This is a genomic window from Ureibacillus yapensis, from assembly GCF_003515775.1.
GTDB lineage: Bacteria > Bacillota > Bacilli > Bacillales_A > Planococcaceae > Ureibacillus > Ureibacillus yapensis.
In genome coordinates, this window is the sequence record NZ_QWEI01000011.1 from 57,672 (window position 1) to 98,158 (window position 40,487).

Here is a 40,487-nt window from a genome sequence, read left to right on the forward strand (position 1 = left end):
TGGGCAACATCCGGTTCGCCCGGGAACAGCATGCCAAAAGCAACCCCTTTTTTCAGCGTGCGGGCATAGGTACCGCCACCCGTTGATAAAGGTTTTGAATTGTCATTGGAATATTTTCGATAGACATTTAGCAAAGTTTTCACAAATTCATCTTCTGCCGGCACATAGTGCGGACTTGAATTCGAGGAAACATCCAAAGCAAATCCTCGGGAGGATGCAATTTGGGCAGCTTCCGTCATTTTCTCTTCAAATGGATAGCTAACCGAGTAGCGCATGCTGACTCCAATATTTCCGCCCTGTTTATGGTGAAATAAGACAACTCCCGGATTCAATGTCGTTGATCCGGACATCTCATCTTCAAACCCCAGTTTAATAGAATGTCCATAATGGTCGCCATGGAATGCATGCACCATAAATTCAGTAAATTCTTTGCTCGCTTTTGTTGTTGTATAGCCATGTAAAAATGTTGCCAACCACACGCTGGCATTGATTCCTTTTTCCGGTTCCATGGCATGGGCCGACTTCCCTTTCAATGATATTATATACCGGTCTTCTTGCTTCGTTAATGTACCTTCCATCCGATTTTGATTTAAAAACTGTTCATAATCTTGTTCGATGGTCGCCAGTACATTTTGAACAATAGCCTCGGCAGTGTCGGGTACCATATTGGAACGTTGGCCAGCTTTAAACGCCAGGATTTGTTCATGTTCTTCCACATTGCCTTTTTGCGTAAAATTCAGGATTGCAATCCCTTTTTCGGCATTAATAAGAGGAAAATCCGCATCCGGTGCAAACCCGATTGTCGGCATTTCTTCTTTTTCAAAATAGTGCTCGACACATCTAAACCCCGTCTCTTCATCCGTTCCAATAATCATGCGCACACGCTTGTTCAGTTCAATTCCTGCATCTTTTACCATTTTCATGGCAAGCCAGGCCGCCATTGTCGGACCTTTATCATCAATGGCGCCACGGCCATATAACTTCCCATCAACTATTTCGCCTTCAAAAGGAGGATGCATCCACGCGTCTCCTGCCGGTACAACATCCACATGACAAAGAATGCCCAATAACTCTTCTCCTGCGCCCATTTCAATATGGCCGGCATATGAATCGATATTTTTGCAATCGAATCCTTGTTGTTCCCCCAAAGACAGCATATATTCCAATGCTTTTAATGGACCTTCGCCAAAAGGTGCATCATTAGTTGAAGTCGCTTCATCCAGCACACTTTCTATTCGAATTAATTGCTGCAATTCCGAAATCAGCTCTTCTTTTCTGGATTCCGCCAATTTGATCCAATCCATTTTCAACACCCCTTTACTTAGTAACGACAATTTTACTCTTTTTCAGGAAAAATACAAACCGAAGGGGTACATTCAGCAGTTTCAGGGTATAAAACAAATACCTGTAGATAACCGAAGAAAATAACATTACATGTCATAATACCGTCTCATTATTCGTATTATCAAATTATAAACGGGATGTAAAAATTGTATTAATTAACTGAGAATTATGGAAAAACTAATAGAATACTGATATAATGATGTTGTCATAGTAATTTACTTGACAAATAATATTCAAAAAGGGGATGTCTACGGCAGAAATTTAAAAAGCCCGAGAGTAGCCTCTATATATGTCGTCCGCTAGTCTTTGCCATGAGAATTAAGATCGAAGGAGTGGTTCATGTTTATGAAACCAACTACTGACAGAATGCTTAATCGTATTAAAGACGTGTACATGTTTATCCTTGATAGAGGAACGGTATCTACACAGGATTTAGTCGAAGAGTTCAATATCACTCCTCGCACCATTCAAAGAGATTTGAATGTGTTAGCCTTTAACGATTTGGTCGAGAGCCCAAGTCGAGGCAAATGGACAACGACGAAGAAAAAAGTTAAATTAACATCCTAGAGATTTAGCAACGATTCCTTTTTGGTAACTGGGAAAGTTGCTCATATAAAACTTTTATACACAATATACTTACTTACAACAAAAAAGAATGACCTTTCGTCGGGGTCATTCTTTTTTGTTCTTATGGATTCTTTAACTGGCTCACTTCTTCAACGGTTAATTCACGATATTCTCCTAAATCCAGCTGCTCATCAAGCTTCAAGCTTCCCATTGAGATCCGTTTCAAATAGGTTACTTTTTTATCCACCGACTCGAACATCCGTTTTACTTGATGAAATTTTCCTTCCTGGATGGTTAACTCGATTTCGGAAATTTCCCCTGATTTTAGAATAGCTAGTTCTCCCGGTTTCGTGAGGTAGCCATCCTCCAACTCCACACCTCTACGGAATGCTTCTGCATCCGACTCGGTTACAACTCCCTTAATTAGCGCAAAATACGTTTTGGGAACATGTTTTTTGGGCGATAGCAGGTTATGTGCCAACTGGCCATCGTTTGTGATTAAAAGCAACCCTTCTGTATCTTTGTCCAACCGCCCTACAGGAAACGGGCTGAAATGTTGGGCAAGCGGGTCCAATAAATTAATGACGGTTTGATCATAATGATCTTCCGTAGCAGAAATGACGCCAGGCGGCTTGTTCATCATAAGATAGATAAATTCAGTATAGTGAACCCTCTCTCCAAAAACGCTGATATCTTGCTGATCCGGATTCACATGCAGTGAGGCATCTTTTACCACTTCCCCATCAACCGTTACACCTTTTTGTTTTAACAGTTGTTTTACTTCTTTTCTCGTCCCGTAGCCCATATTTGCCAACAATTTATCCAAACGCACTTCCATCAACTCCTATTTAAAACCCAGTTTGTTTGCAAGTTTTGTAATTCGTTCACCAAAGAGCTTTTGCGCCAATTTTAAACGGAATGAAAGGAAGCCATAAACAGCTGCTCCAACTCCAACGGAAATGAGCAGGTAAACTGCTTCCAGCACTTTCCCATCAGGCTCTGCTATCACATTTAACAGATGATCTACCAATAGTACCGCTATGGACATGACAAGCGTTAAGATGCAGATTAGTATAATCCGTCTTAAAACCAGCTGAGAACGATAATGCAAGGCTTTATGAATGACCACAACATTAATGGTAATTGTCACACCATAGCCAACCGCAGTCGCCAAAATGGCTCCATCCACTTCCATCATTTTGATGAGTGGTGTATTCAGCATCAGTTTAATAAGCAACCCTGTTAACAAACTGAATATAATCCACTTTTGGAAATCGATTCCTTGCAGTATGGCTGCCGTAACAGAAAACATCGCAAAGAAAATCGCCAGCGGAGCGTAGTGGGCCAATACTTGCCCCCCCATCTCGCTTTGCTCATATAAAACATGATAAATTCCCGGCGCCAGTATGGAAATCCCTATACTTGCAGGAATGGTGATGAACAATAAGATTTGGTATGTCTTATCCAAAGAACTTCTAAGAATATCGAATTCGCCCAAAGTATAGTGCTTTGTAATGATGGGTACAAGCGCCATCGAAAATCCGGTAGCGAGCATCACTGGAATAATGACAATCTTTTGCGTTGTTAAATTTAGCATGGTTAAGATTTCATCTGTTACACTCGCTAATCCGATGGAATTCATCGCACTATTGAACGTAAGCATATCAACCAGTTGGAACAAGGAAGATGCCATCCCGACAAAAACAAAGGGAATGGAATATTTAATAATCTCTTTATAGATGTCCTTGTAGGAAAGCTCTACTGAAGAGACACTATTCTCAAGCAGTACATTCATTTCGGGCTTCAATTTTCTCCAATAGAAATAAAGAACCGCCAATCCGCCAATGGCACCAACGAATGCTGCAAAAACGGCAAACTTAATCGCGGTTTCCGGTGTACCGCCCAGCACAACGACTACAATATATGAACCGCCAAGCAACACAATAATACGAACGATTTGCTCTACCAGCTGGGAAACGGAAGTCGGCATATAATGGCCATATCCTTGGAAAAATCCCCTGATCAAACTCATCATCGGAACTGCAAGCAAAGCAAAGCTGACCCAGCGGATTACCGAAGTAATTTGTTCCACAGTATAGATTTGTTCATCATCTTCAATAACAACATTTGCAATTGGGTTGGCCAGCAAATTTAAAAGAAGAAATGACCCAACCCCGGTTATGAACATTACCGCCATTCCCGATTTAAAAAGTTTTCTTCCTGCTTGATAATCATTCATGGCATTATATTTAGAAACAAACTTGGAAACCCCAAGAGGCAATCCCGAAATCGCTACGGATAGCATCAAATTGTAAGGAATATATGCATATTGATATAAACCCAGATTTTCTTCCCCGCCAACAATTGAATAAAAGGGGAAAAGATAAATTAACCCCAGAACCTTCGACAAAAACAAGCCTATTGTTAGTATCGCAGTTCCTTTCATTAATGAAGACATAAAAACATTCCAATCTTTATGAAATTGTTAATAATTGATATGTATTAGAAAAGCGGAAGCGCCCTGCTTAGCTCCGCGTCGGCGAAAACGAAACGTTAAAATCTACTTTTCTCTAGAAAAAGAAAAGCCGACTGAAATAGTCGACGATTTCTAACAAATATTGTTTCGAAAACAATCTACATGTAAGTTTACATGTGAACGCCGATTAACTCAAATAGTTTCTTCACAAAAAATGTATAATTTAAAGTTGAAACAATAAATTTCTACAGAATGATTTTACGTACTATAATAAAGGAAAAAGTCCGATCGAGTTTTCCTACCGCTTTATGTAGGAACCTGTGGAAATAAAGAAAGAGAGACAAGAAAAATGCTGGATGTAATCGTTATTGGCGGCGGTCCCTCGGGATTGATGGCAGCAATCGCTGCGGGAGAACAAAAGAAAAAAGTAGTATTAATCGAGAAAGGAAATAAACTCGGAAAAAAATTGGCCATCTCGGGTGGCGGCCGATGCAATGTTACTAATCGTCTGTCGGTCGACGAAATTATCAAGCATATACCGGGGAATGGACGTTTTTTATATAGTCCCTTTACCGTTTACAACAATCATAATATTATCGAATTTTTCGAAGGATTGGGAGTACAGCTAAAAGAAGAAGACCACGGCCGTATGTTCCCTGTCTCCAACCGTGCCCAGGATGTGGTCGACGCTCTCATAAATGAATTGAATCGCCTACATGTAGAGATTCGATTGAATACGGCGGTTGCCAAATTATTAATGGACGACGATAAAATACTTGGCGTCCGCTTAAGTGATGGCTCGGAAATCCTGGCAAAAGCAGTGGTTGTTGCCGTGGGAGGGAAGGCAGTGCCCCAAACCGGTTCGACAGGCGACGGTTACCCTTGGGCAGAGCGCGCTGGCCATAAGGTAACAGAACTTTACCCGACGGAAGTACCTGTCCTATCAAAAGAATCTTTTATCCAATCCCGTGAATTGCAGGGACTTGCATTGCGTGATGCTGCCGTATCGGTGTTAAACAAAAAAGGAAAAGCCATTATCACGCATAGAATGGACATGCTGTTTACTCACTTTGGCGTAAGTGGTCCCGCGATTTTGCGCTGCAGTCAATTTATCGTAAAAGAGTGCAAGAAAAATGGGGGTGCACCCGTCCAGCTTCGCATTCAAACATTACCGGAATTCAACGAGGAAAGTTGTTTCCAGCACTTAAATCAATTATTAAAAGAAGAACCAAAAAAAGCGGTGAAAAATGTATGGAAATCTGTTGCGCAAGAAAGATGGCTGTTATTCTTAATGGAACGCGCGGGAATCGATCCATCCAAAACTGCTTCAGAAATGCCGCAAGATAAAATTCGCCAGCTTGCCCATGAACTAATTTCCTTTACGATGGATGTCCATGGCACATTGCCGTTGGACAAAGCCTTCGTTACGGGAGGCGGCGTTTCAGTAAAAGAAATTGAACCGAAAACGATGGCTTCGAAATTGAAAAAAGGGTTGTTTTTCTGCGGAGAGATATTGGATATTCATGGCTATACAGGCGGATACAATATTACCAGCGCACTGGTAACAGGCCGTATTGCCGGCATGAATGCAGCTTTGGTTGATTAGCAAACAAGGGGCAATACGCTCCCCTTGCCCAAATTATCCTTGAACATCATATGATTAAGAACTAACCTATATTTCCAATAAAAAACAAAACTGCAGGAATATTTTTTCTGCAGTTTTTTAATATTTCCCTACTGAATATGCAATAAAAAAAGTTCTCGTTCCCTTTCATTTTTTCGAAAACGATCGTCCAATATCTCTTTCAGTAAAAACAGTTTCAGTTGTTCATCATGAACCGCCAACTTGATTTTCTCCCTGGCAGCAAATAAAAATGATAAGTACTCCCCATAACTATCATCAAAGAACTCATTCAAGTCCCGCTTGAGTTGCTTGGCTAAAAGCGGACTCGCCCCTTCCGTTGAAATGGCTATTTTCAATTTTCCCCGTTCAAAAGCAGCCATGTTATAAAAATTGCTCTCTTCTGGAGAATCAGCTACATTTACAAGCTGATGTTGCTGGCAGCTTGCTTTTACTTGCGCATTGACTTGACGATCATCCGTCGCTGCGATGACGAGAAAAGCATCGTCAATATCCGCATTTTCAAAAGACCGTTGAATCCAATGAATGTCTCCGTTTTGTTCATATGTATGTAATGTTTCCGTTAAAGTTGGGCTAACAACGACAATTTCGGCATTTTGCCCCAATAATTTATTCACTTTGTGTGCAGCAACTCGCCCGCCGCCAACCACCACTACCTTTTTTCCGACTAAATCTAGCATTACTGGATACATTTACAGCGTCCTTTCATGAAAATAAAGGTTGCCTCGGCAACCTTTATTAGAAATTAAAAACTATGTTCCAGGATGGAAATGACGTCCATCTGTTACAGCTTCCACATATCCCGCACGAATCACGAAATCTCCAAAATATTCGTTATCTTGACGTTCTTTTGCATAATGTCCAATAATCGGTGAAAGTGTCGCCAATATTTCGGCTTCACCAATATTCTCTTTGAAAATTTTATTTAAACGAGACCCTGTGTGGCTTGCACCTAAATATAGATTATATTTGCCCGGTGCTTTACCGATAAACCCAATCTCGCCCATCGCTGCACGTGAACAACCATTTGGACAGCCGGACATGCGGATTGTTATATCTTGGTCACGCAAACCATTGTCATCAAGCAGTCCTTCGATTTTTTCGATCAAGGATGGCAAGTATCGTTCAGACTCTGCCATTGCTAAACCACAAGTTGGCAATGCTACACAAGCAATCGAATTTCGTCTTAATGCCGAGTAATTGTCGCTTTCCGTCAACTTATACTTTTCAATGATTTCATTGATGGCTTTTTTAGCGCGAGCACCAACATTTGAAATCACTACATTTTGGTTGCCCGTAAAGCGGAAATCTCCCTTATGAATTTGCGCAATTTCACGTAGAGCGGTTTTTAGCGGATAGTTGTCAAAATCTTTCACACGTCCATTTTGGATGAACAAAGTGAAATGATATTTCCCATCTTCCCCTTTCACCCAGCCGTAACGATCGCCTGTATGTTCAAATTGGAAAGGTTTCACTTCATCAAATGTATAGCCTAGTCGTTTTTCAATTTCACTTTTCACATTTTCAAGGCCTAAACGATCCACTGTGTATTTAAAGCGGGCATATTTACGAACGGAACGGTTGCCGTAATCACGTTGTACAGTCATAATTTTTTCGCATACATCTACAATTTTATCTTTTGCAATATAGCCAATTAAACGCCCAAGTTGTGGATATGTTGCTGTATCTCCATGCGTCATTCCCATTCCGCCGCCAATTGCAACGTTAAAGCCGATAAGTTCATCATTTTCGACAACGGCGATCAGGCCAATATCTTGCGAGAAAACATCCACATCGTTTGCAGGCGGAATGGCAATCCCGATTTTGAATTTACGCGGCAAATATAGAGAACCATAAATCGGTTCTTGCTCTTCTTGTGTATCTACCACTTTTTCTTTATCCAGCCAAATCTCATAATACGCATTTGTGCGCGGCAGCAAATGATCGCTGATTTTTGATGACAATTCAAAAATTTCCTGGTGCAAATGTGACTGGTATGGGTTGGCGTTGCACATTACATTACGGTTTACGTCGCCGCACGCTGCAATGGTATCAAACAATACGCTGTTCAGCTCTTGCATATGTTTTTTCATGTTCCATTTTAAAATGCCGTGGAATTGAATCGTTTGGCGTGTCGTGATTTTAAATGAATGATTGCCATACTTATCCGCCAACTCGTCCATCTTCAACCATTGCGTTGGATTCAACACGCCGCCTGGCATACGGACACGAACCATGAATTGATAAGCCGGTTCCAATTTTTTGCGTTCACGTTCCAGGCGTTGGTCGCGGTCATCTTGCAAGTAACTTCCGTGGAATTTCATTAAACGGTTATCCCAGTCGGAAATGCCGGCGCTCAGCTCTTCTTGCATGGATTCAACAAGTGAACCGCGCAAATAGTTGCTCTCCGCCTTAATTTCCTCTACATCACTTGGCTTGCCTTCTTGTGGTGGTAATACAATTTTCTCAACCATGGTACTTCCCCCTTAGTATACATCTCGTTGATAGCGTTTTTGTTTGCGTAAATCATCCAGATACGCTTTTGCTTCTTCTTCTGTTTTGCTTCCTTGTTCCGCGATGATTTGCAGCAATGTATTTTGAACATCCGCCGCCATACGATCTTTATCGCCACAGACATAGAAGTAGGCCCCATTTTCTAGCCATTCGTAAAGCTCGGCTGCATGTTTTTGCATTTTATGTTGTACATACACTTTTTCTTCTTGATCGCGAGAAAAGGCAACATCCATCTTTGTCAGCACGCCTGATTTCAGCCAGCTCTGCCACTCCGTTTGATAAAGGAAGTCCGTGACAAAATGCTGATCTCCAAAGAATAGCCAGCTCTTCCCTTGTGCCCCACGCTCTTCGCGTTCTTGCATAAATGAACGGAATGGTGCGATACCGGTACCGGGACCGACCATAATAATTGGCGCTTCATCGGCAGGCAATTTAAAGTTAGGGCTTTTTTGCACATAGACACGAACTTTATCGCCAATTTCCAGGTTGTCGGCAACATACGTCGAGCAAACACCCAGGCGATTTCGACCGTCAACTTCGTACCGCACCGCAGCAATTGTTAGATGCACTTCGTCCGGATATGCACTTAAGCTGCTTGCAATGGAATACTGTCTTGGTGGTAATTTTCTCAATGCATCCACAAAGCTTTGTTCATTCCAGCTGAAAGGTGCAAATTTTTCGACAACATCAAGCAAATCGCGGCCATGCGTATATGTTTTAAACAATTCTCTATCCGCAAGAATTGCATGGAATTCTTCGTTTAGCGTATATTCGCCAATTTTCTTCATAACAGGTTTCGTTAGTGGTGTAATCTCCAATAGATAAGTTAATGCATCCTTTAATGTTAACTCTTCATTCTCAACAGTAACTGTTTTCCCCGCTTCAAATCCTAGCGCTGAAATCAATGAATTCACTAGGTTTTCATTGTTTAACGGATAAATGGCAAGACTATCTCCCGGCTCAAATGTAATTCCTGACCCTTCAAGAGATAACTCTAAATGAATGGTTTCTTTGTTGGAACCTTCGCCATTGAGATTAATTTTTTCCAGCACCTCAGCGCTAAATGGATTTTTGCGCGAATATTCTATAGCTGGTTCTACTACGGTTGGTGCTGCTTCCTGAGCATTTTGCTGAACAACTTCACCTTGCTGCAGCTTCTCCTTTACAGCATCAAACCATTTCGCAGCCGGCTCATCATAGTCAAGATCGCAATCAACTCGTTCCACCAATCTTTGCGCACCTAGTTTTTCTAATTGTTCGTCGAAATCCTTCCCTGTTTTGCAGAAAAATTCATAAGAACTATCGCCAAGAGAAAGAACTGCAAATTTAACGTGATCTAACTTTGGAGCCCGTTTTCCATAAAGGAAGCCATGGAATGAAATTGCATTATCAGGCGGTTCTCCTTCACCATGGGTACTGGCAATGACAAGTAAGTGGTCCAGTTTTTTCAGGTTATTTGTTTTGAAATCGCTCATGGATGAAACATTTACTTCAAAACCGGCTTTTTCCAGCTGTTCGCCATACTTTTTGGCCAAACCTTGCGCATTTCCAGTTTGAGAGCCATAAAGAATGGTAATATTTTTTGCTTTGGCAGCAGGAGCTTGCAAAGCTTGAACATTGCCGGCAACTGCCACATTTTCTTTCGGTGGTTCCACTGCCGCAGTTTGCACGGAAGCATTTGCAGTTAAGTAGCCTGTTAACCAGATTTTCTGATTGAATGTTAATGTTGCTAAAACTTCGTTTAATTGTTTTACTTGCTGTTCACTAAAAGGGCTATTTGTAACTTCTAACTTCACTTGACTACACACCTCTTCGGAAGATTATTTTATTCTAATTTTCTCATTTTTTTCGATTTGTACAACCACATTATCCTGCACAATCAAAGTGATTGAGCCATAATCCATCGTGCTGATCAGTTTTTTCAATTTTTCCACTGCCTGCTCAAAGTTTTCTTGTTTTTTATCCATTCGAAACACTCCCTGTATTCGAATATAACGTTTCTTCTACTCGTTCCCTTAACACATCACGCACGTTTGGATCATATCCCAAGCAATCGCATAGAACAGCTTCCTTCTCTGAAAATCCTTGTAATGCTATCTTTTGCTTAATGCCATTCTTCAATAACCCTGTAAACAATAGATAAGGAACGATATAAACCGGATTTCTTTGATGTTCGCTCAATTGATTTAAGGTTTTGTCAAATGAGGGACCATTACCGTATAAGAAACAAATATCTACATTTGCAAATTGATATTGTTGTTTTAAAGCATCTGCAATTTCCTGAAAATCGGTTTGGACCGCTGGATCACTGCTGCCTCTTCCAATCAACAAAACATCCATTTCCTTATTCAGCATGGAACTTTTTTGTTCTACTCTGTCGTGTAAACTGCTAATCAATTTTTCGTGGAGTCCAAATGGTTTCCCGAATGTAAAAGCAACGTTTGGATAAAGTTCTTTCGCTTGGTCAATCTCCAGTGGAATATCTTGCTTTGCGTGATTGGCCGTTAATAAAAGAATAGGAATAACAGCTATATTAGTCGCACCTTTTGAAACGCATGCAGCAACCCCTTCCAATATGGATGGCTGAGCCAGTTCAAGGAAACAAATTTCTTGAATTTCAACAGCAATATGAGGTTTTACGGACTCGACAAAGGAAATCGCTTCTTCAACACCCGCCTTTACACGACTGCCATGTGCTACATATAATACCGCTTGCATTCGCTATCCTCCTTTATTAAACAAATTCATTGAATGAATTTAAACGGACATTTTCTCCAAATTTTTTTGGGACTCCTCGAACCATGCAATTTTTTCTCTCATTTTTACCACTTCACCAACAAGAATCATGCTTGGATTTTGAATTTTTTGCTGTTTTGCAATTTCTACAATTGTATCCAATGTACCTGTAATGGTTTGTTGATGATCTGTCGTACCCCAATGAATCAAGGCTACGGGCGTTTTAGGATTGCGTTTATATTTCATTAACTGGTCAGTAATATAAGGCAGATTGCCAACACCCATATAGATTGCGAGAGTATCAACCGATTCCGCCAACCCTTTCCAATTGATGGAGTCCTCTTTCCCTTCCCGCATATGGCCAGTGACAATCGCAAAACTTGATCCTAAATCACGATGCGTAACTGGTATCCCAGCATAGGCAGGAGCTGCGATTCCCGAGGTGATTCCTGGAACCACTTCAAAAGGAATCCCTGCTTCAACCAGCACTTCAGCTTCTTCGGCACCACGGCCAAAAACGAAGGGATCTCCACCTTTAAGACGCGTTACCACTTTCCCTTTGCTTGCATGATGGACGAGCAATGAATGAATGCGTTCCTGGATGACGCCATGCAATTTCGGCAATTTCCCTACAAAAATAAGCTCTGCATTCGGCTTTGCATATTCCAATAATTCCTTGTTCACCAAACGATCGTATAATATTACATCCGCTTGCTGAATACATTTCAGGCCCTTGACGGTTATTAAATCGACACTTCCGGGTCCTGCTCCAACTATATATACTTTCCCCACTACAAACCCCCCGAGCATATCCATAATACATTAATATAAACACAACAATTCTTATTGGTCAACTATGTTTTTGAAATTATCGACTTTTCTGTTATTTAATCCTCCAACTTTGCTGCTAATAAGAATTTTGTGTTTTCGATGGCTGAATTTTCGCTGTCCTATAGAGAATCTTCAATTAAAATAAAATCTAAAACAATTATATAACATTAATTGTCTCCTAAAAATTCTTATTTTCCATTTTCCTTATTTTTTAAGGAAAATGAGGAATTTCTTTGACCTTTGCCGCGAAAATAAAAAAACTGCCCCAATAAATGATTTTTCATACATTCTGGGCAGTTGAATTTTTATTTTACGACAATATTTACAAGTTTCCCTGGAACCGCAATGACTTTCACGATTTGTTTTCCATCGGTGAATTCTTTTACTTTTTCATCTGCTTTTGCAAGCTCTTCAAGTTGTTCTTTTGTTGCATCTTTTGCAATTTTTACTTTGGAACGCAATTTGCCGTTCACTTGTACAACAACTTCAATTTCATCATCCACTAATTTTGCTTCATCAAAAGCAGGCCACTCTTCATACGTTAGTGTACCGGAATGTCCAAGAAGTTCCCAAAGTTCTTCGGAAACATGTGGTGCAATCGGAGCCAGCAGTTTTACAAAGCCTTCTGCATATTCCATTGGCACAACGTCTGCTTTATAGCAATCATTGATAAATACCATCATTTGTGAGATCGCTGTGTTGAAACGTAAATGCTCGTAGTTATCCGTTACTTTTTTCACTGTTTGGTGGTACGATTTCTCAAGCGTTGTATCCTGGCTGTTTTGAATTTTGCCGGATAACGTGCCTTCCTCTGTTGCATACAGGCGCCAAATACGATCCAGGAAACGACGGGCACCATCAAGGCCATTTGTTGACCATGCGACGGAAGCATCCAGAGGTCCCATAAACATTTCGTATAAACGAAGCGTATCGGCACCATGGCTGCTTACGATATCGTCGGGATTTACCACGTTTCCTTTCGATTTGGACATTTTTTCATTGCCCTCTCCCAATATCATTCCTTGGTTGAATAATTTTTGGAAAGGCTCTTTTGTTGGCACAACGCCTAAATCATAAAGCACTTTATGCCAGAAACGAGCGTAAAGCAAGTGCAGTACGGCATGCTCTGCTCCACCGATATAAATGTCCACCGGCAACCAGCGTTTTAATAACTCAGGGTCGGCAATCGCTTCGCTATTTTTCGGATCGATGTAACGAAGGAAGTACCAGCTTGATCCTGCCCATTGAGGCATTGTATTTGTTTCGCGGCGGCCTTTTTTGCCAGTTTCCGGATCCACTACATTAACCCATTCTTCAATATTGGCCAATGGTGATTCTCCAGTACCCGAAGGACGGATATTGGACGTTTTTGGCAATTCCAATGGCAATTCACTTTCCGGAATTGTTGTCATTGTGCCATCTTCCCAATGAATCACCGGGATTGGCTCTCCCCAATAACGCTGGCGGGAGAATAGCCAGTCACGTAAACGGTAGGAAATTTTCTTCTCGCCCACACCATTTGTTTCAAGCCATTCGATCGCTTTCGTAATCGCCTCGGTTTTATTCAAGCCATTTAGGAAATCGGAGTTGATATGGGCTCCGTCACCTGTGAACGCTTCTTTTTCAATGTCTCCGCCCTCAAGGACCGCAATAATTTCCAAACCGAATTCTTTGGCAAATTCATAGTCGCGTTCATCATGAGCAGGTACGGCCATGATCGCACCGGTTCCGTATGAAGCCAATACATAGTCTGCAATCCAGATTGGCACTTCTTTGCCGTTAATCGGATTGACAGCAAAGGCACCCGTGAATACACCTGTTTTTTCTTTTGCTAGATCTGTACGCTCAAGATCCGATTTCATTTTCACTTTTTCAATATAAGCCTCTACCGCTTCACGTTGTTCAGCCGTTGTGATTTCATCTACTAAATCATGCTCAGGCGCCAACACGCAATAAGTTGCGCCAAATAGAGTATCTGGACGAGTTGTAAACACCTCGAAGTTTTGGTCAGTTCCTGCAACGTTAAACTTCACCTGTGCACCTTCCGAGCGTCCGATCCAATTGCGCTGCATATCCTTAATGGATTCCGGCCAGTCAACGTCTTCCAAATCATCCAGCAAGCGATCGGCATATTTTGTAATGCGCAATACCCATTGGCGCATTGGTCGACGCTCAACAGGATGTCCGCCACGTTCGGATTTGCCATCGATTACTTCTTCATTGGCAAGAACCGTTCCCAGCGCAGGGCACCAGTTTACCGGAATTTCATCAACATAAGCTAAATCCATTTCTACAAGCTTTGTAAAAATCCATTGTGTCCATTTGTAATATTCTGGATCCGTTGTGTTGATTTCACGATCCCAATCATAAGAGAAGCCCAATTCTTGAATCTGGCGTTTAAATGTCGAAATATTCTTTGCCGTAAATTCAGCCGGATCGTTTCCTGTATCCAGCGCATATTGCTCAGCCGGAAGTCCGAAAGCATCCCATCCCATCGGATGAAGCACGTCATATCCTTGCATACGTTTGAAACGAGACAAAATATCCGTCGCTGTATAACCTTCAGGGTGACCTACGTGCAACCCGGCACCGGATGGATATGGGAACATATCCAAAGCATAAAATTTAGGTTTTGAAGGGTCGTTTAATGTTTTAAACGTTTTATGGTCTTGCCAATATTGTTGCCATTTTTTTTCGATTTGTTGATGATTAAAAGCCATGTGTTCTTGTCCTCCTTAATAGTATAGGCACGCTGTTTTTTCGACACGAAGGAATAAAGTGTTAAGTAAAAAAGCTCATCAAGAGTAGATTATCCTAATTATGGTAAATTTAATCCAATACGTTCTTTATGTATAGAATTAGTTTTTTAAATGATTACAAAAGCAGCTAACTTTTGGGAAGTTGACAAAATATTTAAAAAATAAAAAAACTCGTCCCCTTCTATGAAAGGGACGAGAGAATTTCGTAAACTCCCGCGGTACCACCCAAATTAGTGACACTTCACTCAGCTTAGTTCCTTAACGCGGATCACGGTTTTAGTTACTTTCTTCACTAAAACAGACTCCAAGGCGAGTTCAATTCCTCTACTCACTAGCTCACACCAGCCGCTAGCTCTCTTTAAAGCTTCAAAATCTACTATTCCTTTTCATTGTCGTACTATCACTATTTTCCTCATTTTAATGGAAATATTCGAAATATACAAGTACTTAAAAAGGTTCTCGGCTTTTAAGCGGGCGATCATAGAAAATACAGGGAAGAATCGCAATAACCAACATGGCCGATAAAATGTAAATCAGAATATTCATCCCATAAGTATCGACAACAATGCCCCCAAATAAAGGACCGATCATTCGGCCTACAGAGCCGATGCCGTTCACGATTCCCTGGTAAGTGCCCCCCTTGCCTATTGGCGCTAAATTATTGGCAATTGTCGGGACTGCCGGCCAAACGAGAATTTCTCCAACTGTTAAAATCATCATCGAAATAGCAAACATTTTAAAGTCGCCTGCAAATAAAATAACGGTATACGAAAGCATCATAATAATCATGCCAACAACCAATTGGCCTTTGATTTGCTTTTCGAACTTCCTTACAAGCGGATTGATCAATGGCTGCAGTGTAATGATCAACACGCCGTTGATCGTCCATAGCAAGCTATATTGTTTCAAACTTATTCCGAGCTGTTGCATATAGGTCGACAGTGTTGACGGCCATTGCGAATAGCCAATCCATGTTAATAAAAATGCACTGCACAAAATAAGCAAGGCATATAGTTGAACTCTTGATGCACCATTGTTGCTCTTTTCTTCTTTCTTGATTTTTTCAATTTTAGGTGCCATGTTGCGGTAAGTGAATGCAGCAATCAATAGAAACACCACATACAATCCAAGATTGGATATAAATAAATAATCAAAACCAAAATCAGCGATTAGCCCCCCGAGAGCAGGACCAACCGCTACGCCTAAATTTTGTGCAAGATAAATGGCGTTGAATCCTTTTCTCCCGCCTTCAGGCCAAACAGCCCCTACTAGAGCAAACATTACAGGAATTACTATCCCGCTGCCGAACCCCATCAAAACCAAAAAATAAACATAATGCGGCCAGCCGTGCCAAATGGTTATGCCAATCAGCGCGACTACGGTAATAAAAATGCCCAACATGATGGATCGATATCCACCCATTTTATCGAATAAATAGCCACCTGCCAAGTTTCCCAGTACAGTAGCTCCGGCATTCAACATTAACACAAATCCCGCTACCGATAAGGATTGCCCTAAATGATCATGCATGTAAATGGTATTGAGCGGCCAGATAAACGAGCTTCCAGTAATGTTGATAAAAGCACCGATTACTAGCAGCCATACACTTTTAGGCATAAATAATTCCTCCAATAAAAAACTAACCTGTTCCAATACTATTGACAGATAGATAATATTAGTCCGTTCTTCAATAATTTTCAACAAAAACAATTCCGACCTTATGCACAGGAACTACTCAGAATAATCGAAATTGTCAGGGTGGTTTTGAATCATCAAAGTGGTTGGTACAATGGCAATTCTCATGATAAAATGAAACATTGAGGAGTGAACAAAAATGAATGATCAACAATTTCCCTTTCCTTCTGACGGGAAACGTTACTATACATGGAATCGCTATTTGCGCGATGAATTTGGCAAAAAGGTTTACAAAGTCGCATTGGATGCAGGTTTCGATTGTCCCAACCGGGATGGCACCGTCGCTTTTGGAGGTTGTACATTCTGCAGCGCTGCAGGGAGCGGCGACTTCGCGGGAAATCGCGTCGATCCTATCCCGGTGCAATTCGAAAAAATCAAAGAAAAAATGCAGCATAAATGGAAAGATGGCTTAACCATGGCCTATTTCCAAGCTTATACAAACACTCATGCACCATTGCATGTTTTAAAGGAAAAATTTGAAGCAGCACTTGCATGCGAGGGAGTTATGGGGCTGAGCATCGCTACGCGTCCAGACTGCTTGCCGGATGATGTTGTGGAATATTTAGCGGAATTGAATGAAAGAACGTACCTTTGGGTCGAACTGGGCTTGCAAACGGTCCACGAAAAAACCGCGAATCTAATTAACCGCGCGCATGATTATGCAACCTACGTGGAAGGCGTTGAAAAGCTTCGCAAACATAATATTCGTATTGTTACCCACATTATCAACGGGCTGCCATTGGAAAACTACGATATGATGATGGAAACAGCAAGAGAAGTAGCAAAACTGGATGTTCAGGGAATCAAAATCCACTTGCTGCATTTGTTAAAAGGAACGCCATTGGTAAAACAATACGAAAAAGGCATGCTCGAATTTCTCGAAAAAGACCAATATATCCAGCTTGTTGCAGACCAACTGGAAATCATCCCGCCAGAAATGATTGTGCATCGCATCACGGGAGACGGTCCGATTGATCTAATGATCGGCCCTATGTGGAGCGTCAACAAATGGGAAGTACTGAACGGCATTGATGCTGAACTTGAACGCCGCGGCAGCTGGCAAGGAAAACTGTATGTTCCCTCCACAAACAAAATCGTCTAAACAGCACAATCAGTTCCTTAGGAGAATCAATACATGGTGAAATTACAGCGCGTTTTACAATATGCACAAACCCTTCTTTCCCAAGCGATCGAAAAAGGCGAAAGTGCTGTCGATGCGACTGCAGGCAATGGGCATGACACTTTATTTCTTGCGGAGCTAGCAGGCGAAAGTGGACATGTTTATGCTTTCGATATTCAGCAACAGGCCATAGAGGCGACAAAATATCGCCTGGCAGAACATAATATAAACAATGTCTCTCTTATATTGGATGGACACGAAAACGTTTCTAAATATGTCCAGCAGGAAATTGCCGGTGCCATCTTTAACCTCGGATATTTGCCCGGTGCGGATCATGAAATCGTGACCAAGGGAAATACCACGATAACTGCGATTGGGCAACTGCTTCAATTATTAAAAATCGGCGGAATCATCGTTTTGGTTGTTTACCACGGCCATGAAGGCGGAAAAAGGGAGCGAGACGAAGTGCTGGAATTCGTCAGTTCGCTTCCCCAAAAAAATGTCCATGTTCTTCGTTATGAATTTATCAATCAAAAAAATGATCCGCCTTTTATCATCGCCCTTGAGAAAGTAAAACAACTGCCGATTGAGTCTGAGTAATTCCAGATTCAATCGGCAGTTTTCTTTTTAACTTAGAATTAATTTTTCCCTACTAATTCTTTGTCTTTTTCAGAGGTTGGCGTCTCAGCTGAAGCTTTATTATTAGCTTCTTGTTCTAATTTTCTCTCAATCCAGTAATTTGCATCTTTAATCCCTAATTTTTCTGGATCAAAGACTGGATCTAATCCTTGTTTTCTTTGTTTCTCATAATCTTTCAATGCTATAATCGTCGGTTTACTTATAAATAACATCGCTACAATGTTAACCCAAACCATTAATCCGAGACCTACATCCCCTAATGCCCATGCTAAATCCGATGTTCTTACAGTACCGAAGAAGATTGCAGCCAACAATCCAATTTTCAGTACCCAGGTTGCGATTTTTTCTTTTGCTCCTCCAAATAGATAGGAGACATTGGTTTCGGCGATATAGTAATAAGCCATGATTGTTGTAAAAGCAAAGAAGAATAAGGCAAATGCAACAAATATGGCCCCAAAATTATTCAATGATGGGAATGCTGAAGATACAGCCAGTTGTGTAAAGTCAGAATAAGTTGCTCCTGGGACATTCTCAACCATCATTTGTCCATCGGAAGAATTGACTTGTACATTATATTGCCCTGTAAATAGAATCATTAAAGCTGTTGCTGTACAAATTAACATTGTATCGATATAAATGGAAGCAGTTTGTACTAACCCTTGTTTTACAGGATGCGAAACTTCCGCAGCCGCCGCCGGGTGAGCGCCCGTTCCTTGACCTGCTTCGTTGGCGTACAGGGCACGTTTTACTCCCCAAGCAATTGCAGCACCGAGCATTCCACTGAATGTTGCGTCCAGGTTAAATGCACTTTTAAAAATTAAAACAAAAACGGCAGGCACATCTTGTATATTGATAATAATGATGATAAGTGCCATTAACACATATGCTGCCGCCATAAAAGGAACAATAACTTCAGCTGCATTGGCAATACGCTTTACGCCGCCTATGATAATGAACCCTATGATTCCCACCGTAATTAATCCCATAACCCATGGTGGAATGCCAAATGCCACATTCATTGTACTTGCAATGGCATTCGATTGAACACCCGGCATCAGAATCGCCATTGCCAAGATTGCTGCAATTGCAAAGATGATTCCCAAAGCCCTAATTCCGGTACCTTTTTCAATATAAAATGCTGGACCACCACGATACTGGCCGTTTTTCTTTTCTTTATAAATTTGTGCCAAAGTTGATTCCACGAATGCTGAAGATGCCCCAATCATCCCCGTAATCCACATCCAAAATACCGCACCTGGACCACCAAACGCGATTGCGGAGGCAGTACCGATAATATTTCCTGTACCAATTCGTCCTGATAATGCGATAGCTAAAGCTTGGAATGAAGATACTCCTGCTTCTGATTTTTCACCGCTAAACATTAAAATAAACATTTCTTTAATTTGACGAACTTGTACAAATCTTGTGAGTATTGAAAAAAACAAACCGGCTGCTAAAATTCCATATACCGTAACCGAACTCCAAAGAACTCCATTAAGCCAACTTACAATCCCCTCCATAAATCCACCCCTTCAATAATTTTAATAATTATAATATTCTATATATTACCTAAACTAGAAACAGTTAGCAAGACGGTTTCTAGCAAATAATATGAAATATTTTCTATTTTCAGAATAATGAAAGGGTGATTTTTATTAAAAAATGGACTACCTTATTGATACAAATAAGATAGTCCAAAAAAATTTATTAAATTATATAACCCAACGAGCGAATTACGTTGTTAATAAAATCTTTTTCATACATAAAAATTTCTTCGCGTTCGTTATCATGATACACATTATGGCAGCTAGCCTGCCACTCTTTATATTGAATTTCCGTTGAGTTTTGATGAAACAGCCAGTTGCGTGCCACAGCCGGATCTGTAATTTGATCTTGTTTTGCTGATATGAGCAAAATCGGCAAAGACAAAACCCCTTCCTTTTCGGAAGTAATATTCTTCATCAGGTTCATCACATCTTTATACCAGCGCACGGTTACATTGGAATGATAAGGGATATGATCCGACATTTCCTGATAGCCTTCATTATTGCTCGTCAATAACTTTTTGTCGATTTTCAGCGAGATTTTTTTGCCTGATGGAATCGTTCCTAAACTCGTCATGGCATTGGTTAATAAATTGGCCGTTTTTTTCAAGTTCATCCACGGAGATGTCAAAATCACTCCCGCGCATTCCATTGTATTTTTCTTTAAAAACTGGATTGCCAACGTGGCACCCAAACCATGTCCCAACATAAATACAGGCAGTTGATAAACCAACGCATTCTGCATTAGTTTCTTGATGAACTCTAAATATTCGGCAATATCTTCATCATGAAGCTTGGCATATTTCAGGTTTTTCCCATGCCCGGGCAAATCGCCCATAATGACCGTATAGCCTTCTGTTCGAAGCTTTTCAATAAGCCATGCGTACCATTCATGATGTTCGAATGCGCTATGTATAATAACGACAACTGCTTTCGCTTGTCCTTCCGCTTCCCATTTCCACATACATGCCCCTCCTGACTGAATGCGAGTGGGTAAATATACCAATCGTTTTTCATTCTACACTTAATTTGATAGGATAATAATATATATATTACTTAGAAACGAGGAGATTTTCGATGATTTACCCTTTTAAAGATAAAAATCCGAAAATAGACCCATCTGTTTATATCGCAGACCATGCAGTCGTGACTGGCGATGTCACTATTGGCGAGGATACTACCATATGGTTCAATACCGTTATCCGAGGGGATGTGGCGCCTACCATCATCGGCAAACGCTGCAGCATCCAGGATTTGAGCTGCATCCATCAAAGCCCTGATAATCCCGTTATTATCGAAGACGATGTAACGATTGGCCACCAAGTGACTTTGCATGGATGTGTGATTCGAAACAATGCGCTGGTCGGGATGGGTTCCATTATACTGGATGGTGCCGAAGTTGGGGAAGGTGCATTTATTGGTGCAGGCAGTCTAGTGCCCCCCGGCAAAAAAATCCCTCCGAACAGCTTGGCAATGGGCAGACCCGCAAAAGTGGTTCGGGAAGTAACACCCGAAGATCGCGAAGATATGGATCGAATTCTTCATGAATATGTGGAAAAAGGACGATATTATAAATCACTTCAAAAATGATTAACATATTGCCGGGATATTTTTTTAGAGATAAAAAGTACAATTCGAATGTGAATTGTACTTTTTCGCTTTTTTCGTGTATTAACTTATTGCAAGTAGAATACCATCAAGTCTAAAAACATGTAATGAGCTAAGGGAGTTTACAAGCAGTGCTATCGAAGACTCAGATGCAGGAAGTCTGCTTGTGCCAGTCGATGAGACGGCTCTCATAGACTCAAGAGCATCAACTTCGCTTGACGAGTCCATGGCAAGGGCTCTCGTAGACTCTAGAACCTCAAATCCCCTTGACCCAGTCTATGACAAGGGCTCTCATAGACTCGAGTACCTCAAATCCCCTTGATCCAGTCCATGACAAGGGCTCTCGTAGACTTAAAAGCATCAATTCCGTTTGCCGAGTCCACGACAAACATGCTCGGAGACTTAATAGGTTAAAATTCGCTTCTGCCAGTCCATGAGAAGTACACTTAAGAGACGCAGAAGCACAACATCTGCCTTTTCACTTTCTGCGCAAAAAAATGAGTTGCCCAAGTGAGGCAACTCATTTTTTCTATGCTTTCTTTCGAACTGTACCGAAAAGGAGCCATGAATATTTGAAATAACGGGTTATCAGCTCTACGGTAATCACAGAGAAAATTAACCCCGATAAAAATAGCCCCAGGTTGAATAAGTGGTATCCTGGATCTTGCGGCGCCATCGGAATCATGCGATAAATCAATAAGAAAAATGGATGGATTAAATAAACGCCGAACGATACTTCTCCAAGATACAATAAGACGTTTCTTACCTTTTCATTTAATTTATCATAAACGATAAAAGCAAATCCAAATATGAATAATGCAGCAAAATAGGTGTATGCATTCCACAGCAGCTCATAAACCAGTGAATCATATGAACCCAGCCCTACCCTTGTCAAATACATTACATAGACATAAGCAAAGCCTGTACCCAACCACAACAACGTAATCAGGTGTCTCTTGTTCGTTTTCAAGAAGGCACGGTATTGATCAAAATACATCCCCAAATAGATTCCCAGGAAATAATAAGACATATAGGAAAGGGAGATGCTTCCTTTTAAAGAAATCTGGAAATATTGATTGTTTAATAACACGAATGCCCACTGAATAAATATTCCGATGAAGATGGAGTATTTTGAGAACCATTTAAATTTCTGGGCCAAATACAGCACAAGTGGAAAGATTAAGTATAATTGAATACTGATAAATACAAAGTATAAGTGGGTATATGCTTTACCAGTCAATACTTTTTTCGTAAAAATTTTAACTGCTTCCATAAAACTATAATCGTAATAAAGATAAACAGTTAATGAAAAATAAAACAAAGAAAAGAGCAAATACGGAATAATGATATACAAAAAGCGTTTCTTGTAAAAACGGGCCAGCATTTTTTTCGTGATTTCCCGGTTTGCATAATTGTAAAACAACACAAAGCTGCTCAAGAAAATAAAGGTTGGTGTCCCGTATTTAAAGAAAATATTCAAGAAGTTATAAAAAGGATAACTTCTGCTAACAGTCGGCAAATCCACTGTGATAAAAGACGTGGAATGCACAAAAAGTACACCGATAATGGCAATTGCCCGTACAATTCCCAATTGGTCTAATTTTTCTTTTTTTAACATAAGTGAACCTTCTATTCTAAATAAAGTTGAATTTCATTTCCATGTTAATAGAAAACCGTAAACAATTGTACCATATAAATAAAATACAGATTGGAAATGGCTCCAATCTGCTATTTTATGGTCATATTAGAGACCAGCTTTTTCTTTTAAAAGTGGTGCAATATCTGTACTTTCCCATGGTACATCCAGGTCAGTGCGGCCGAAATGGCCATATGCTGCAGTTTGTTTGTAGATTGGTCTACGCAAGTCAAGCATCTTGATAATGCCAGCCGGACGTAAATCAAATAATTCACTAACCCACTCGACAAGCTGCTCTTCTCTTACTTTTCCCGTGCCAAACGTATCGATGGAAATGGAAACTGGACGCGCAACCCCGATCGCATAAGCCAACTGTACTTCCGCACGATCAGCCAAACCTGCAGCGACAATGTTTTTCGCCACGTATCTTGCTGCGTATGCTGCAGAGCGGTCTACTTTTGTTGGATCTTTCCCCGAGAAGGCACCGCCGCCATGGCGTGCATAGCCACCGTACGTATCAACAATAATTTTTCGGCCCGTTAATCCTGCATCCCCTTTTGGTCCGCCAATCACAAAACGGCCAGTCGGATTGATGAAATATTTTGTTTTTTCATCAATCAGCTCCATAGGAACCACTTGATTAATCACTTTTTCTTTCAAATCTTCCTGGATTGTTTCCAATGTTACTTCTTCGTCATGTTGGGTAGAAATAACAATAGTATCGATTCGAACAGGATGGTTGTGTTCATCATATTCTACCGTTACTTGAGTTTTGCCATCCGGCCGCAAATAAGGAATTTCCTTTGATTTGCGAACTTCCGCTAAACGTCTGGATAATCTATGCGCCAAACTGATTGGCAAAGGCATTAACTCAGGCGTTTCGTTGCAAGCAAATCCAAACATCAATCCTTGGTCGCCCGCTCCGATCGCTTCAATGTCTTCATCGGACATGGATCCTTCACGCGCTTCCAGGGCTTGGTCAACTCCCAACGCGATATCAGGCGATTGTTCGCCAATAGCAGTCAAGACTGCCAGGTTTTCAGCATCCAAGCCATATTTCCCGCGAGTATATCCAATTTCTTTCACCGTGTTGCGTACGACACTTTGGATATCCACGTAAGTTGAAGTTGTAATTTCGCCGGCCACTAATACCAACCCGGTCGTAACGGTTGTTTCACAAGCAACACGGGCATTTGGATCTTCGGTTAAAATCGCATCTAAGATGGCATCGGAAATTTGGTCACAAATTTTATCAGGATGCCCTTCTGTTACACTTTCTGATGTAAACAGTCGACGGTCTGTCATTTTGTTTCCTCCTAAAATCATAGCGAGATTCTTTTCTCGGTTGTTGATACGGTACTCATTATCCATGTTAAACCCGCTCTAAGGTAGTATGATCGCTTTCGTTTTATATGCATTTATCTTTGCTGCTTTTTAGGCTGATAGCAGCTAACTTGGTATGATTGTTTTGCGAATACGTACTCAAACATGGATTATAGAAAGGCACAGAGAAACTGAAGATTACCAGTCATCCCAAGTGTGTTCTAAAGTGAAAAAAAAAATTCCTTCACTCATTGTTTAATACATGAGTAAAAGGAATTGTCGTTTCATTACATTACCTTTCACTCTTATCGTTCAAGGGTATTCCCTTGCATCAGGTTGGCACCATCGCACTGTAATCATGCAGGTTGCCGGGCTTCACAGGGCCTTGACCCTCCACCAACTCGGGATAAGAGTATCCGTTCAAGATACCATCTTACGTAATGAAATCTCTCTTGTCAATTGTTTTCACACAAACTTTTAATGTTTAAAAATTTAAAAATATTTTTCTTCATTAGTATAGACTAATTGAGCGAATGTGTTATACTATTTATTAAATTAAACACAAATCCCCATAATTCGGGAATTCTATAAAAAGGATGGTATTTAATCGATGAATTCAGTAGAAATTTCAAACGAACTGAAGGAATTATTAAACGGCGATAATATTAAAGTTCAATTATCAGTACCACAATTAGTGGAAAAAGCAACAGAACGCGGCGAAGCAACTTTGACTGTCGATGGTGCTTTACGTGCTGAAACAGGAAAATACACTGGTCGTTCTCCTAAAGATAAATATATCGTAGAAGAAGAAAGTACAAAAGACAAAATTGACTGGGGCAGCGTAAACCGTCCTATTTCTGCTGAAGTGTTTGATCAATTATACTTGAAAGTTATCAACTATTTAAAAGAAAAAGATGAGCTATATGTATTCAAAGGGTTTGCGGGTGCAGACAAAGAATCCCAACTCTCGCTTCAAGTAATCACTGAATATGCTTGGCACAATCTTTTCTGTCATCAATTATTCATCCGTCCAACTGAAGAAGAAGCAGCATCCCATGTTGCAGAATTTACTGTCATCGGAGCTCCTAATTTTAAAGCAGATCCTCTTGTAGATGGCACAGAATCCGAAACATTTATCCTAGTATCTTTAGAAAAGAAAATCATCTTAATCGGCGGTACAGAATACGCTGGCGAACTGAAGAAATCAATCTTCGGCATTATGAATTACCTCCTGCCTGAGCGTGATATTCTATCAATGCATTGCTCAGCAAACGTTGGTGAAGACGGTGACGTGGCATTATTCTTCGGCCTTTCAGGTACCGGCAAAACAACATTATCAGCAGACAGCAACCGGAAATTAATCGGTGATGATGAACATGGCTGGTCAGACAATGGCGTATTTAATATTGAAGGTGGATGCTACGCAAAAACAATTAATCTATCTGCCGAAAAAGAGCCTGAAATTTACAATGCCATCCGTTTTGGTTCTGTTTTGGAGAACGTTGTCATCGATCCAGAAACTCGCGTGCCTGACTATGATGATAGCACACTTACGGAAAATACGCGTGCTGCGTATCCAATTCATTATATCGATAACATTGTCACTCCTTCTGTTGCAGGTCATCCGAAAACAATTGTTTTCTTGACTGCAGATGCATTTGGCGTATTGCCTCCAATCAGTAAATTAACGAAAGAACAAGCGATGTACCACTTCCTAAGTGGGTTCACATCCAAATTGGCTGGAACAGAGCGCGGCGTTACTCACCCGGAACCTGTATTCTCAACATGCTTCGGTTCACCGTTCCTTCCTCTTCCAGCAACTCGCTATGCTGAAATGCTAGGTGAGAAAATCGACCAGCACGGCGCACAAGTATTCTTGGTGAACACTGGCTGGACTGGCGGCGAATACGGAGTTGGTAACCGTATGAAGCTTTCATACACACGTGCTATGGTTCGTGCTGCGATTGATGGAAAACTTACTAATGTGGATACAATACAGGACAGCGTATTTGGCCTTCACATCCCAACTTCCATCAAAGGTGTACCAGACGAAGTTCTGAACCCTCGTGACGCTTGGGCAGATAAAGAAGCCTATGATCAAAAAGCTGCTTTCTTAAGCAACTTATTCAAAGAAAACTTCAATAAATTCACAAACGTCGCCGAAGACATCCTGAAAAAAGGCGGTCCAATCGCTTAATAAATAACCAAAGGACGTTCCCTACTACCGGGAACGTCCTTTTTTACGTGCTTGAACTCGGGTGGTTGACATTGTTACTTCATCTTCATCCACTCGCATAGTGCTTTGACGGTTTGACGGTTAACTTGTGGAGGATAATGATGAGCCAAGCCTGATGAGTACCATGTTTCCACTTGTTTATTTTCCTTCATCAGCGCTTGCTCCAAGTCATAACTTTGTTCGATCCCCACATTTTCATCTTCGGTTCCATGAATGATCAATACAGGCGCATTGATCATATTAACTTTAAATAAAGGGGTACGTTCATCATACTTTTCTTGTTCCTTATTAGGAGAGCCCCCAATAATCCGTTTTAACGTTCTGCGCATGTCCACCCGTTCCATATACATGGAAGTGACACTTGAGACTCCCGCCCATGTGACAACCGATTTTACATCGTCACGAAGAATTGCGGTCCATAGTGCCATCAATCCGCCACGGGAAAATCCAAATAAATGTACACCGTCTGCATCAGCCCAGTTTTTTAGGAAGTCAATGCAATTGATGGCATCATAACGGTCATTCAACGCCATCTCATCACGCCCCTCGCCTCCTCGATTGCCACGATAATAAGGGGCAAACACAACAAAGCCCTGGCTGGCAAATTGCGCTATTCTTGCAGGGCGCACCATGCCGATAGATTGAAGACCTCCTCGCAGGTAGAGCAATGCATCATATTTTCCCGGCGCTTTTGGCTTTGCCATCAGCCCTTTGACCCGAAGGCCCTGGGACCAGTAAATTACTTCTTTTAATTCAATCGCTGGATTCGGCGAAGGATAACTGCGTATCAATTCAATACTGCCATTCTCTTTCATTAATCTTCACTTCCTGTAACATCTTTTTCATGCCTTCATCTTTCATGTAAAAACTCAAATTCGGATGACCCTCCAACTCCTCTTGAGTCAGCCAGATTCGCCCCAGTGTTTCATGGCGATTGACAAACTCGTCAATCTTGTCCACTTTTGCTGTAAAAACTGCTTTACTAAATGGTCTTTCATCATGAACGACATAATAGGCAAACCATTCTAAATCGGAAATATGTATGGCTGTTTCTTCATAGACTTCACGAATTGCTGCTTCCTCCAGCGTTTCACCCGGTTCCACTTTGCCCCCTGGGAATTCAACTCCACGCTTATTGATCGTGCATAGCCATTTCCCTTGATGAAAAACAAACACCAAAACATGTTTGGGTGGTATTTCAAAAGGGCCTTTATTGAAATGCAACTCTACAAAACAGCCATTTTCATCCGTAAAAGCAAACATCCCTTCACTTCCCTTTACTCTGGCATCATTTTTCTCAATCTAAGTTAAGTCTAGTGGAGGGATGTATTAAATTCAATGGAAATAAGGTAATTGTGCTACAAATTGTTTTGTATGATTGTCTCCAAACTCGTGGATCAGTGCGTAGATTTTCTTTAAGCGAGTATCAATTTCATCATTGGTTTCGTCCAAATGATAAGGAATGTAAGGCAAATGTGCACGCACGATATTGTCAAATTCCAACGAATTCAACTGCAAGAACAATAATTCAAAAATACGCGCTTTTTCCTCATCCATTTTCAATTTAAACTCACACGGTTCGCCTAATGGGATGTAACTATACGACTGATTTGCGACATTCACATAAATGGTTGTATCGATGATGAACACTCCTTTTCTTCAGTATGAGCATATAAAGTCCAACTATGCGTACTGAAGAAAAGCGGAAGCGCCCTGTTAACTTTCTGAATTACTCAAGAATGGATTCATCCAACTACAGAAAAACCCAAAAGCATTCATTATACACTTTTGGGTTTCTTTAAAATTAAATTATTGATTATTGCCAAGGAACGCTGAAAGCATCCAAGAGTGCTTTTCAAAGCTTTGAACCATGGCATTCAACATATCTTCCGTACGGTCGTCGCCTTCTTCAGCCGCTTGTTCCATCGCTTGTTTTAAAGCGTCCATGATTGTCTTAAAATCGTTAAGTGTCGTTTGCACCATTTCTTCCGTTGTTTCGGAACCAGTCGCCTCTTTAATGTGGGACATTTTCAAGTGTTCTTCCAATGTCGCAACAGGTTTGCCGCCTTTTGTTAAAATGCGTTCGGCAATTTCATCTAAGTTCAATGTTACTTCATTATAAAATTCTTCAAATTTTGTGTGTAGTGTAAAGAAAGAAGGTCCATTTACGTACCAGTGGTAATTGTGAAGTTTCGTGTAAAGTACGGAGTTTGTTGCCACTAAATCATTTAATTGTTCGATTAATGTTTTGTTTGCCATCCTGTTCACCTCATTAATTTTGTTTCAACAGTCATTACATCTAAATTCAGTTATTCAGTCTCATATGTAAGATAGCATGAAAAATTTCTGAACTTACCGGTTTATAATGACATTATTACTATAACCCCAATTGTTTAGTTTAAAACATTTCCAAAATGCCTTATAATTTTACTATAATAAATTATCTTTTTATCACTATTCAATAGAGGTGTTTTTTTGGATACAACACAGGCCGTCATTATTTTAGTAGCAGTCATGTACTTCATCATCATGATTGGAGCAGCAGTCTTCATCATCAAGGCGCGGCGTGGAACAAAACAACAAAATCGACAGCAAACCATTCAAGAGAAAACAGGAGCAGAAAAATGAAATATCCGTTTATTTGGTTGATCACTTTTTATCGTAAATTTATATCACCCATGACGCCTCCATCCTGCAGATTTTATCCCACTTGTTCGCAATATGGACTGGAAGCATTTCAAAAACATGGTGCAATAAAAGGGTTCATCTTAACAGCAAAAAGAATTCTAAAATGCCAGCCATTCCATCCAGGGGGGGTTGACCCGGTTCCAGAACAATGGCCTTCGAAAAAAAAATAATTCGAAGGTCTTTTTTTTGTTGTCTTTTTCCCCATCATCATGTAACATTGAGAATGTTGAATTTCAAATCGTAATAGTTACTATTTAGAAAGGCATGATACTTTTGAAAAAAATCCCGTTTTTCCTATTGTTCGCTGCTCTGGCCTTATTGTTGACAGCTTGCAGCGGCACAACACCTGACAATGAAACTACTGAAGACAATTCAAACAAAATTGACGTCTATACAACCGTTTATCCTTTAAGCTACTTCGCACAGCGTATTGGTGGAGAACATGTAAATGTATCATCCATTTATCCGCCTGGAACAAACGAACACTCTTTTGAACCAACGCAACAAGATATGATGAAGTTAGCGGATGCGGACCTTTTCTTCTATATAGGCCTTGGACTCGAAGGCTTTGTTGAAAATGCGAAAAACACATTGCAAAATGAGAATGTAAAACTTGTAGCAACAGCTGATCGTATTTCCGATGAACAGTTAGCAGCTTCGGCAGAAGAACATGGACATGAAGACGAAGCAACAGAACATGAGGATGAAAGCGAAACAAACACTGAAGAAGAAGGCCATGAAGGTCATAATCATGGCGACATTGACCCTCATGTTTGGTTATCGCCGATTCTAGCACAAGACTTGGCTCTTGCAATCAAAGAAGAACTTGCTGCTGCACTGCCCGAACAAGAACAAGTATTCAATGAAAACTATAAACAATTGGTTTCTGAGTTAAATGCACTGGACCAACAGTTTGAAAAAATGGCATCTGAAGCACCAACAAAAACATTCTTTGTTTCCCATGCTTCTTTTGGCTATATTGCGGATGAATATGGATTGGAACAAGTCGCAATCGCCGGAATCAATTCGCAGGATGAACCATCCCAAAAAGAATTAACTGAAATCGTAGATCAAGCAGAAGCCCTGCAAGTTTCATATATCCTGTTCGAACAAAACGTCTCTTCCAAGCTTTCATCCATCATTCAAAATGAAGTAGGTGCACAAGCCTTGGAACTTCATAATCTAAGCGTCTTAACTGAAGAAGACATTCAGAATGAAGAAACTTATTTTTCGTTGATGGAAAAAAACCTTGCCACATTGAAACAAGCATTAACAAAATAGAAGACCAAAAGGTTCGTCCCATGTGAAACGGGACGAACCTTTTTATTAGATTAATTCAATTAATTTCCGCCGCATCAACTTATTGGAACCATTTCGCGGCAGTTCGGTTACAAGATAAAAATATTTGGGAACTTTGTACTTGGCTAATCGTTCTTTACAGAAATCAATCAGCTCATCCTCTGTTGCCTCTGCTTTCAGCACAATAAACGCAGCCGGAACTTGTCCCCATGTTTCATCCTCTACCGCGCAAACTCCTGCTTCTTGTACCGCAGGGTGACCAGATAAAACGTTTTCTATCTCCGCAGGGTAGATATTTTCACCCCCGGAAATAATCAAATCAGAACGGCGATCGACGACGTATAAATAGCCCTCTTCATCCAAATAACCAATATCGCCGGTATGTAACCATCCATCCATTGTGGCGCTTCTTTCGCTAAAACGGCCAATATAACCGGGTGTAACATGCGGGCCGCGAACGAGAATCTCACCCTTAGTCCCTGGTGAAGCAGCATCGGCGATTTTGATTCTATTAAAAAATAAAGGCTTTCCGGCAGATCCGAGTTTCCGAAATGCATCTTTATTGGATAAAGTAGCCGTTTGGGAAGAAGTTTCCGTCATGCCGTATGTTTGGGAAACGGTTAATTTTAAACGATGCGCCCTTTCCAGATAGTTGACCGGAACAGGACCGCCGCCAGCCAATATCAGCTTGAACTTTGGAGAGGCTTCCTCCCCTCTATCTTCGAGACCTTGCAAAATGCGCTGAAGCATTACCGCCACGGCCGACATATGCGTGACGCGGCCATCCGCAATGTCCGTAACCGCACCGTTCGCGTCAAACTTTTTATACAGCTTTACTTCATTGCCATATAGCAAAGAACGAACCAATATAGAAAAACCGCTGATGTGGAATAACGGAACCGCGCATAGCCATACATCTTCTTCCGATAATCCAATGTTGAGGACGGAAGCCACCGCGCTGGCTTGGTGGTTTCCTACCGTTTGGCGCACCCCTTTTGGCACCCCAGTCGTTCCGGAAGTATACATTATGGAAACGGTTTGTTCCGCCGTCCATTCGTTGCTGACTTTGATAGGCTGCCCATCCGTACTTTCAATTTCAGAAAATAATAGAGATTTTTTTAGATTGGGAAGAAGGGAAACATCCTCATCATCAACCAAAATGTTTTCTACTTCAGCATCGTCGATTTGATATTGAAGCTCTACTTTACTTAATTTTCGATTTAGCATGACCATTTCGCATTGCAAGTGCATGCATGCAAACATCATAATAACGAGCCGCGGTGTACTTGGACCCAGAATGGCCACCCGGCTTTTTGGCTCGATTCCCAAGGCGGCCAACTGCTCAGCCCGCTCCAGGGAAATAATTTTTAATTCTTCAAACGTCCATGATTGCTGTTCATAGGTTAAGGCAATCCGAGTTGGCGTTAAATGTGAACGCTGCAATATCCAGTTTGGGTACATCTTGATTCCTCCACTTCTTGCATAACCATTTTAACTCGAATAGCCCAACTTTCAAACTAAAAAGGAAAAAGACCGTCCTTTTACAGACAGTCTTCATTAAAATCTAGGAGCAATTTATATGATATTGATTTTTGCCTTTCTCTTTCACATGATATAAAGCATGATCGGCCCTTTTATAAAAATAAAAAACATCTTTATGTTTTTCCGTACAAATGGTTGCGCCAATGCTAGTGGAGATGGAAATTGTACTTTTTTCCGTTTTTATTTCTTTTCGCATCGCTTCTTGCAATGAATGGATAAATTGTGTGACCGATTCTTCTGTTCCATAATCGTCAATCATTACGATAAATTCATCCCCACCAAGTCTTGCCGGCATGCCTAGCTCTCCTACTGCCTCTTTTGTGCGGTTTGCCACCTCTTGGATTACCTGATCGCCTACATTATGGCCCCATGTATCATTGATTTTTTTGAAGTCATCAATATCAAATAAAATAAGCGCAAAAAATTGTCCTGTTTCATTTAGCCGGTCGATCGCCTCAGATACTCTTTTTTCGAAATATCGGCGATTTGGCAAACCGGTTAGCGTATCATGATAGGCATAGTACTCCAGTTTTTCCTGTTGTTCTTTTTGCCTTGTAATATCCCGGGCGACCAGGACCATATGGCGAAAATATTTTTCTGCATCAAATACAGGCGTTCCCACCATCTCGGTCCATACCCAGCCTTTTTCTCCATGCCAAGCTTTTATGACCAGATGATATGGCTTTCCGGTTTTTGTGGCATCTTCAAAGCTCTGTTGAAGCAACTTTACATCGTCTTCATGAATATTAAAAAATGGATTATGCTGTTTTTCACCAATCATTTCATTATCGAAGGCAAACATTGTCTTACTTGAGGGTGATACATATAAATATTCCTTTTGTTCATTCATAAGAATTATCACATCTTGTACATTTTCCGCGATAATTTTAAAATTCAATTCGCTTTGGCGATATTTATTTATTAAACTATCATAAGATCTCATATCCTTAAAAACTAGGAAAATCCCTTTTTCAAGATGAGCTTGATCGATTGGAATATAGTTTACTATAAAATTAATCACTTCCCCATTTTTCTGAACGAAGCGGAAACTATTTTCAATGGAAATACCCTTTTCAATGTTGTTTATCCATATCTTTGCTTTTTCTAAGTCTTCCTTAACAATAAAGTCAAAAATCGACCGGTTTTTTAACTCATTGATGGCGAAGCCGCTAAATTCTTCAACCCTTGAATTGCCATGACTGATATCGCCTAAAGGATTTATGATTATTATTGGATCTTTCGCAAATTCAAAAAGCGCTTCATAATTAAAGTTTGGCATATTGGTTGATTCATCGTTAGGCGAAGGCACCATACTATCACTCCTAACACTTATACAGCAAGGATTAAAAACGCTTTCAATTACTATCATTTGAATGGTACCATAGAAATTCCTTTCATTCTAGTGACAACCTTCCAAATTTTTCAATAAAAAAAGCAAGAGATTTGTCGTCTCTTGCTTTTTACAAATTAAACCTATTCTTATGTTATTAAGGGAATCTTGGGAATTGACCAAAGTCCGGTTTACGTTTTTCTTTAAATGCATCACGGCCTTCTTTTGCTTCTTCTGTTGTATAGTAAAGAAGGGTTGCATCCCCGGCAAGCTGTTGAATACCTGCTAAACCGTCTGAATCAGCATTAAATGCTCCTTTTAGGAAACGCAATGCCATTGGCGACAATTCAAGAATTTCCTCGCACCATTTAACAGTTTCATCTTCTAATTGCTCCAGAGGCACTACCGTATTGACCAATCCCATATCAAGTGCTTGCTGAGCATCATATTGACGGCATAGGAACCAGATTTCGCGGGCTTTTTTATGGCCGATGATACGCGCTAAGTAACCAGCACCATATCCGCCATCAAATGAACCTACACGAGGACCTGTTTGGCCAAACCGTGCATTTTCGGCTGCAATTGTTAAGTCACATACCACATGCAGCACGTGGCCTCCTCCAATTGCGTAACCAGCTACCATTGCCACTACAGGCTTTGGAATTTTGCGAATTAAAGTTTGAAGATCCAGCACATTTAAACGCGGGATATTGTCTTCGCCGACATAACCTCCATGTCCACGTACTTTTTGGTCGCCGCCCGAACAGAAGGCAAGGTCCCCTTCCCCTGTTAAGATAATGACACCTACACGTTCATCATCACGTGCACGAGAAAATGCATCGATCATTTCCTCAGTCGTTTTTGGTCGGAAAGCATTACGAACTTCTGGACGGTTAATTGTAATTTTTGCAATACCGTTATAGAATTCATACTTGATATCTTCGTAAGTATGTAAAGTTGTCCATTCACGAGCCATTTTTTTACCTCCTTTATTCTCTTAATGCACAAAGATTGGCCTTAGCTTGTCCGTTTTTGCAAAAACCAGACCTGACTAAGGGTTATTCTTGTCACTAACTTCCTTTACTATTGTAGCAAATTCAAGCGGATTTTCCACATGAATTGCATGTCCAACATTTTTAACTAAGAAATATTGCGCTATTGGTAAAAGCGCTTGCATTTCTACAGCAATTTTACAAAACTTCTCGTCCAGTTCACCGGTAATTAATGTGACAGGTACAATTAGCTCTTTCAGGGACGGCCAGAGCGACTTTTGAGACCCTGTACCCATTCCTCTCAAGCTATTAGCCAATCCTGTTGGAATTTGAGAAAGACGTTCCGTACGAATCGCTTGTTGAGTCTCCAAAGGCAGATTTTTTTGAGTAGCGAACAAAGGAATGTTTTCCCATTGGTTCACGAAGGCTTCTACTCCATGTTGTTCAATCCGGTTCGCCAGTTCTGCATCTGCCTTTCTTCTCGCAATTCTTTCGTCTTCCGTCTTCAACCCCGGTGAAGCGCTTTCCAGAACAAGCTGTTGAACACGCTTTGGAAAGGCTGCTGTGTAGGATAATGCAACTCTTCCACCCATCGAATAGCCCAGCAATATAAACTGATTTAAATTCAATTGCTGAAAAAGCTCTTCCAGTATTAAAACTTGCTCTTCCATCGTATAATTAGCCGTATTTTCCGGTGATTCCGTTTTGCCATGTCCAACCAAGTCTATGGCAACAATCCTCTTATCCGGCAAGTAGAAGGCAACCTTTTCCCAAGTTGCCACACTGCCCGTGAATCCATGCAGCATCACAATTGTTTGCTCCATTTCATCATTCCATATTCGAACATTTACTCTGATGCTGCGAGCTTGTATAATCATTGCTCCAGCTCCCCATGAATTTGGTTCCAAAGCTTTCGATGACTGATGACATTTTGCTGGCGGTCCGTAAAAATTTCAATAAGACGCAAAGGATGATTGTTTTCCTTCACGAACAAGCCATCCAATTCATCAAATTCCTTCACTTGAACATAATCCATGCCATACATTCTTGCCACTTCCCCAAATTGCAATGCTGTAGGCGTGCCAAATAAATCCTCATAATATTCTTTTACCGTTGATTGTGCCAAATAGGAGAAGATGCCTCCACCATCATTATTGAAGACAACAATATTGATTTTGCAAGGTTGGTAACGTGTTGCAATTAACGCATTCACATCATGCAAAAAGGCTAAATCCCCGATCAATAAATACATTTCCCGTTCTTTTCGTGCCTGGCTGAACCCAATGGCTGTAGACATTACCCCATCGATTCCATTAGCACCGCGGTTTGCAAATACCTGAATATCCCTTGCAGTTGGCAATAAGAAGGTATCCATATCCCGGATGGGCATACTGCTGCTTACAAACACATCGCTATGTTCCGGTATATTTTCCAAAAAGTAACGAACTGCCGCCCCTTCATCTTTTTCTGTAAGAGGATACGCTTCTACAGCCTTAGCCGCGACTTCCTCTGCTTTCTGCCATTGCAGCAAATAATCCTGGTCAAACGTTGCAGGTTGAATTTTCAATTCTTCCAGCCATCCCCCAATGCTTCCCTGGATAAAATGGGTCGACACTGCGGCTGAATCACGGAACATTGGATCTTCATCAACTACCATATAATTTGCAGGCAGTGTTTCCGTTAAGAAAATAGTCAAAAACTTGGAAACGGGCTGAGAGCCAAAACGTATCACGGTATCAGCAACCAATCGCTGTTTGAATGCATTGTCTTTCAATAAAGCATCGTATGTAGAAATAATATATGGTTTGCAATCTTCAGGCACATTGGATCTTAAATTGGATAAACTTTCAACCAGCACCGGCCATTTCAATTTTCGAATGAGGGACCACATTAATCGTAAATCTGTTCCTAAAGGAAGCTCTCCTATAATCAAAAATCCTTTTTGAGAATTGTTGATTATGGCTGAAAGCATTTCCTTTGCTTCGGTTGATGGCGAAACCTGTCCTACATAACTATTTTTAAAGCTAACTTCAGGAAGCTCTTCTTGAAAATCGATGAGCAATGGCTCGCGAAATGGCACATTAAAGTGTACAGGACCAAATGGTGCGGTTGTGGCGATATTTACACCACGAGCAACATGGCGTTCAATAAACGGCAATGTCCCTTTCGCCTCATCAGGTACTGGAAACTCTGCACTCCACTTTACTCTTTCACCGTACAATGCAATTTGATTGATCGCCTGTGGAGCACCCACTTCCCTCAATTCATGCGGACGATCAGCCGTTATAACAATCAATGGCACCCGGGCATATTTGGCCTCTACAATAGCTGGATAGTAGTTCGCGGCAGCTGTTCCGGAAGTACATAAAAGCACTACCGGTTTCGCCTTTGCTTTTGCCACTCCCAGAGCAAAAAAAGCAGCGGACCGCTCATCCACTTGTCTATAAACCGTTAAATTCTTAGTAGAGGCAAAGGCATAGGCCAGGGGGGTCGAGCGCGAGCCTGGGCTGATTACCACATCTTCTACTCCATTTTGCATTAGGGATGCAACCATTGTATAAACATAGTTTGTTAATATTTCTCGGTTATTCATGCAGCTGTCCTCCTAAAACCCGCAACATCGGACGGAACTTCACTAATGTTTCTTCATACTCGGAAAAAGGTTCCGAATCGGCAACAATGCCGCCGCCAGCATATAAATAGGCTTGATTTTCTTTTAAAAGTGCAGATCGAATGGCCACGGCAAATTCCCCATTGCCTTCTGCATCGACCCAGCCGATCGGCGCAGCATACAAACCGCGGTTCATTGTTTCATTTTCTCGAATGATCGATAAAGCTTCCTTGCGTGGAACTCCTCCCAATGCGGGTGTCGGATGCAGATGCTTTACCAGCTGTAAAATGGTTGCTCCAGACGTTAGTTTCCCTTCCACCGGTGTATAGAGATGTTGAATATCTCGGACTTTTAAAAGTTTTGGCCGCTTTGGTACTTTATATTCAAGACAATTTCGTTCAAAAGTATTTGCAATCATTTCAACGACATACTGATGTTCCTCCAGGTTTTTTTCATCATTTAGCAAGCCTTCACCCAGAGCTTGATCTTCTTCTGCCGTTTTCCCTCTTTTGATTGAGCCGGCCACGCATGCAGAATAAGCGAACCCATTCTCTACTTTCACCAGTCGCTCGGGAGTCGCTCCAAAGAAGAACATCTTCTCTCGTTCCAATCCAAACAAATAACTTTCGGGTTGCTCGTTTATAGCGTGGGATAAAGCCTGTGGAGATGTTAACGTATCTTCAAATTTCATCTTTAAAGTACGTGCAATCACTACTTTTTCCGCTTCATTCGCCTGGATGAGCCCTGTCACTCGGGAAATAGTTTGCAAATATTCTTCTTTATACAACTCATCATAGCTAGTCATCCGAGGTTTTTCATAGGTTTTTAATTCTTTCACTTGTGCAGCATGAATCAACTCGTCTCGTTCCTTGCGCAGCTGTTCAAATTCATCCAAGCTATTTTCGCGATCCGTTATTAAGTGAATGCTGACATAAGCTTTATCATCACGAATAACCAGTTGATACGTAGCGACCGCAAAAAAGCTTTGCGGAAAACCATCCCACTCCCCTTTTTTATCATTTTTCGGATCAAACGTGAATCCGCCAAATAAAATGGGTTGCGGTTCGCTTTCTTCTTTTACAATATTTTTAGTTAGCTCTTTCCATTGCTTTTCTATTCCATCGAAGCGATCTTCATCGCTATTATTGTCAATTTTATATGCATGGCCTAAACCAACCAATGTGAACGTCTTTTCACGGTTTTGCCAATAAAATCGCTTTCCTGCAAACTGTTTTTCGCCTGCTGCAAAAAAGGCTAAAGCAGATAATCGATTGACTTCTATTGTTTCGATATAGAAGGAGTATGTTGAGCTCATTGTTTCCACTTCTACTTCAGTGGTATGGGACCACTTTTGATGCATTGAATTTCCCTCCATCAACTCTTGCACTAACATCCAAGTCATTTCTTATTCGTGAAAAATAGCAGAAATTTTAGTTTCTGCTCTTAATCGACCGTTTACGTATTGGAATTATAATTTACACTGTCTATTCTATCATATCACTTTTTCGGGATATCCAATATTGTTATGTTTTCCTCTATCTGTTGAATCTGATAACAGTGGCAAGCCCATCCAAATGAAACAGAATAAAAGCGCAAAGAGTTACCTCTTGCGCTTGGCCATTCGTTGAATATAATGTTCAAACCCTTTATGGGCCATCATCAAAACCTCTTCATAAGTAAATACCTTCAATAAAGCTTTGATGAAGTTTTCATACTCTGCAGCAGTTGATAAATTTTCAATAGATAGTGGATCCATCCCATCAAAGTCCGACCCAAACCCGATATTCTGGATTCCAACTAATGAAGCAAGATATTCAACATGTTTTACTAAACTGTCGATTGTTGTATGTTCCTTCTCTTTATCAACGAAGGGCGGGTAAAATACAACATGCATTCTTCCACCCTGTTTTACTAGAGCCTTAACCTGTTCATCTGTTAGGTTGCGAGGGTGGTCACAAAGCGCTCTCGCATTGCTATGGCTGGCGATTAGATGGTTTGCCAATGGAAGCAATTCGTAAAAACCTTGTTCATTCAAATGAGACACATCGATTATGACATCACGTTCATTCAGTAATGCAATAACATCCTTTGCAAAAGGTTTTAATCCCTTGGAAGGATCTTCAGAAGCCCCATAAGCAACTTCATTTTCATGATTCCATGTCAACCCAACCAATTTTACTCCTGCATTTAGGATTTGTTCGAGTTTGAATAAATCATTGCCTATACAGTCGCATCCTTCTAAACTTAAAACGGCGCCGATCTGCCCTTCTTCAAGCTCATTTAATTGCGTCCAGTCCGTAATATGCACCATATCGGGTTCATTTAATACTTTCGTATGAAAAGCCTCAATTTGACGTGCAGCCGATAGAAACTTTTCATGCTGTGTAATGTCGGAATGAACAAAGATTGCAAAGACTTGCAATTTAACATTCCCAGCTCTTAAGTTTGACAAGCTTGCTTGCAAGCGAACATCATCCCGAAAATCGGCATCCTCGAAACGCGTTAATTTCTCCAAACAATCGCAATGTAAATCTATAATTTTCATATATCCCCCACCAATTTTAATCTCTATCTATATTGTATCGGAAAATGAAGGATACATTCCAGATTCTTCACTATTCTTTATTGAAATTTTTCGCGAATCATTGTTTCATCAACACCTTGATAACTAGCATCTTGCGGGACATCTTGAGGGCTATCGGAAGAAGGAAAATCCTCAGGGTCATCATCAAAGTCTACTGCGTTTAATGACTGTTGATTGAGTTCTTCCATTATGTCTTCTTCAACCGGTCGAGTGTCCATATCGACTTCTTCTTCGCTATGTTCCTTGCAAGTTAATGTAGTTGGTGCAGCTTCAAGTCGTTCAAAAGGGATTTCTTTTTGGCATACCTCACATTTTCCATATGTTCCTTTTTCCATTGCTGATAAAGCAGCTTCGATTTTATCTATACGCTCTTCTTTGAACTCATCCAGTGCATGCTCCGTTAATTGAGTGGTTAAGTCCGTTGCATTATCTGCTGGATGATTATCATAATTTGACAACTCCGTACTCTCTAGATCATCCTGAACTTGCAGACCTTCTTTCAAGTCCTTTAACTCTTCTATTAATGTATGTTTCAATTCTTCCATTTGTGATTGCTTCATATCAGACCCTCCCTATTTCATATATATTAAATTCTCTTAATTTCCTTTTTTCAAACATAAATTAGTTGTGATTATTATATAGGTTGTCTGATAATCAGCCATTCTTATGAAAACGCAAAAAAGCTCCCAAGATTTCAAGAATCTTGGGAGCTTTTTAAACATTTTAAATCATAATCTAAATCTGTTTTAATAATGACCCGTACGGGATTCG

Annotated in this window: 36 protein-coding genes, 1 riboswitch and 1 other annotated feature (1 of these 38 only partly in view); of the genes, 9 read left to right on the plus strand and 27 right to left on the minus strand. The window is 40.7% G+C overall.

The features are described 5' to 3' along the window. A protein-coding gene (gene pepV, locus D1B33_RS16040; protein ID WP_118877418.1) for a dipeptidase PepV crosses the window boundary here: on the minus strand, window positions 1-1,304 show its 5' portion. The gene continues 91 nt to the left of window position 1, outside the view; only the first 1,304 of its 1,395 coding nucleotides appear in the window; its start codon is at window positions 1,302-1,304; the stop codon falls past the left edge of the window. Window positions 1,305-1,689: 385 nt separating this feature from the next. Here pepV and D1B33_RS16045 point away from each other — a divergent pair, with 385 nt between their 5' ends. Then, complete coding sequence (locus tag D1B33_RS16045; RefSeq protein WP_118877453.1) at window positions 1,690-1,911, plus strand: DeoR family transcriptional regulator; 222 nt, start codon at window positions 1,690-1,692, stop codon at window positions 1,909-1,911. 121 nt (window positions 1,912-2,032) lie between these two features. On the opposite strand, the gene D1B33_RS16050 is transcribed toward D1B33_RS16045, so the two are convergent. Further along, on the minus strand, window positions 2,033-2,743 hold the full coding sequence (locus D1B33_RS16050; protein ID WP_118877419.1) for a pseudouridine synthase: 711 nt from the start codon (window positions 2,741-2,743) through the stop codon (window positions 2,033-2,035). Window positions 2,744-2,755: 12 nt separating this feature from the next. Further along, the gene (locus tag D1B33_RS16055) at window positions 2,756-4,369 is read right to left on the minus strand and encodes a putative polysaccharide biosynthesis protein (protein ID WP_118877420.1); all 1,614 of its coding nucleotides are present in this window, start codon (window positions 4,367-4,369) and stop codon (window positions 2,756-2,758) included. A 367-nt stretch (window positions 4,370-4,736) separates the two neighbouring features. On the opposite strand from D1B33_RS16055, the gene D1B33_RS16060 reads away from it, so the two are divergent. Then, window positions 4,737-5,993: a BaiN/RdsA family NAD(P)/FAD-dependent oxidoreductase gene (locus D1B33_RS16060; protein WP_118877421.1), complete on the plus strand. Its 1,257-nt coding sequence runs from the start codon at window positions 4,737-4,739 to the stop codon at window positions 5,991-5,993. Window positions 5,994-6,121: 128 nt separating this feature from the next. Here the strand turns inward: D1B33_RS16060 and D1B33_RS16065 are convergent, their stop codons facing one another. From D1B33_RS16065 to D1B33_RS16100, 8 genes are all read right to left on the minus strand, one after another. Further along, a complete protein-coding gene (locus D1B33_RS16065) occupies window positions 6,122-6,721 on the minus strand; it encodes an NAD(P)-binding protein (RefSeq protein WP_118877422.1) in 600 nt (199 codons plus the stop codon). 60 nt (window positions 6,722-6,781) lie between these two features. Next, window positions 6,782-8,503, minus strand: coding sequence for an assimilatory sulfite reductase (NADPH) hemoprotein subunit (cysI, locus tag D1B33_RS16070; RefSeq protein ID WP_118877423.1), 1,722 nt, complete (start codon window positions 8,501-8,503; stop codon window positions 6,782-6,784). A gap of 12 nt (window positions 8,504-8,515) precedes the next feature. Next, on the minus strand, window positions 8,516-10,339 hold the full coding sequence (locus D1B33_RS16075; protein WP_118877424.1) for an assimilatory sulfite reductase (NADPH) flavoprotein subunit: 1,824 nt from the start codon (window positions 10,337-10,339) through the stop codon (window positions 8,516-8,518). 24 nt (window positions 10,340-10,363) lie between these two features. After that, window positions 10,364-10,510, minus strand: coding sequence for a YezD family protein (locus D1B33_RS16080; protein ID WP_118877425.1), 147 nt, complete (start codon window positions 10,508-10,510; stop codon window positions 10,364-10,366). Then, entirely contained in the window at window positions 10,503-11,261 is a 759-nt protein-coding gene (locus D1B33_RS16085) for a sirohydrochlorin chelatase (RefSeq protein ID WP_118877426.1), read from the minus strand. Before D1B33_RS16085 ends, D1B33_RS16080 begins: the two co-directional genes overlap by 8 nt. Window positions 11,262-11,300: 39 nt before the next feature. Continuing rightward, window positions 11,301-12,071, minus strand: a complete 771-nt coding sequence (gene cobA / locus D1B33_RS16090; protein ID WP_118877427.1) for a uroporphyrinogen-III C-methyltransferase — start codon at window positions 12,069-12,071, stop codon at window positions 11,301-11,303. Window positions 12,072-12,415: 344 nt separating this feature from the next. Further along, window positions 12,416-14,830 carry a leucine--tRNA ligase gene (gene leuS, locus D1B33_RS16095; protein ID WP_118877428.1) on the minus strand — a complete coding sequence of 805 codons (2,415 nt, stop codon included), beginning with the start codon at window positions 14,828-14,830 and terminating at the stop codon, window positions 12,416-12,418. Between the two features lie 224 nt (window positions 14,831-15,054). Then, window positions 15,055-15,268 (minus strand) — a binding site (T-box leader). A gap of 48 nt (window positions 15,269-15,316) precedes the next feature. Continuing rightward, window positions 15,317-16,486, minus strand: a complete 1,170-nt coding sequence (locus D1B33_RS16100) for an MDR family MFS transporter (protein ID WP_118877429.1) — start codon at window positions 16,484-16,486, stop codon at window positions 15,317-15,319. Window positions 16,487-16,703: 217 nt separating this feature from the next. Here D1B33_RS16100 and mnmL point away from each other — a divergent pair, with 217 nt between their 5' ends. Continuing rightward, on the plus strand, window positions 16,704-17,666 hold the full coding sequence (gene mnmL, locus D1B33_RS16105) for a tRNA modification radical SAM protein MnmL/YtqA (protein ID WP_118877430.1): 963 nt from the start codon (window positions 16,704-16,706) through the stop codon (window positions 17,664-17,666). Window positions 17,667-17,702: 36 nt separating this feature from the next. Beyond that, window positions 17,703-18,284: a tRNA 5-(aminomethyl)-2-thiouridylate-methyltransferase MnmM gene (gene mnmM / locus D1B33_RS16110; RefSeq protein WP_118877454.1), complete on the plus strand. Its 582-nt coding sequence runs from the start codon at window positions 17,703-17,705 to the stop codon at window positions 18,282-18,284. Between the two features lie 38 nt (window positions 18,285-18,322). On the opposite strand, the gene D1B33_RS16115 is transcribed toward mnmM, so the two are convergent. Both D1B33_RS16115 and D1B33_RS16120 read right to left on the minus strand, forming a co-directional pair. Beyond that, window positions 18,323-19,843, minus strand: a complete 1,521-nt coding sequence (locus D1B33_RS16115; protein WP_118877431.1) for an alanine/glycine:cation symporter family protein — start codon at window positions 19,841-19,843, stop codon at window positions 18,323-18,325. Between the two features lie 187 nt (window positions 19,844-20,030). Continuing rightward, complete coding sequence (locus D1B33_RS16120; protein ID WP_118877432.1) at window positions 20,031-20,831, minus strand: alpha/beta hydrolase; 801 nt, start codon at window positions 20,829-20,831, stop codon at window positions 20,031-20,033. A 113-nt stretch (window positions 20,832-20,944) separates the two neighbouring features. Here D1B33_RS16120 and D1B33_RS16125 point away from each other — a divergent pair, with 113 nt between their 5' ends. Then, window positions 20,945-21,457, plus strand: coding sequence for a gamma carbonic anhydrase (locus D1B33_RS16125; protein ID WP_118877433.1), 513 nt, complete (start codon window positions 20,945-20,947; stop codon window positions 21,455-21,457). 547 nt (window positions 21,458-22,004) lie between these two features. Here D1B33_RS16125 and D1B33_RS16130 read toward each other — a convergent pair. Together D1B33_RS16130 and metK are read right to left on the minus strand one after the other, a co-directional pair. Next, complete coding sequence (locus tag D1B33_RS16130; protein ID WP_118877434.1) at window positions 22,005-23,093, minus strand: acyltransferase; 1,089 nt, start codon at window positions 23,091-23,093, stop codon at window positions 22,005-22,007. Window positions 23,094-23,219: 126 nt separating this feature from the next. Further along, window positions 23,220-24,416, minus strand: a complete 1,197-nt coding sequence (gene metK, locus D1B33_RS16135) for a methionine adenosyltransferase (RefSeq protein ID WP_118877435.1) — start codon at window positions 24,414-24,416, stop codon at window positions 23,220-23,222. A gap of 320 nt (window positions 24,417-24,736) precedes the next feature. After that, window positions 24,737-24,847: riboswitch (SAM riboswitch) on the minus strand. 197 nt (window positions 24,848-25,044) lie between these two features. Here metK and pckA point away from each other — a divergent pair. Beyond that, the gene (pckA, locus tag D1B33_RS16140; protein WP_118877436.1) at window positions 25,045-26,631 is read left to right on the plus strand and encodes a phosphoenolpyruvate carboxykinase (ATP); all 1,587 of its coding nucleotides are present in this window, start codon (window positions 25,045-25,047) and stop codon (window positions 26,629-26,631) included. 74 nt (window positions 26,632-26,705) lie between these two features. Here pckA and D1B33_RS16145 read toward each other — a convergent pair whose 3' ends face one another. From D1B33_RS16145 to D1B33_RS16160, 4 genes are all read right to left on the minus strand, one after another. Next, window positions 26,706-27,485 carry an alpha/beta hydrolase family protein gene (locus tag D1B33_RS16145; RefSeq protein ID WP_118877437.1) on the minus strand — a complete coding sequence of 260 codons (780 nt, stop codon included), beginning with the start codon at window positions 27,483-27,485 and terminating at the stop codon, window positions 26,706-26,708. Further along, window positions 27,463-27,933, minus strand: a complete 471-nt coding sequence (locus D1B33_RS16150; protein WP_118877438.1) for an NUDIX hydrolase — start codon at window positions 27,931-27,933, stop codon at window positions 27,463-27,465. Before D1B33_RS16150 ends, D1B33_RS16145 begins: the two co-directional genes overlap by 23 nt. A gap of 72 nt (window positions 27,934-28,005) precedes the next feature. Next, window positions 28,006-28,320, minus strand: coding sequence for a transposase (locus tag D1B33_RS16155; RefSeq protein ID WP_233549510.1), 315 nt, complete (start codon window positions 28,318-28,320; stop codon window positions 28,006-28,008). A 159-nt stretch (window positions 28,321-28,479) separates the two neighbouring features. Continuing rightward, window positions 28,480-28,929: a Dps family protein gene (locus D1B33_RS16160; protein WP_118877439.1), complete on the minus strand. Its 450-nt coding sequence runs from the start codon at window positions 28,927-28,929 to the stop codon at window positions 28,480-28,482. 216 nt (window positions 28,930-29,145) lie between these two features. Here D1B33_RS16160 and D1B33_RS18530 point away from each other — a divergent pair, with 216 nt between their 5' ends. From D1B33_RS18530 to D1B33_RS16170, 3 genes are all read left to right on the plus strand, one after another. After that, window positions 29,146-29,298: a hypothetical protein gene (locus tag D1B33_RS18530; protein WP_158583007.1), complete on the plus strand. Its 153-nt coding sequence runs from the start codon at window positions 29,146-29,148 to the stop codon at window positions 29,296-29,298. After that, window positions 29,295-29,528: a membrane protein insertion efficiency factor YidD gene (gene yidD / locus D1B33_RS16165; RefSeq protein WP_118877440.1), complete on the plus strand. Its 234-nt coding sequence runs from the start codon at window positions 29,295-29,297 to the stop codon at window positions 29,526-29,528. Before D1B33_RS18530 ends, yidD begins: the two co-directional genes overlap by 4 nt. A gap of 103 nt (window positions 29,529-29,631) precedes the next feature. Beyond that, on the plus strand, window positions 29,632-30,639 hold the full coding sequence (locus D1B33_RS16170) for a metal ABC transporter solute-binding protein, Zn/Mn family (protein WP_233549511.1): 1,008 nt from the start codon (window positions 29,632-29,634) through the stop codon (window positions 30,637-30,639). A 45-nt stretch (window positions 30,640-30,684) separates the two neighbouring features. Here the strand turns inward: D1B33_RS16170 and D1B33_RS16175 are convergent, their stop codons facing one another. The 8 genes from D1B33_RS16175 to D1B33_RS16210 all read right to left on the minus strand — a co-directional run bounded on the left by D1B33_RS16175 (window position 30,685) and on the right by D1B33_RS16210 (window position 40,276). After that, window positions 30,685-32,118: an o-succinylbenzoate--CoA ligase gene (locus D1B33_RS16175; protein ID WP_118877442.1), complete on the minus strand. Its 1,434-nt coding sequence runs from the start codon at window positions 32,116-32,118 to the stop codon at window positions 30,685-30,687. 103 nt (window positions 32,119-32,221) lie between these two features. Continuing rightward, on the minus strand, window positions 32,222-33,511 hold the full coding sequence (locus tag D1B33_RS16180) for a sensor domain-containing diguanylate cyclase (RefSeq protein WP_158583008.1): 1,290 nt from the start codon (window positions 33,509-33,511) through the stop codon (window positions 32,222-32,224). A 175-nt stretch (window positions 33,512-33,686) separates the two neighbouring features. After that, window positions 33,687-34,505 carry a 1,4-dihydroxy-2-naphthoyl-CoA synthase gene (gene menB / locus D1B33_RS16185; protein WP_118877444.1) on the minus strand — a complete coding sequence of 273 codons (819 nt, stop codon included), beginning with the start codon at window positions 34,503-34,505 and terminating at the stop codon, window positions 33,687-33,689. 75 nt (window positions 34,506-34,580) lie between these two features. Beyond that, window positions 34,581-35,399, minus strand: coding sequence for a 2-succinyl-6-hydroxy-2,4-cyclohexadiene-1-carboxylate synthase (gene menH, locus D1B33_RS16190; protein ID WP_118877445.1), 819 nt, complete (start codon window positions 35,397-35,399; stop codon window positions 34,581-34,583). Then, window positions 35,396-37,114 carry a 2-succinyl-5-enolpyruvyl-6-hydroxy-3-cyclohexene-1-carboxylic-acid synthase gene (menD, locus tag D1B33_RS16195; RefSeq protein ID WP_118877446.1) on the minus strand — a complete coding sequence of 573 codons (1,719 nt, stop codon included), beginning with the start codon at window positions 37,112-37,114 and terminating at the stop codon, window positions 35,396-35,398. Before menD ends, menH begins: the two co-directional genes overlap by 4 nt. Next, window positions 37,107-38,492 carry an isochorismate synthase gene (locus D1B33_RS16200; RefSeq protein WP_118877447.1) on the minus strand — a complete coding sequence of 462 codons (1,386 nt, stop codon included), beginning with the start codon at window positions 38,490-38,492 and terminating at the stop codon, window positions 37,107-37,109. Before D1B33_RS16200 ends, menD begins: the two co-directional genes overlap by 8 nt. A gap of 240 nt (window positions 38,493-38,732) precedes the next feature. Beyond that, window positions 38,733-39,677, minus strand: coding sequence for a dipeptidase (locus tag D1B33_RS16205; RefSeq protein ID WP_118877448.1), 945 nt, complete (start codon window positions 39,675-39,677; stop codon window positions 38,733-38,735). Window positions 39,678-39,754: 77 nt separating this feature from the next. Then, entirely contained in the window at window positions 39,755-40,276 is a 522-nt protein-coding gene (locus tag D1B33_RS16210) for a TraR/DksA C4-type zinc finger protein (RefSeq protein WP_118877449.1), read from the minus strand. Window positions 40,277-40,487 lie beyond the last annotated feature (211 nt).

Coding starts and splice junctions, on each gene's coding strand:
- D1B33_RS16045 (WP_118877453.1), top strand. CDS start 1,690: ATGAAACCAACTACTGACAGAATGCTTAATCGTATTAAAGACGTGTAC.
- D1B33_RS16055 (WP_118877420.1), bottom strand. CDS start 4,369: ATGTCTTCATTAATGAAAGGAACTGCGATACTAACAATAGGCTTGTTT.
- D1B33_RS16060 (WP_118877421.1), top strand. CDS start 4,737: ATGCTGGATGTAATCGTTATTGGCGGCGGTCCCTCGGGATTGATGGCA.
- D1B33_RS16065 (WP_118877422.1), bottom strand. CDS start 6,721: ATGTATCCAGTAATGCTAGATTTAGTCGGAAAAAAGGTAGTGGTGGTT.
- cysI (WP_118877423.1), bottom strand. CDS start 8,503: ATGGTTGAGAAAATTGTATTACCACCACAAGAAGGCAAGCCAAGTGAT.
- D1B33_RS16080 (WP_118877425.1), bottom strand. CDS start 10,510: ATGGATAAAAAACAAGAAAACTTTGAGCAGGCAGTGGAAAAATTGAAA.
- D1B33_RS16085 (WP_118877426.1), bottom strand. CDS start 11,261: ATGCAAGCGGTATTATATGTAGCACATGGCAGTCGTGTAAAGGCGGGT.
- leuS (WP_118877428.1), bottom strand. CDS start 14,830: ATGGCTTTTAATCATCAACAAATCGAAAAAAAATGGCAACAATATTGG.
- D1B33_RS16100 (WP_118877429.1), bottom strand. CDS start 16,486: ATGCCTAAAAGTGTATGGCTGCTAGTAATCGGTGCTTTTATCAACATT.
- mnmL (WP_118877430.1), top strand. CDS start 16,704: ATGAATGATCAACAATTTCCCTTTCCTTCTGACGGGAAACGTTACTAT.
- D1B33_RS16115 (WP_118877431.1), bottom strand. CDS start 19,843: ATGGAGGGGATTGTAAGTTGGCTTAATGGAGTTCTTTGGAGTTCGGTT.
- D1B33_RS16120 (WP_118877432.1), bottom strand. CDS start 20,831: ATGTGGAAATGGGAAGCGGAAGGACAAGCGAAAGCAGTTGTCGTTATT.
- D1B33_RS16125 (WP_118877433.1), top strand. CDS start 20,945: ATGATTTACCCTTTTAAAGATAAAAATCCGAAAATAGACCCATCTGTT.
- D1B33_RS16130 (WP_118877434.1), bottom strand. CDS start 23,093: ATGTTAAAAAAAGAAAAATTAGACCAATTGGGAATTGTACGGGCAATT.
- metK (WP_118877435.1), bottom strand. CDS start 24,416: ATGACAGACCGTCGACTGTTTACATCAGAAAGTGTAACAGAAGGGCAT.
- pckA (WP_118877436.1), top strand. CDS start 25,045: ATGAATTCAGTAGAAATTTCAAACGAACTGAAGGAATTATTAAACGGC.
- D1B33_RS16145 (WP_118877437.1), bottom strand. CDS start 27,485: ATGAAAGAGAATGGCAGTATTGAATTGATACGCAGTTATCCTTCGCCG.
- D1B33_RS16150 (WP_118877438.1), bottom strand. CDS start 27,933: ATGTTTGCTTTTACGGATGAAAATGGCTGTTTTGTAGAGTTGCATTTC.
- D1B33_RS16160 (WP_118877439.1), bottom strand. CDS start 28,929: ATGGCAAACAAAACATTAATCGAACAATTAAATGATTTAGTGGCAACA.
- yidD (WP_118877440.1), top strand. CDS start 29,295: ATGAAATATCCGTTTATTTGGTTGATCACTTTTTATCGTAAATTTATA.
- D1B33_RS16175 (WP_118877442.1), bottom strand. CDS start 32,118: ATGTACCCAAACTGGATATTGCAGCGTTCACATTTAACGCCAACTCGG.
- D1B33_RS16180 (WP_158583008.1), bottom strand. CDS start 33,511: ATGGTGCCTTCGCCTAACGATGAATCAACCAATATGCCAAACTTTAAT.
- menB (WP_118877444.1), bottom strand. CDS start 34,505: ATGGCTCGTGAATGGACAACTTTACATACTTACGAAGATATCAAGTAT.
- menH (WP_118877445.1), bottom strand. CDS start 35,399: ATGATTATACAAGCTCGCAGCATCAGAGTAAATGTTCGAATATGGAAT.
- menD (WP_118877446.1), bottom strand. CDS start 37,114: ATGAATAACCGAGAAATATTAACAAACTATGTTTATACAATGGTTGCA.
- D1B33_RS16200 (WP_118877447.1), bottom strand. CDS start 38,492: ATGCATCAAAAGTGGTCCCATACCACTGAAGTAGAAGTGGAAACAATG.
- D1B33_RS16205 (WP_118877448.1), bottom strand. CDS start 39,677: ATGAAAATTATAGATTTACATTGCGATTGTTTGGAGAAATTAACGCGT.
- D1B33_RS16210 (WP_118877449.1), bottom strand. CDS start 40,276: ATGAAGCAATCACAAATGGAAGAATTGAAACATACATTAATAGAAGAG.